Genomic DNA, 57,671 nt, shown 5'->3' on the forward strand with positions numbered 1-57,671 from the left:
TATCGGTTCCGTTTTTCCATGGCTTCATTATAACTTATTTATCACGCTCCCGTGTCTCAGCCTATGGGAGCATTGTAAAGGTTATTTACGTGGTGGAGGAAACGTAATTAATACAACTAAAGTTCAGGCTGTATTTAAAGACGGGAAATTGGTAACATTGTATCCTAAATTAAGATAATCATTAAGATTGGAGGAAAAACATGAATGTTGTAAACCCTCACTTTCTGGATGTTTTTTTAAGACCACTAACGGGTTTAGCTGATGATGATGAAGCTGTAGCACATTATAAAGAAATAGAGTTACAAACAGAGCAACAATATAAAGCAGTCATTAGAGAAACACTTGTTGAGCATTTTAATAATCTTGAGGAAGTGGAAAAGAGAAAATCAAAAATAGCACTCAGCTACTATTTAACTAAACCAGAAATAGATTTTGAAAGAGTATTTTATTCGCTACTTCCACCATTTGATGCCCCACCCAATGCTCGAGATTTCTTTTTATGGCTTTGGGAAGAGCTGTTTATTGGTGAAAGTTTTGAGCTTATTGATGTTGAGTCGTACAAAGTTGTTGCTGATATGTATGAGCCACTTCGTTCAGAAAAGTGATAAAGGTTAATAGGGAATAAGCTGGCTAGAAAATGAGGAAAATGCATTACCCCAAACGAGACTCTCCACTACTCGTCTGGGGTATTTTTTCGTGTAATTGAACTGTACCTAGGGGGAGGTGAACATAATGAATAGATTGCCGTTGGATATTGTCGTCACGTGGAAGACTGCTGGCCACGAAACAGCAGACCGGAAGCGTCACGGATACGACCCACTACGTGTACTTGAACGGGCAAGTGATCGAGGAGCTGACCCAGGACGGACGGCTCAAAGCTCGCAACGTCTTTGGTAACCAACTGATCTGGCGCAAAGACTACACGACGAACCAGGAAGGCACGTACTACTACAACAGCCACGGAGATGTCGTGAAGATCAAAGGTCCGAGCGGGAATGTGTTGAATATGTATGAGTACGACATCTGGGGCAACTTGATTGCGGACAAAGTCAAGGAAACGATGATGAACCCGTTTGCGTATGCAGGGGAAATGTACGACAAGGAGAGTGGGTTTTACTACCTGCGTGCCCGGTATTATGATCCGAAGATGGGGCGGTTTGTGTCGGAGGATACGGTTAAGGGGCAGGTGGATAATCCGCTTAGTTTGAATCGATATACGTATGTGAGTAATAATCCGTTAAAGTTTGTGGATCCGAGTGGTCACATACAGGAGATGACGGGAGGAGTAGGTGGCTTTTCCTCACCGGCAGAAGAATACATGCATTGGGCAAAGGTTGCGGCACGAAGGGCATACGAAGAGGGGATAGAACCCGAAGATGCGGTAAGAAAGTATGTACCAACGCAGTATCAGAGGGAAGTTCTTTCGACAGCTATCGTCACATTTAATAATACGGTTGGCATGAATCATGGGGATGCTCCTGATTTGGGATTGGGTGTTGCTGGTGCGGGGGCAGCAGTAGGGACAATTAGAAATCCAGGTAAAAATGTTGCAAACGGGACGGGTAATGAATTTAATAAAGCAAGTTATCAGAAACCTACAGCCAATAAAACAACATTATGGGATATTACTAAGATATGGTAAAGGCTAATTATAAAGGGAAGCCTATCAATGTTTATGAGGATTCCAATGGCCTTTGGTGGGCAAAGGATTTACAGGGTGATGGAGGTTCAGCATTTAAAGTATTTAAAAGATCAGGTAAAGAATTAAATTGGTATAGAGATGCTGATCCGTATGGAAATTTTATTCCTCTTGATTCAAAGCATAAAGGCCCTGTGGGATTAAAACTAAAAATTCAGTAGGTGTTAAGATATGTATTTGGGAGAAAAAGATGCAAAAAAATTAATATCATTAGGCTTTAAGAGAACATACTATGTGGATGAAATTGCACCATTTGATATTTACAAGCTTAACGATGATGAGTGGTGTGTAGGTGGGAGAATTATTCCCGATGAAATATTGTTATCACCCGAAGAAGTTTATAAAAATGGCTTATGGCTTCCAAACATCTATGACTTAATGTTATGGCTTGAGAGAAACGAATTTAAGTATATTTTAAGTCATAATTATGAAGGTTTATTATACAGAATCGAAGTCTTTGATGAGGATAAAAATATTCTAGTGAAAGCAAAAGGAGGCACAGTAGAAAACGTCTTATTTAAAGCGATTAGTAAATTGTTGGAAATGAAAATATAGAACTATATATAACTCGAAAGCCCCAAACGAGTAACCAACTACTTGTCTGGGGCTTCTTTTTTCCTCTATATGCAGCGCGAACAATATTGATTTTGTGGAACAATTAACAGAATAGAAGATTCTTTGGCATTATGTGTCGTCCAGCAAGTATCAGCAAGCGCCACTCACGATTACCGCTCCGAAGTCCAGTCCCACCAATTTCGCCCGCACAGTGGGGACAAGCAGGAGGTAGCAGATTTTGCCCAGGCGCTGGTGAAGCATCGGGCGAATCCGGCTGAGCTGGAGAAGCTGCTGGCCAAAGACTCGTTGAACCATTTTGCGATGCAAGACTATGTAAAAGGGTTGGCGCTGTTCAAGTCCGTTCAGGTCGTCGAGGCTGTGCCGGAGAAGCTGTACACGGTGACAAAGGAAGATGCCTACAACAATTACCGCGCCATCGTGAAGTTCAAATATGTCGGCTATACGGCAGACAACAAAGCGATCGAAAAAACAGATTGGATCGGCCTCGTTAAACGCGGCAGTATGGACGGGGCCGCCTGGCAGGCATGGGGCGTCATCTGGCAAGATTCCGGGATCGATGTGTCCGATGTGAGGCTGATCCAGCTCGAAAAGCCGCAAAAAGGAGAAGAAATAGGCGTGATAACCACAGATGCGGGGGTCATCAAGCTCAGGCTGTTTCCGGACAAGGCTCCGAAAGCGGTGGAAAACTTTAAGACGCTGGCCAAAAAAGGCGCCTACAACGACATGATTTTTCACCGGGTCATCAACGATTTCATGATTCAGGCAGGCGAACTGACAGGGCCGGATGGCAAGGAGCTGCCGAGCATATACGGCCAAGATTTTGAAGACGAGTTTAACCGCGACCTGTTCAATTTCCGCGGAGCGCTCAGCATGGGCAACGCGGGACCCAATACGAACAGCACACATTTTTATATCGTACAAAGTCCCAAGGTAGATCAGGAGTACCTCGATCTATCCGCGCTCCCACTGAATGCAGAAGCCAAGTACAAGGAAATAGGCGGACGGGCCTACCTGGACAACCGCCACACGGTATTTGGGCATGTGTTTGAAGGGATGGAAGTCGTCGACAAGATTGCCGCGCAAAAAACGGATGAGACGGCAAGGCCGCTGAACAATCCGGTGAAGGTGCAGAAGATCGAGTTTGTCATTTACAATCCGTAAACGCAACAGAAACCAGGTACCCCCTTTCAGCCCGATGCTTTTGGGAGAACAGGGGGCTTTTTGCGAAAAAAAGCAGCTCAAAACGGTTCCCAGCGCAGTTTCCGCGCCTGCTGGAAGCGCTCCTGCACGTAGGGCCAATGGACGATGTTCCACCAGTTTTCCACGTATTTGTCCCGCTGGTTTTGATACTGGAGAAAATAGGCGTGCTCCCAGACGTCCAGCACGAGCAGCGGGACCGTATCCCACTGCGCCAGGTTTTGATGCTTTTCCGCCGTCAAGATTTCCAGGTGCTGGGCGCGCGGTGACCAGACGAGGATCGCCCAGCCGGGGCCTTCCACTTTTCCGGCTGCCTGGGAAAACTGCTGCTTGAATGCGTCAAAAGACCCGAAGTACCGCTGAATCGCTTCAGCCAGATCGCCTGTTGGCGTGCCGCCTCCGTGCGGGCTCATGGACGGCCAGAAAATCGTATGCAAATAATGGCCAGCTCCGTTAAAAGCCAGCTCGCGCTCCCAGTGGCGAATCAAGTCGTAGTTGCCGCTTTGGCGGGCTTCGACCAGCTTTCGCTCCGCCGTATTCAGATCGTCTACGTACTTCTGGTGCAGCTTCTCGTGATGAATGCGCATCGTCTGCTCGTCGATATACGGCTCAAGGGCGTTCGGCGCGTACGGCAGCGGAGGAAGCGTATGACGGCCAGGGGCGACGGGGCGTGCGACGCGAACCGGCTCGCGTGCGGTGTCTCGCACGGCCTGGTAGGCAGCAGGGGCGGGGATGGCGGCCTGGTTCATCTGCACGGGTGTGACTGCGAGCGCCTCCTGTGCTCCTTGAACCGCTTCCGTTTCCAAAAGCTCCTCGTGCGCCATTGTCGGCTCGTCGAACCGTTCATCCTCCGTAAGCTGGGCCAGCCGCAAAAAATGGTGGAACTGCTCCTGTACTTGCTCTGCCCGCGCGATGAGCGCCGGGAGCAACTCTATTGCTTCGGTCTTATCCATCCGCGTAGCCTGTCTTCCTATTTTGGTAAAAGATTCTTCAAATTTGTGCAGATGCCGCTCCAGCTCCCGGTTCAGTGTTTTTTGTCTCCGCAAATGATCGATCCATTGGCAGCCCCACTGACTCCAATCCAGCAATTGCTTGGTTTTCTCTTCCAAAAAAATTCCTCCTCACTTGGGCGCATCTCATTTTCAGATTATGAACGCAGCCCAGAGAAGGTGCGACATTCGCGGAGTACAAGAAAATTAAACTCGGCATATGGTAGTAGCACAAATGTTTGAGTGGTATGCTGTACTATATTCATTACAACAGGGGAGACACATTTGCATGAGTAGAGATGGAGCGATTGCCGTCATTGATTCAGGAGTGGGAGGATTGACCGTAGCCAAAGAAGTCATGCGTCAGCTACCCGAAGAAACGATCATCTACGTAGGAGACAACGCGCGGTGCCCGTACGGCTCCAAGTCCCCGGAAGAGATTCGGACATACAGCTTTCAAATGATTGATTACGTCATGAATACGCCGCTCAAGGCGCTGGTGATTGCCTGCAATACGGCAACAGCGGTCGTCCTGGAGGAAGCGATGGCTTATTTGCCGCTGCCGGTGATCGGGGTGATCGAGCCGGGAGCGCGTGCAGCCGTTTCGGTGACCAAAAATGGACGGGTTGGCGTGATCGGAACCGAGATGACGATTCGCACGAAAGCATACGAACGTGCCCTCTTGCGTGCCGAGCCGGATTTGTATGTGGTGGGCAAGGCTTGTCCGGCGTTCGTGCCGCTGGTGGAAAATCATCAGGCGAACTCGGACCAGGCGCGCATGATCGTAAAAGAAGCATTGGCGCCTTTGCTCGCGGAGAATCTGGACACTTTGATTCTCGGCTGTACCCACTATCCGCTCTTGGCGCCCGTGATCCAGGAGGTCATGGGAGAGGGCGTCCGGTTAATCAGCTCCGCCGAGGAAACAGCGCGCGAGTTGTCCGTCCAGATCGCTCCGTTGGCTGGTCGCGGACAGCAAGAGCCGGGCCAGCATCTGTTCGTCACGAGCGGAGACGCTGAGCGCTTCCGGACGATCGCCGAAGAGTGGCTGGCCAGCAAGGTGAACGTCCTGCATCACTCCCTGGAAAAATCGGTACAGCCGTAAAAACGCGGCTGGCTGTCCTTTTTGCCAGACAAACTTTCAACGCATAAACCCAAGCCCTGCTCGTATACATGGTAGTACAAAGTGTCTGGAGGAGGCTGGGGAAATGAAGATGGGACACATAGGCAAAATGACGGCCGTTCTGGGGGTAAGCGCCGTGCTTTTGTCGGGCTGCGGTCTGTTTGGCCCGGAATCGGAAACGAGCAGCATCGACGCACCGCCACAGTCACAGGTTTCAGCCGATCAGCCAAACGGTACAGTTTCACCCGATGTCGCCGTCCAAGGCAGCGAGCAAGCGGTCCAACAGACAAGTGACAAGACCGTCTATCTGCTCGACGCAAACGGCTACGTCGTACCGGTGTCGCTGACGCTTCCGAAATCAGAAGGTCCTGCCAAGCAAGTGTTGAGCTACATGGTCAAGGGCGGGCCTGTTGAGAGCATGCTGCAGGGAGGCTTTTCAGCCGTGCTGCCGGCAGGGACGGAAGTGAAAGGATTGGTTATCAAAGACGGCGTGGCGACGGTGGACTTTTCCAAAGAGTTCAAAACGTATGAGGAAAAAGACGAGAAAAAAATTCTCGACGCAGTGACGCGGGCGCTGACCGAGTTTTCCAACGTCAAGACGGTGCAAATCTGGGTGAACGGAACACCGCTTACCGAGATGCCGGCCGCCAGCACGCCGATTACGCAGTTGGACCGCAACCACGGGGTCAATCTGGAGCTGGCGGACGGAGCGACACCGGGCAATACGTCAGCGGTCACGGTTTATTTCCAGGGGCAACTGGATGACAAGCGCACGTACTACGTTCCGGTCACCCGGCTCGTTCCGGAGACAGCGGACATCGCCAAGGCGACCGTGGAGGAGCTTATCAAAGGGCCGAAGCAAGGCTCGCAACTGTTCAGCTCCCTGCTGCGGACGACCCGCGTGCTGGACGTAAAACAGGAGAAAGACCTGATTACCGTCAACCTGAGCAGCGACATTCTCAAGTACGACGACGGCAAGGAAGCAAGCCCGGAGGCGCTGCAATCCCTCGTGCTTTCCTTGACGGACTCGACGGGAGCCAAGCAGGTGCAGCTTCTCGTCGAGGGCAAACCGCTTGCCAGCGGCGAGTTTACGAAGCCTGTGAGCCGTCCGTTGCAGCTCAATCCGATCGCGTTTTAATTCCGTCAAGCCTGCCTACCCACGCCCGAATGTTGCGAGCGTGGTTTTTTCTTTTCCAAACATTTTTTCGCGCCCCTTTACCGCCAAAAAAGAGTCAACCGAATATTTGCAATTGCTGTAAATAAGGCAGAGTCGTTTGGGCAGTGGCAGATCGTTTCCTGCCTCTGGTATAATGAGCGGAGTGTATCAAAGCGATTTAGGAGGAACTTGGAATGAGAGTGGATGGCCGTGCCCATGACCAGTTGCGCCCAGTAACGATTACGCGCAATTACATTAAACACGCAGAAGGATCGTGCCTGATCGAAGTCGGAGACACCAAGGTAATTTGTACGGCAACTCTGGAGGATCGGGTACCGCCTTTCATGCGTGGCGGCGGGAAGGGCTGGATCACAGCCGAGTACTCCATGCTTCCCCGCGCGACAGCGACCCGCAACGCGCGTGAGTCTTCCAAAGGCAAGGTCGGAGGACGGACGATGGAAATTCAGCGTCTGATCGGCCGCGCGCTGCGTTCGGTGGTGCATCTGGAGGCGATGGGAGAACGCACGATCTGGCTGGATTGCGACGTGATTCAGGCGGACGGCGGTACGCGCACCGCTTCCATCACGGGCGCGTATGTGGCGATGGTCGACGCGATGCAAAAGCTGGTGGAGAGCGGCGTCTGGAAGCAACTGCCGCTGAACGATTTTCTGGCGGCGACCTCTGTTGGGGTGATCGGCGAAGAGACCGTGCTGGATTTGAACTACAAAGAAGACTCGACAGCGACGGTGGACATGAATGTCGTCATGACAGGCAAAGGCAAGTTCGTCGAGCTGCAAGGCACCGGCGAGGACGCGCCGTTTTCCCCGGAGCAGTTGCAGGAGATGATCGCGCTTGCGAAAATCGGGATCGGCAATCTGATCCAGAGCCAGAAGCAGGCGCTCTCTGATGTTCCCCTGACGTTTGCCGAAAACGTAGCGGAGGAAAGCCATGTCTGATCGAAAAAAAGTCGTCCTGGCGACACGCAACCAGGGAAAAGTGAAAGAGTTCAACCGACTGTTTGCCGATTACGGCTGGGAAGGCATCAGCCTTGCGCAGTACGAGGGCGTGCCGGAAGTGGTGGAGGACGGGGACACGTTTGAAGCCAATGCGCTGAAAAAGGCAATCGAAATCTCTACATACTTGCAACTGCCGGCTCTTGGCGACGACTCCGGGCTGGAGGTGGACGCGCTGGACGGACGCCCGGGCGTCTACTCCGCCCGATACGCCGGGGAAGAAGCGACAGACGAACAAAACTGGCGCAAGCTGCTGCACGAGCTAGAAGACGTGCCGATGGAGCAGCGCACCGCGCGTTTTCGCTGCACGCTGGCGCTGGTCGTTCCGGGCGAGGAGCCGATTATCGCGACAGGCGCCTGTGAAGGGCTGATCGCTCGCGAGCCAAAAGGAACAAACGGCTTCGGCTACGACCCCGTCTTCTACATTCCCGAGCTGGAAAAAAGGATGGCGGAGCTTTTGCCGGAGGAAAAGAACCAGATCAGTCACCGGGCCAAAGCGATGCAGAAGCTCTTGGAAGTGCTGAAATAGCGGGCGCACAGCCTGACAGAAGAGAACACGGGAGAGTGAGGCGCGATGGGCATTCTCGTCGTAAGTGACAGCCACGGTCTTGTCCGCGAAGTTGCTCAGGTGGCAGACCGACATTCGGTCGACAAAATTTTGCATTGCGGCGATTTTTGCGTCGACCACAAGCGCGAGCCGTTTTCCCGGATGACGCTTGTGCGAGGCAACTGTGATGCGACTTCTGAGGTTCCTGTCGAGCAGCAGACCAACTGGCGGGACCTGCACATCCTGCAAACGCACGGGCACCTGTTCGGAGTCAAAAGCTCGCTCCTTCGCCTGCATTACCGGGCCGAGGAAGTCGGCGCAAACGTGGTCGTCTTCGGTCACTCGCACGTTCCGGCCTGTGGCGTGGAGCGGGATATTCTGTTTTTGAATCCGGGCAGCCTGCAGTTGCCGAGAGGCTTTGACGTGCCGACCTACGCGATCATCGAGGAGACGGGCGTCACGCCAAAAACGGTTCAGGTGGCCGTCACCTTTTACGACTACCAGGGCAACGTGGTGCGTGATTTGGGCGGAAGCTATTCGATTCGGCGTTGAATCGAGTGGCATCTTGTCAAATAAAAGATTTATGCTATACTAGAATGGTTATAATGGCTAGAATATTATCATCCGAGCCTGCGAAGATACCATGGCGCGGCTGGCGATGTTCTGTTGATTCGATTTAGGAGGGGAAGTTTACGTGGCAGCAAATTGGGAAAAGGTAGAGAATAACCAGGGAGTCCTGACGGTTGAAGTAGATGCTTCGCAAGTAGACGCAGCATTGGATCAAGCGTTTAAAAAAGTTGTGCAAAAGGTTCAGGTTCCAGGATTCCGCAAAGGAAAAGTACCGCGCAAAATGTTCGAATCCCGTTTTGGTGTGGAGTCTCTGTACCAAGACGCGCTCGATATTCTGCTTCCAGCCGCTTACGGACAAGCTGTTCGTGAAACTGGCATCGAGCCGGTAGATCGTCCAGAAGTAGACGTAGAGCAAATGGAAAAAGGGAAAAACCTGATCTTCAAAGCTACTGTAACCGTGAAGCCAGAAGTGAAGCTCGGCGACTACAAAGGTCTGACCATCGAAGAAAAAGACTTCACTGTGACTGACGAGACCGTGGATGCTGAACTGAAGCGCATGCAAGAGCGTCACGCTGAACTGGTAGCAGTAGAAGAAGGCGCTGCCCAAGAAGGCGACATCGTTGTCATTGATTTCGAAGGTTTCCAAGACGGTGTTGCATTCGAAGGCGGAAAAGCAGAAGACTACTCTCTGGAACTGGGTTCCGGCACTTTCATCGCTGGCTTTGAAGAGCAACTCGTAGGTCTTGCTATCGGCGATGAAAAAGAAATCAAGGTAACCTTCCCGGAAGAGTACCATTCTCCTAACCTCGCTGGCAAAGAAGCGGTATTCAAAGTGAAATTGAACAGCCTGAAGCGCAAAAACCTGCCAGTGCTGGACGACGAGTTCGCAAAAGACGTGAGCGAGTTCGACACGCTGGAAGAGCTGAAAGCTGACACCAAGAAAAAACTCGAAGAAAAAGCTGCGCAAGAAAAAGAACAGTATGTTCGCGAACAACTGGTTCTGAAAGCAGCGGAAAACGCGGAAATCGATCTGCCGGCTGTGATGGTTGAGCACGAGCTGGACCAAATGGTGAACGAGTTCGGCCAACGCCTCCAATACCAAGGCATGACACTGGAGCTGTACTACCAGTTCTCCGGTATGGACGAAAGCCAACTGCGCGACCAACTGCGTGCAGATGCGACCTCCCGCGTGCGCACATCTTTGACACTGGAAGCAATCGGCAAAGCGGAAAAAATCGAAGCGACAGAAGAAGATGTAACCGAAGAGCTGAACAAGCTGGCTGGCGTTTACGGCCGTCCTGCTGACGAGCTGCGCAAAATCTTCACTGCCCAAGACAACATGCTGGCACTGTACCGCGACGTGCAAATTCGCAAAACAGTCGATTTCCTGGTTGCACAAAGCAAAGTAAGCGCATAAGCTTAGGAAGAACGCATGATTGGCCAGTGGTCAGGCTCTCTTGGCCACTGGCTGTACCAACTACAAGGCACGATGCACTCGTGCCTTGTTTTTCCACCATCGACTTTTTGGTAAAATCCTTCTCAACTAAAGGGCGACCCCTTTTACCGCAAAGGAGGAAAGATACATAATGCTGATCCCAATGGTCATCGAGCAAACAAGCAGAGGCGAGCGCTCCTACGATATTTACTCGCGCCTCTTGAAAGACCGGATTATTCTGCTCGGCACGGAGATTGACGATGAAGTTGCCAATCTGGTAGTGGCCCAACTGCTCTTTTTGCAGGCGGAAGATCCGGAAAAAGACATTTCGCTATACATAAACTCTCCAGGCGGTTCTGTAACAGCAGGTATGGCTATCTACGACACGATGCAGTACATCAAGCCGGATGTGTCCACGATTTGCGTGGGCATGGCTGCCAGCATGGGAGCGTTTCTCCTCGCTGCTGGCGCCAAAGGCAAGCGCTTTGCTTTGCCAAACAGCGAAGTGATGATTCATCAGCCACTCGGAGGCGTGCGTGGACAGGCAGAGGACATCCGTATTCACGCGGAATGGATTCTGAAAACGAAGCGCCAACTGAACCAGATTTTGTCCGAGCGTACAGGTCAACCGTATGAGCGGGTCGAGCTGGATACCGATCGCGACAACTTCATGAGTGCAGAAGAAGCCAAGGCCTATGGATTGATTGACACGATTATCGAACGCAAAAACTGACCCGTTGTGAGGTGAAGCGCATGTTTAAGTTTAACGACGACAAAGGCCAACTGAAGTGCTCCTTCTGCGGCAAGTCCCAGGAACAGGTGCGCAAGCTGGTAGCCGGTCCTGGCGTTTACATTTGTGACGAGTGTATCGAACTGTGCAACGAAATTGTGCAGGAAGAGCTGGGCACGGAAGAAGAAATCGACATGAAAGAAATTCCGAAGCCTGTGGAAATCCGCAAAATCTTGGACGACTATGTCATCGGCCAGGACTTGGCGAAAAAATCGCTGTCTGTAGCGGTGTACAACCACTACAAGCGGATTAACTCCGGGGCGAAGATCGAGGATGTGGAGCTGCAAAAGTCCAACATTCTGCTGATCGGGCCGACAGGTAGCGGGAAAACGTTGCTCGCGCAAACGCTGGCGCGCATCTTGAACGTGCCGTTTGCGATCGCGGACGCCACCTCTCTGACGGAGGCCGGCTACGTGGGCGAAGACGTGGAAAACATTTTGCTCAAGCTGATCCAGGCTGCTGACTACGATGTGGAAAAAGCCGAAAAAGGCATCATCTACATCGATGAAATTGATAAAGTCGCACGCAAGTCGGAAAACCCTTCGATTACGCGCGACGTTTCCGGCGAAGGCGTGCAGCAGGCTCTCCTGAAAATTTTGGAGGGCACGGTTGCCAGCGTTCCACCGCAAGGCGGACGCAAGCATCCGCATCAGGAATTTATCCAGATCGACACGTCGAACATTTTGTTCATCTGTGGCGGTGCATTCGATGGGGTAGAGCAAATCATCAAGCGTCGTCTGGGCAAAAAGGTAATCGGCTTCGGCGCTGATTTTGCCGATGGTGTCAAAGGCGATCTGAAAGCAGGCGAGTACCTCAAGTACATCCTGCCGGAAGACTTGCTGAAATTCGGCCTGATCCCAGAGTTCGTCGGCCGTTTGCCAGTTCTGGCTACATTGGAGCCGCTGGACGAGGAGACGCTCGTGCGCATCTTGACCGAGCCGAAAAACTCGCTGGTGAAGCAGTATCAAAAACTGCTCAGCCTGGACGGCGTCGAGCTGGAGTTTGATGCCGGCGCCCTCCTGCAAATTGCCAAAGAGGCGATCAAGCGCAATACCGGTGCGCGCGGACTGCGTGCCATCATCGAGCAGATCATGCTCGACATGATGTATGAGCTGCCTTCCCGCGAGGACGTGACCAAGTGCGTCATCACGGAAGAAACGGTGCGCGACAAAGTGAAGCCGCGCCTTATGACCAAAGAAGGCCGCGAGTTGCACGGCGAAACTGCATAATCGTTGTTTGAGCGAACCATCCCGCTTTTGCGGGGTGGTTTTTGTTTTTTCAAGAGACGTTGCTACCTTCTTCCATATTCATCCAGTTGGCTTTGCGGGTTTATGGTTTACGTACTCGTTTGCGGGGCAATACTACTTGATATCGTTGAAGAGACGCTTTTACATATGCGTAAAAAAGCTGCAAGGACGCATGGGAGGGACTGCATATGGACTATACCACGTTGGTCATTGCTGTCATTGAAGTGGTTGTTGGAATTGTGATTGGCACCTACTTCTGGAATTTGCTGCGAGCGCAGAGAAACACGAAAACTTCCACGGAAAAAGAATCGCGAAAAGATCTGGACACGATTCGCAGAATGAGAATGATCGCCTTGACAGAACCGTTGTCAGAAAAAACACGGCCCGCTACCCTGGAGGAAATCGTAGGGCAGGAGGATGGGCTGCGGGCGTTGCGTGCCGCGCTGTGCGGACCGAACCCGCAGCACGTCATCATCTACGGACCGCCGGGAGTGGGCAAGACCGCTGCTGCCCGGGTCGTGCTGGAAGAAGCGAAGAAAAACAAGCTTTCGCCTTTTAATGCGGACGCCAAGTTTATCGAAATTGACGCGACGATTGCCCGGTTTGACGAGCGGGGGATTGCGGACCCGCTGATCGGCTCTGTTCACGACCCGATCTACCAAGGGGCGGGCTCGCTCGGTCAGGCCGGCATTCCCCAGCCGAAGCCGGGCGCGGTAACGAAAGCGCACGGAGGCATGCTTTTTCTCGATGAGATCGGGGAGCTTCACCCTGTGCAAATGAACAAGCTGCTGAAAGTGCTCGAAGACCGCAAAGTCATGCTGGAAAGCGCCTATTACAGCGAGGAAAACAATCAGATTCCGTCGCATATTCACGATGTGTTCAAATATGGGCTGCCTGCCGATTTTCGTCTGGTCGGCGCGACGACAAGGCTGCCTGAAGAGCTTCCTGCCGCCCTGCGCTCTCGTTGTCTGGAGATTTTCTTCCGGCCGTTGAAAGGCGCGGAAATCGGCAGCATCGTGCGCACAGCCGTTCCCAAGATGCAGATGACCATCGAGGACAGTGCAGTGGCAGTCATCGAGCGTTACGCCACCAATGGCCGCGAAGCGATCAACACGCTGCAAATCGCCGCAGGGATTGCGCTCACCGAGGAACGCAATACGATCATCGCGCAAGATGTGGAGTGGGTCGTACACAGCAGCCAAAAATCGCCGCGCCCCGAAAAGCAGGTGCACGATACGCCACAGGTGGGGCTGGTGAACGGGCTTGCCGTTTACGGGCCGAACATGGGCAGCGTCATGGAGCTGGAAGTGACGGCTACGCCAACCGCCGTGCCTGGTCAGGGGCGAATGACGATGACGGGCATGGCCGAGGAAGAGGAAATGGGCAGCCGCAGCCGCACGATTCGCCGGAAGTCCATGGCCAAAGGGTCGATCGAAAACGTCCTGACCGTGTTGAACCGGATGGGAGTTCGTCCGTACGATTACGATCTGCATGTCAACTTCCCGGGCGGAGTCCCTGTCGACGGACCTTCCGCAGGGATCGCGATTGCGGTCGCCATCTATTCGGCGATTATGGAAGTGCCGGTAGACAACCTGCTCGCCATGACGGGCGAAGTGAGCATTCACGGCAAGGTGAAGCCGGTGGGCGGCGTGGTCGCCAAGGTCGAGGCGGCCCGGCAGGCGGGAGCGACGCGCGTGCTGATTCCCGAAGAAAACTGGCAGAGCATTTTCGCTGACATGAAGGGCATCGAGGTGATTCCGGTTTCGACCGTCTCGCAAGTCATGGAACTGGCTGTGCCGAAGGTCGCTGTGCAGGATGAGGAAGCGCCTGGATTTACCTTGCAGATTCCGGCGGAGGATTTGGCCTCCTCGCCAATGACGCTCTAACAGTCGCAAGCGCCCGCGGATTAGACATCGGATTGTGTTTGCGCTACAATGGTAAAAAGCTTCTGCTTGCAAAGAGCCCGGGGCCCTACCCGGCCTGTAACGGGCTCCCAAATGCTGGGGATGGACGCGTCAGAATGACTGTCTGTTCTACGTGTCGTTTGGGGTGATTCGGATATGCCGGGTGGGCAAAAAACGGCTTTGGGAGCCGTTTTTGTCTGTTATCAGGCTCTTGGCAAGAAGGGATAGATCAACAAGGAGAGGTGCATCCGCTTGGGCGAACGTTCCGGTAAACGAGAATTACCGCTTCTCCCGTTGCGAGGATTGCTTGTGTATCCGACCATGGTACTCCACCTGGACGTTGGACGGGAAAAGTCCATCCGCGCACTGGAGCAAGCCATGGTGGACGACAACAAGATTTTGCTTGCGACTCAGGAAGAGGTCCACATAGAGGAGCCAGATGCAGAGCAAATCTACAGCATCGGTACCGTTGCGCGCGTGAAACAAATGCTGAAGCTGCCAAACGGCACAATTCGTGTGCTGGTAGAGGGGCTGCAACGCGCAAAGATTGAGGAATATCTTCAACAGGAAGATTATTTCGTCGTGTCCATTACATACTTGCAAGAGGAAAAAACGGAGGAAAATGAAGTAGAAGCTCTGATGCGTTCGCTGCTCAACCACTTCGAGCAATACATCAAGCTGTCGAAAAAAGTTTCCCCCGAGACGCTTACATCCGTAACAGACATCGAAGAACCGGGCCGACTGGCTGACGTGATTGCTTCCCATCTGCCGCTGAAAATGAAGGACAAACAGGAGATTTTGGAGACGGTCAACATCAAGGAGCGGCTCGAAATTCTTTTGGATATTTTGAACAACGAGCGCGAGGTGCTGGAGCTGGAGCGCAAGATCGGCAACCGCGTGAAAAAGCAGATGGAGCGCACGCAAAAGGAATACTACTTGCGTGAGCAGATGAAAGCCATTCAAAAGGAGCTCGGCGATAAGGACGGCCGTCAGGGAGAAGTGGATGAGCTGCGCGCGCAGTTGGAGAAATCCGACGCTCCCGAAAGAATCAAGGCGAAAATCGAAAAAGAGCTGGAACGACTGGAAAAGATGCCAGCCACTTCTGCGGAAGGCTCGGTCATCCGGACGTACATCGACACGCTGCTCGCTCTGCCGTGGACGAAGACGACGGTGGACAATCTCGACATTCACCACGCGCAAGAAGTGCTCGACGAGGATCACTACGGTCTGGAAAAGCCGAAGGAGCGCGTGCTGGAATATTTGGCTGTGCAAAAGCTCGTCAACTCGATGCGCGGGCCGATTCTCTGTCTGGTTGGACCTCCCGGCGTCGGGAAAACTTCCCTCGCGCGCTCGATCGCACGCGCACTGGAGCGCAAGTTCGTGCGCATTTCGCTCGGGGGCGTGCGTGACGAAGCCGAGATTCGCGGGCATCGCCGCACCTACGTGGGCGCGCTGCCAGGCCGCATCATCCAGGGGATGAAGCAGGCGGGCACGATCAATCCGGTCTTTTTGCTTGATGAGATCGACAAGCTGGCGTCCGATTTCCGGGGCGATCCGGCATCGGCGCTCCTGGAAGTGCTGGACCCGAACCAAAACGACAAGTTCAGCGACCACTATGTCGAAGAGACGTACGACTTGACGAATGTCATGTTCATCACGACGGCGAACAGCCTCGACACGATTCCGCGCCCGCTTTTGGACCGGATGGAGGTCATTTCGATCTCCGGCTACACCGAGCTGGAGAAGCTCAACATCATGCGCGGCTACTTGCTGCCGAAGCAGATGGAAGAACACGGGCTTGGCAAGGATAAGCTGCAAGTGCACGAGGACGCCATGCTCAAGCTCATCCGCCTGTACACGCGCGAAGCTGGCGTGCGCAATCTGAACCGCGAAGCCGCCAACGTCTGCCGGAAAGCCGCCAAGCTGATCGTCAGCGGGGAGAAAAAGCGCGTCGTCGTCACCGCGAAGACACTGGAGACGCTGCTCGGCAAACCGCGCTACCGCTATGGCCTGGCGGAGAAAAAAGACCAGATCGGCTCGGTGACGGGCCTCGCCTGGACGCAGGCAGGCGGCGATACGCTGAACGTAGAGGTCAGCATCCTGCCAGGAAAAGGAAAACTCACCTTGACCGGAAAGCTCGGCGATGTCATGAAGGAATCCGCGCAGGCGGCCTTCAGCTACATTCGCTCGCGTGCCGAGCAGTGGGGGATTGACCCGCTTTTCCACGAGAAAAACGACATCCACATCCACGTTCCGGAGGGCGCGATTCCAAAAGACGGCCCGTCCGCAGGAATTACGATGGCGACCGCACTTGTATCGGCGCTCGCGCAAATCCCTGTGAAAAAAGAAGTGGGGATGACGGGCGAAATCACCCTGCGCGGAAGAGTTTTGCCGATTGGCGGCCTGAAGGAAAAGTGCATGTCCGCGCATCGCGCTGGCTTGACGACGATTATTTTGCCAAAAGACAACGAGAAAGACATTGAAGATATACCGGAGAGCGTGCGAAAAGAACTGACCTTCTATCCGGTCGAGCACTTGGATGAAGTGTTGCGCCACGCCCTGACCAGACAGCCGACAGCAGGTGAAAAATCATGAAAGTAACTTCAGCCGAGTTCGTCATCAGCGCTGTCGGACCGAAGCAATACCCGGAGGACGGCCTGCACGAGATCGCTCTCGTCGGCCGCTCCAACGTGGGCAAGTCTTCGCTGCTCAACAAAATGATGAACCGCAAAGGGCTCGCGCGCATCAGCTCGCGGCCAGGGAAGACCCAGACGCTGAACTACTTCCGCGTCAACCAGATGCTCTACTTCGTCGACTTTCCCGGCTACGGCTACGCCAAGGTTGCGAAGACGATCAAGGAACAATGGGGAAAGATGATCGAGGGCTATCTGAAAAAACGGAAAGAGCTGCGGTTCGTCATCCAGCTCGTCGACATTCGCCACGCTCCTTCCAAGGACGACGTGGCGATGTACGAATGGTGCAAACAGATCGGCATTCCGACGGTCGTCGTCGCGACCAAGGGCGACAAAATTGCCCGCGGACGCTGGCTGCAACATACGAAGATCATCCGCCAGACGTTGAACATGCGCGGTGACGATACGATCATCGTGTTTTCTTCGGAGACAGGTCAAGGCAAGGATGAGCTGTGGGGCGAAATCTTGCGCCGACTGCGGGAAAAAGACCAGCCTGCGCAGGTGGAAGCAGCGGAGGCGACTGACGCTTCTGTGTCGGCAGCAGCCGCGAGCGAGCGGGAACAGTAACGCAGATACCGTCAAAGACCCAATCCGCAAGTGGGAAGGGGAGGCAGCTTTTGTGAGCAAACTGGCTTGCTTTGCCGTACGCGGTGTGATCGAAGGCTTCTACGGAACGCCCTGGACGCATGCAGAGCGGCTGGACATGATTGATTTTTTGCATCGGCACGATTACAATGCGTATTTCTACTCGCCCAAAGACGATGTATATTTGCGGGAGCGATGGATGGAGCCGCATCCGGAAGCGGCGATGCGCCAACTGGACGAATTGATCGCAAGCGCCCTGGGACGGGGCATGCAGTTTGTGTACTGTCTAAGCCCCGGCCTCAGCATGGAATATGCGAGTCCGGCCCACACGGAGCTGCTTTTGAAAAAATATCGGACGATGTACGACAAAGGCGTCCGGTATTTTTCCTTGTTGTTCGACGACATCCCGATGCACCTGCTGCATGAACGGGATGTCGCGCAGTTTGCCCACCTGGCAGATGCTCACGTGCAGACTACCCGGCGCGTCTGGGAGTCGATGCAGGAGTGGGGAGAGCCAGTCAAGCTGGTCGTCTGCCCGACCCAGTACAACGGCATTGGCAAAGAGCCGTACATCCAGCACCTGGGCCGGCATTTGCCCGAAGAGATTGACTTGTTCTGGACGGGGCGGTTTGTCTGCTCGCCGTACCTGACGGATGGCGATGCGGTTCGCTTCGGCGAATATACGGGGCACAAGCCGTTTTACTGGGATAACTACCCCGTCAACGACCTGGCGATGGCAAGCGAGCTGCATATCGGCCCATTGCGCCATCGCGACCCGGACTTGTGGCAGCACGCCGCAGGCTACGTGGCAAACGCGATGTCGCTGCCTGAATGCTCGAAAATTCCGTTGATGACGACGGCCGCCTATTTGCGCGATCCGCAAGGCTACGATCCGGACGCGGCCTGGAAGCAGGCGGTGGAGGAAGTGGCGGGCAAGGACGATGCCGAAGCGTTCTTCACGTTTGCCGACAATGTGCAAAGCTCGTTTTTGTGCGAAGGCGAGTCGCCGCGCCTGCTCGAAGCGTTTCTTGCTTTTCGCTTCCAGTTTTTGCAGGGAGATCGGAACAAGGCAGTCTCCGAGCTGACCTTGCTGTTTCGCGAGATGGAGCAAACCGCCCACCAGTTGCTCGGCGGGATGAGCAACCTCAAGCTCGCGAAGGAAGCGCGGCCGTGGATTGAAAAATACCGCCATTGGGCCAAAGTCGGCCAGTCTGCCGTCGCGCTGATCGACCACGGAACGAGCGGCAAAATCCCGCAAGCCGCCTACCACCTGCTGCGGCTCAAGCAGTGGATCAAGCGCACGGAGCGCTTGCCGCAAAAAGTGTGCGGACAGGTCATGCAGTTGTTTGTGGACGCGATCTTGCAGGAGGTCAGAAAGAGCAACTGACCAGGCGATTGTCTTGCCGGGGGCTTTCGGCGTTTTCGCGAAAAAAGGTTCCTTTCCCTTGGGGGAGAAGGAACCTTTTTTGTGCAAGGCTGCGTCAATGGCTTGGGATTGGCACAGCCAATGTTTCGAATCAGTCAGGCCGACTCGCGGCCTTCCTTTGCCTTGCCTTTGCGCGAGCGCGCTTGCGCAAGCCACTGTCCGATCGGAAGCTCTGCCAAAATCATCCCGGTAAAAATCATCAGGCAGCCGATCAACTGTCTGCCGCTCAGTACCTCGTGGATAAAGACGTACGAAGTCAGCGCGGCGAACACAGGCTCCAGCGCGAAAATGAGCGCCACGCGTGTGGAGCTAGTTTGCTTTTGCAAAGCCGTCTGGGCCAAAAAGGCGAGGGCCGTTGCAAAGATCGAGGTGACGATCAACCCTGTCGCTACTTCCGGGATGAACAGGATCGCCGGATCAAACGCCCGGCTCCAGTCCTCGAAGAAAAAGGAGTAGAGCCAGCTCATGACCGCAACCGTCCCGAGCTGAACGATCGCAAGCGGCAATGCCGCGAAGCGCGGCGCGTATTTTCCGGTAAAGACGATCTGCATGGCGAAGCAAATCGCACAGCCGAACACGAGCGCGTCCCCCAGGTTGAACGAGAAGGTCTGATTTTGTGTCAAAAGATACAAGCCTGCTGCTGCGAGGATGACGCCGATCACCGCCACAGGCTTGATCCTGTCGCGCAAAAGCAAAAAGGAGAACAGCGGAACCAGTACGACAGACAAGCCCGTAATGAATCCGGCTTTGGAAGGCGTCGTGTACAAAAGGCCGACCGTTTGCAGCGCGTAACCGAGACAGAGCCAAAAGCCGAGGATGATCCCGGCGCGAACGATCGGGCCGCGGAATGCTGCGAGCTGGTGGCGAGAGCGAATCAGGAAAATGACGAGCAAAAACAGGGCGGCCACCGTGAAGCGAACAGCGTTGAACGTGTTAGGGGGCAGTGAGGCGATTGCCTGCTGCACGATCAAAAACGTGGTTCCCCAGACCAAAGCGATCAGAAGCAGCGTTATATCTGCCATCCATGGTTTTTTCAATGCTTCTTTTCTCTCCTCCCGGTTTGTTTACGAAACTTTATTTTTGTAGACGTATATCCAGCATCATACGTGATTCGCAACGGGATTTCAAGCGGATTCGTGCGCCATTTGTCGCTTTTTGCCGCCGTTTCAAGCTATGTTTTCGACTCTATCAGCGCCGAAAAGCGCGTTTCCGTTAATAAACTTTTCACAATTACTCGTGGCCGATTCGGGACATAATGTTATAATAATAGTGCATTTTACATATGGCGTATGCACGTATGTCATTCTGGGAGGACACTATGGATATTCTTTTGCTGGGCTTAAACTACAAAACGGCACCTGTCGAAGTTCGCGAAAAGTTTACATTCAGCGATGATGGGACTGCACGCGCTCTTCATCTTCTCTCCCAGACGAAGAGTATTGCGGAATGTGTCATCCTGGGGACATGTAACCGTACGGAACTGTATGTCGTCTGCGACCAGGCCAATATCGGCCGTGACTATACGCGCCGCTTTTTGGCGGAATGGTTCGGTGTGGAAAAAGAACGGTTCAAAGATCACCTTTATATAAAAGAGAATGAACAGGCAATCGACCATTTGTTCAGAGTGTCTGCCGGTCTCGATTCGATGGTGATGGGAGAGACGCAAATTCTCGGACAAGTGCGCGACGCATTCCTGATGGCGCAAGAGCTGAAAACGACGGGAACGGTGTTCAACACGTTGTTCAAGCAAGCCATTACATTTGCCAAGCGCGCCCATACGGAGACGGCGATCGGACAAAACGCCGTATCGGTCAGCTATGCTGCCGTGGAGCTGGGGAAAAAGATTTTTGGCTCTTTCGCCGGGAAGTCCGTCCTGATTGTCGGAGCGGGCAAAATGAGCGAGCTGACAGCCAAGCATTTGCACGCCAACGGCTCCGAGCGAGTCATGGTAGCGAACCGCACGCTGGAGCGGGCACAGCTTTTGGCGGAAAAATTCAAAGGGGACTCCTGTACGATGGAGCAGTTGCCTGAGGCGCTGCTCACTGCCGACATCGTCATCAGCTCTACGGGAGCGACCGGATACGTCCTCGGCAAAAAGGATCTGGCGCCAATCATGAAGCAAAGAAAGCACCGTCCGCTGTTCATGGTGGACATCGCGGTTCCCCGCGACCTGAATCCTGACCTGCACGATCTGGATAATGTCTTTTTGTACGACATTGACGATCTGGAAGGAATCGTCGCGAGCAACGTCGCAGAGCGCTCGCGGGAAGCGGAGCGGCTGGATGCGATGATCGAAGAGGAGATTGTGGCCTTTACGACCTGGTACCAGACGCTGGGCGTAGCGCCGCTGATTGCCGCGCTGCGTGAAAAAACGCTCACCATCCAGGGTGAAGCGATGCGCAAGATAGAAAACAAGCTGCCGAACTTGACCGAGCGCGAAATGCACATTATTCGCAAGACGACCAAAGGGATCGTCAATCAGCTCATGCACGATCCGGTCGTGCGCCTGAAGGAAATGGCAGCTACCAAATACGGAGATGAAGTGCTGGACATTTTCACCAAAATGTTTGCCCTCGAAGAAATTTTGGAACGCAAAGAGCAGGAAGCGCTCTGGGCAGACGACAAAAGCAAGCAGCCAGCAGCTCGCGAGCAGGTCCTGGCTTCCCGTGTGCCGAAATAAAGACCTTCTCTTCTTTGCAAAAACGATACTGCCATCGATAGAAACCGATAGGGAAAGAGGGGAGAGAGTGCATGGCCGAGGTGAGATGGATCTACGACCTGACGATCTTTCTCTACGCTGCAAGTGTTCTCTTCTATTTTAACGACTTCTTGCAAAGCAACCGGAAAGTCAATCGTTTGGCTTTCGGGTTGCTTATTGTCGTTTGGGCCTTGCAAACTGCTTTTTTTGTGTCGCAGACAGTGATGAAAGCTTATTTTCCTGTCATTACGCTGTTTGAGACGCTCTTTTTTTACTCATGGGTGCTGGTAAGCCTATCACTTGCCTTACACTATTTTTTTCGCATTGATTTGCTGGTTTTTTTTACAAATATTATCGGGTTTGTCGTCCTGGTCATGTCGATGTTCTTGCCAGAGACGCCCATCGTCGCAGTATCTGACGTCTTGACCTCGGAGCTGCTCTTGACGCACGTGACGCTTGCGATGTTCAGCTATGGCGCGTTTTCGCTGTCGATGATCTTTTCCGCGATGTACCTCTTGCAGCATAAGATGCTCAAGGAGCGGCGCTGGACTCCGCTTCTGCGCAGGCTGCCCAGCCTGGACCAGTTGGAAGGCTACGCCTACCGGATGAACATGCTCGGCGTGCCGATGCTGCTTCTTTCGATTGTACTGGGGATTATTTGGGGAAAAATGGTGTTGCCGGAAAAATTTTTGCTGGACTCCAAAGTAGTTACTTCCATGCTTGTCTTGGCCAGCTATTCGTTCTGGCTGTACAAACGCTATCGGGATACGCTGCAAATGCGCAGGCTCGCCCAGTGGAACGTCCTGGCGTTTTTGCTTCTGCTCATCAATTTTTTAGGCATTACGACTTCTACATTTCACAGCTGGTGGTAGTGGCTGTTCATCAAGGAGGCTGTCATGGGAAAATGGAAAGTAGGGACGCGTCGCAGCAAGCTGGCGCTCACCCAGACGAATTGGGTCGTACAAAAACTGAAAGAACTCGCGCCGCAGGCTGAGTTTGAGCTGTACGAAATCGTGACGAAGGGCGACCGCATTCTCGATGTGACGCTGTCCAAGGTTGGCGGAAAAGGGCTTTTTGTCAAAGAAATCGAACAGTCTCTGTACGATAAGGAAACGGATTTTGCCGTGCACAGCTTGAAGGACATGCCGGCTGAATTGCCGGAGGGCCTCGTGATCGGTGCGATTCCGAAGCGGGTTGACCCGCGGGACGTCCTCTTGTCCCTGGATGGCAAGACATTGGATGAACTGAAAGAAGGAGCGCTCGTGGGCACGAGCAGTCTGCGCCGCAGTGCGCAAATTCTCGCCCATCGCCCGGACATTCAGATCGAATCGCTTCGCGGCAACATTGATACGCGCATCCGCAAGCTGGAAGAAGGCAACTTCGATGCGATCATCCTGGCGGCAGCGGGACTTGCGCGCGTCAACTACGAAGGGAACATTTCGCAATTTTTGCCTGTGGAAATCAGCCTGCCAGCCGTCGGCCAGGGAGCGCTCGCCATCGAATGCCGCGCCGATGACGAAGAGACGCTGGCCCTGTTGAAGCAGCTCGACGACGAGCCGACGCGGCTGGCGGTGACAGCCGAGCGCAGCTTCCTGCACAAGCTGCAAGGCGGCTGCCAGGTTCCGATCGGGGCTTACGCGACGGTCGGAGAAGATAAGCAAATCACTTTGACCGGGATGGTCGGCTCGCCGGACGGAAAACAAATGTTCAAAAACACGGCGACTGGCCGCGATCCGCAGGCGCTCGGCGTGCAGGTAGCGGAAGCGCTTCTGGCGCAAGGAGCTGGCGAGGTGCTCGCACAGGTGCTGCGGGAGAACGAGCAATGACAGCCGTCGGATCGCGCGGGCCGCTTACGGGCAAGCGCATCATGGTGACGCGCGCGAAAAGCCAGGTGCAGGAGCTCGTGGACAAAATCGAGCGTTTGGGCGGAGGGGCGTATGCCTTTCCGCTCTTGAAAATGATCCCGCCCGCAGACAAAACAAAGCTCGACGAAGCGATCTCCGAGCTGCCGAGCTACGACTGGGTGATTTTTACCAGCGTCAATGGCGTGCGGTTTTTTCTGGAGCGCATGGAGCAGGTAGGAGTCGGCTTCGCGGCGTTTGCCGGGAAGATCGCGGCGGTCGGTCCCAAGACCGCGCAAGCGCTGACCAAGCACGGGCTTTCGGTTGCGGTCATTCCGTCCGATTACGTAGCGGAGGGCTTGCTTGCGAGCTTGCACGAGCAGCTTCAGCCGGGGCAGCGCGTGCTGCTGCCGCGGGCCGATATCGCCCGCAAGGCTTTGCCGGCAGAGCTGAAAGAGCTGGGGCTTGCCGTGACAGAGGTAGACGCCTACCAGACGGTCATCGACGGGTCACGGGCGCCGGAAGCGGCCCAACAGTTGCAAGAAGGCCGGATTGATGTCATTTTGTTTACCAGCTCATCTACCGTGACTCATTTCATCCAGGCGATGGCGCCGTTTGCCTCGCCAGGCTGGCTGGATCAGGTGCGGATTGCCTGCATCGGTCCGATCACTGCCGAGACAGCCAGAAAAAACGGGCTTGCCGTCGACGTGGTCGCGAGCGAGTACACCGTGGATGGACTGTTAGAAGCTTTACTAGAGAATCTGGGAGGGAATTGACATGGCACTAACATTTGATCGTCATCGCCGCTTGCGCAAAAGCGCGGCAATGCGCAATCTGGTACGGGAAAATCACGTTCGCGTGGAAGACCTGATTTACCCGCTGTTTGTAGTGGAAGGGACCGGCATCAAAAACGAGATTGCTTCCATGCCAGGCGTGTACCAGCTCTCTCTGGATATGTTGGCGGAAGAAATGAAGGAAATCGTGGAGCTGGGAATCCAGTCTGTTCTGATGTTCGGCGTACCGGAGCACAAGGACGCCTGCGGAACGGAAGCGTACAACGACGAGGCGATTACGCAGCAAGCCATCCGTCAGATCAAGGAAGCCCACCCGGAAATGATCGTGATTGCCGATACGTGCCTGTGTGAATACACCGATCACGGACATTGCGGCGTCATTCACGAGGGCGAAGTCGTCAATGACGAGACGCTTGCGCTTTTGGGCAAGACGGCAGTTTCCCAGGCAAAAGCCGGAGCGGACATCATCGCTCCATCCAACATGATGGACGGTTTCGTGATCGCCATTCGCGAAGCTTTGGACGAAGCGGGCTTCCAGCATATTCCGATCATGTCGTACGCAGTGAAATACGCATCCTCCTTCTACGGACCATTTCGCGATGCAGCTGGTTCGACACCGCAGTTTGGCGATCGCAAGAGCTACCAGATGGACGCGGCCAACGCGCGCGAAGGACTGCGCGAAGCAGCTTCCGATGTGAAGGAAGGGGCAGACTTTTTGATCGTGAAGCCGGGCCTTGCCTTCATGGACATGGTGCTGCGCCTGCGCGAAAACTTCAACCTGCCGATCGTCGCCTACAATGTGAGCGCCGAGTATTCCATGGTCAAAGCCGCTGCGCAAAACGGCTGGATCGACGAAGAGCGGATCGTAATGGAAACGTTGGTGGGCTTCAAACGGGCTGGTGCGGACCTGATTATTACGTACCACGCCAAAGATGTAGCAAAATGGCTGGCGAGGTGAGGACGAGATGACAAGAGAAAAATCGACGCAGTTGTTTGCAGAAGCACAGCATTACATACCAGGCGGAGTGAACAGCCCGGTGCGGGCGTTCAAGAGCGTGGGCGGCAATCCGGTCTACATCGCCAAAGGGGAAGGCTCGCGAATTTTTGATGTGGACGGCAACAGCTACATTGATTACATCGGCTCCTGGGGGCCGCTCATTCTCGGACATGCGCATCCGCGCGTGCTGGCCGCGATTACGGAAGTGGCGGCACTTGGCACGAGTTTCGGTGCTCCGACAGAGCGCGAAACCGAGATGGCCAAGCTCGTATGTGAACTGGTTCCGTCCGTAGAAGTCGTGCGCATGGTCAACTCCGGGACAGAGGCGACGATGAGCGCCCTGCGCCTCGCGCGCGGCTATACGAAGCGCAACAAAATCATGAAGTTCGAAGGCTGTTACCACGGCCATGCGGACAGTTTGCTGATTAAAGCAGGCTCCGGTGTCGCGACGCTCGGTCTGCCGGACAGCCCGGGCGTGCCAGAAGGAACGGCGTTGAATACGATCACGGTGCCGTACAACGACCTGGACAGCGTGAAGCTCGCCTTCGAAACGTTCGGCGACGACCTGGCGGCTGTCATCGTTGAGCCAATTGGCGGCAACATGGGTGTCGTTCCGCCACAGCCCGGCTTTTTGGAAGGGCTGCGCGAAATTACCGCGAAATACGGCACGCTGCTCATTTTCGATGAAGTCATGACGGGCTTCCGCGTAGCGCTTGGTGGCGCCCAGCAGTTGTACGGCATCACGCCTGACCTGACGACGATGGGCAAAGTCATCGGCGGCGGTCTTCCGGTCGGGGCCTACGGCGGTAAGCGGGAGATCATGCAGCAGATTGCTCCGGCAGGACCGATCTACCAGGCGGGAACTCTTTCCGGCAACCCGCTGGCGATGGCGGCAGGCTTGACCACGCTGCAAGAGCTGAGCAGGCCGGGTGCGTATGAGTATCTGGAAAAATTGTCGGCGCGTCTCGGCGAAGGACTCGCAGAAAATGCGCGCAAGCTGGGGATCCCGCACACGCTCAACCGGGTAGGCTCCATGGTGTGCCTGTTCTTCACCGACACGCCTGTCATCAACTACGAAACGGCGAAAACGGCCGATCTGGAGCGCTTTTCCGCCTACTTCAGCCACTTGCTGGACGAAGGCGTCATGATCCCGCCGTCCCAGTTCGAGGGAATGTTCGTTTCGCTGGCGCATACCGAGGAAGATATCGAACGCACGATCGAAGCGAGCTACCGCGCTATGCAAAAAACGTTGGAAGCGTAAAGCGTGTACGAAAAACATAAGCAAGCACCTCCTGTCGGAAGGCAGGAGGTGTTTTTTTCTGTAAAGAAACCCGTCATCTAGCAGGAATTGGCAGGGCGTCTGAGAATACAGTAGCGACGGTTCCTTCCCCTCCGCTAAAAGATGAGGGATCAACACCTGTTTTTCCTTTTGGCCAAAGGTCTTGTTCTTTTTGGTTTCACCATTCAGAACCCAAGTCCGTATGATGTAAAAAATGCAGGGACGAGGTGTACGAGTGGTGAGACTGAAGTGGCGCTATCGAAAGCGCCTGCGTAAAAAGTATGGCCGACTGATCTGGAAGGTGAAAAATCGCAAGGGACGAAAAGGCTTTTTCAAGTCGACCGTTCATCGGTATCCTCGCAGAAATTACCGCATTCTCGTTGCCAACGAGTACATTGCCGCCCACCTGGCGAAAAGTCTCGGCTTGCCTGTGGCGCGAGTCATTCAGGCCCATGTGCGCGGACCGCGCGGCCGGATCAGGCGCGGCCTCATTTCGATGCAGGCCAAGGGCGGCCAGGTCATTCCGTGGAAAAAGGCGAAAAAGAAGCTGCTGAAAAAGCCGCACAAGTACGTCAAGCAGGCCAAAAAGCTGGCCCGCCTGGTCGCTTTTGACGCCTGGATTCTCAATCCGGACCGATCCGACCACAACCTGATTCTCCACAAGAAAAAGTCGGGGAAGAAGTACAAGTGGTACGGAATCGATCATGGGATTTCCTTGTTTGGTAATCCTACTAAATGGAATCTCCGGCGGGCCAAGAAGAAGTTTTCCTGCAAAAAAGCCTACAAGTTTTGCCTGCATTCCGGCGACAAGAAAAAGCAGCGCATTCCGAGAGGCTTGAAGCGGTTTACGCGCGACAACCGCAAGCAACTGGGGAAAATGGTGAAAAAGATTCAGGCGATGCCTAAAGGAAAGCTGAAAAAAGCAATCAGAAGAGTACCGAAAGGGTTGCTGACCAAAGCATAAAAAAAAGTTCATCCAAAAAGTGCTGCTCTGCCGCCGCAAGCACCTGAAAAAAGCGTTGAAGCGAGTTTCCAAGCATTTTGCCTGAACCGCGCTCTGCCAGGCGGTCGCTGTCAGCTTCCGGCGTGGGCGTCCAGCTCCCGTTCTACAAAGCTGTCCAGTTCGTCCATGACCGACTGCAATACGGCCAGAGAACGGGAAACATCAAGTCCCACGTCCAAGGAATGCTTGGCCCCGTCAGGCAGATAAAGACGAACGTTTGGCCTGGAGGAGGCTATTTTTTCAAGCGCAGTTGGCTGGTAGTAAGGGTCTTGCGTGCCGGAGACAAGCAGTACTTGCTGCTTGACAGAGAGCAGATCGGCTACGAGCGATTCCTCTGTCAGCAAGGGCGTCAACAGAACGGCTGACGTGCGGGAAAACGCAGAGGCATGGAGCAGGCCGCACGCAATCGGAATCGTCCCGATAGACTTTCCGAGGAAAAAAATTTGTTCGTACGCCCGCTTGCCGAGCACATGAGAGACAAGCCGCTTTGCGTCTGCTTGCAGCCACGCGCTTTTTTCGGCGAATGGACTGTTCCAAAAGGCTGCGTTGTCTTGTCCGAACGAATAGTGTACGTGGACGATATCTACCTGCTTGCGCAAAAAAAGCATCGTCGAATAGTACAAATACGGTTTGTCGAAGGAATAGCTGGCGCCGGGAAAGAAAAAGCAAAGTGCGCGGGACGGTGACTCGCCCGCCTGGATCAAGGTATAAGGAATGCTCTGTCCATCTGGGCCGGCGACGGAATCTGCTATTGTCTGAATCAACGAGTCAAGCACCTCTCTTTACCAAATTCGGTTGTGGGCATTTTTTCCAATCATACAGACAGCAAAATCTGCTGGCAAGCAAAAAAGACGGAAACGAAAGCAGAAAGGAGCAGATTCAGATGAAAAAAGAAGCACAACTGACAAACGGCGTCAAGCTCGCGTATGTGGAGGAAGGAGCAGGGGAGCCGCTCATCTTGCTGCACGGCTTCTGCGGCAGCCTGCATTATTGGGACAAGCTGGTGCCGCTGTTGGCCCGCTCGCATCGCGTGATCGCCGTCGATTTGCGCGGCCACGGACATAGCTCCGCGCCGGATGAAGCGTATTCGATGGAACGGTTCGCCGAAGACATTGCGCTTTTTGCAGCGGCAGCGGGTCTGGACAAGTTCCACCTGTTCGGGCACTCGCTCGGCGGCTACATTACGCTCGCTTTTGCCGAAAACTACGCGGACAAGCTGCTCAGCTTCGGACTGGTTCATTCCACGCCATATCCCGACGACGAGGCGGCCAAGGCCAATCGCAACAAAGGAGCCGACAGCATTCGCGAACACGGCATGGAGCCGTTTATCAAGGCGCTCGTCCCCAAACTGTTTGCCCCGCAGCATGTCGCGTCGATGACAGCGGAAGTCCAGGCTGCCAAAGAAATAGGCGTCGCGACCAGCCCGATCGGGGCGATTCAGACGTTGTATGCCATGCGCGATCGAAAAGACCGCAATCACGTCCTGCGGGAAACGACGCTCCCAGTGCTGTTGGTCGCAGGCGCAGAGGACCAGATCATTCCGGTAGCCAAAACGTTTACGGTACAAAAAAGCAACGTTGTCGAAGAGCTTTTGCCGGATGCAGGGCACATGGGAATGCTCGAAGCGCCGGAACAGCTTGCCGAAGCGATCGGCGGCTTTGTCGAAAACAACAGGAAAAGCGCACCATTGTCCTAGCAAATTTTGCTATAATAAAAGAGATATCCTATCTATTTTTACATATACGAGAGGGGAATTAGAGAATGAAAAAAGCACGTCGAATTATGATGACAGCGTTTGCATCTGTCGTATTTGCATCGCTCTTGTCTACCTCTGCGCTCGCGGCTCCGCTGCATCCGGTCAAGCACGTGGACTGGATGGTGAAAAAAGCGATCGTCACCGCCGGACAAAATGGCGATTTGGCTCTGGATCGCGCTGTTACGCTTGCGGAGGCAGCGGTTGTTTTCTCCAAGCTCAAAGGCGCACAAATCGGGGCAGCAGCAAAAGGCGCGCACTGGGCGACTCCTTATCTGGACTGGGCAAAAGGACAGGGCGCGGTAAGCCAGGACGACTTCAAAAATCCGGGTCAAGTGCTGACCTCCGCGAAGCTGGCGCAAGTGGCCGAAAAGCTCGGCTACAAAATCGCGCTCGACAATAAAGCGACCGTGACGCGCGGCGAATTTTTCCAGGCATTGGGCGATGCGGCAACGACCCACATCACGATCGCGCATACAAACGATACGCATGGACACATCCAGGAAGACAAAACGCAAAAGGAATACGGCTTTGCCAAAATCGCGACCTTGCTGAAGGAATGGCGCGCGGAAAACGACAACTTCCTCTTGCTGGACGCGGGTGATACGTTCCAAGGCACCATTTTCGTGAACCAGTTCAAAGGAGAGTCTGTCGTTCCGATCCTGAACAGCCTCGATTACAACGTGATGGCTGCGGGCAACCACGAGTTTGACTTCGGCTACGAGCAACTGCTTAAGCTGCGCGACATGCTGGAGCATCCGGTCATTTCCGCAAACGTGTTCAAGGCGGATGGCAAAGAGCTGCTGTTGCCGACCTTCAAGGCGGAAATCGGCGGCAAAAAGTTCGGGTTCGTCGGCTTTGTCGCGGAAGACACGCCTGTGCTGACACACCCTGACAACGTCAAGGGCCTGACCTTCAAAAATCCGGTCGAGGTAGCGAAAGTCGTTGTCCCTGAGCTGAAAAAAGAAGTAGATCACGTCATCGTCGTTTCCCACATCGGGGTGGACGTAGACCGCGAAATCGCGAAAAACGTGCCTGGCATCGACCTGATCGTCGGCGGCCACTCCCATACTCCGCTGACAACGCCTGAGCTGGTAAACGGCACCTACATCGTCCAAGACTGGGAGTACGGCAAATCGCTCGGACGCGCTGACCTGTACTATTTGGGCAAAGAGCTGGTAGCGTTCAGCGGCGGTCTGAAAGAATACGATGAATCCGTCGTGGCAGACCCGGAAATTGACAAAATGGTTCAGGAAATTGTGAAAAAAATTGATACCGTCATGAATGTGGTGATTGCGAAATCCGAGGTTCCGCTCGATGGCGACCGCACGCTTGTCCGGGCGAAGGAAACGAACGTCGGCAACCTGATTACCGACATCATGCTCGAGCGCACGCAATCCATCAAAGGATACGAAGCGGATGTAGCGCTGGCAAATGGCGGCGGTATCCGCACGCAGCTTGCGGCAGGCGACATCACGAAAAAAGACTTGTACACGCTGCTTCCGTTCGAAAACAACACGCTGGCGATCGTGGAAGTGACAGGGGCAGAGCTGAAGCAAGCGCTGGAGAACGGCGTGAGCCAGGTGGGAACAGGCGCAGGACGCTTCCCGCAAATCAGCGGCATGAGCTTTACGTACAACCCGACCAAGCCTGCAGGCGAGCGTGTTCTGGAAGTGAAGGTTGGCGACAAGCCGCTTGATCTGACCAAAACGTACAAAGTCGCGACCATCGACTTTTTGGCAGCAGGTGGAGACGGCTATGAATCGTTCAAAAAGCCGTTCTTCAACACAGGCTTGTCCATGTACAGCATCGTGGAAGAAGGTCTGATGAAGCGCAAAGTGGTCAATCCGAAAGTAGAAGGCCGCATCGTCGAAGTAAAATAAGCTGGCAGGGAAAACATGCGTGTGAGAGAGGACAGGGAGAAAAGCCGGCTCCCTGTCCTCTTATATCATAAAGTACCTTGCAATATACAGTACCTCTTTGGTAAGCTTTGACATGGGTGATGTGCATTGAACGTACAGTTTAAAAAAGGGGTCCTGGAGCTGTGTGTTCTCGTTTTGACAGCGAAGCAGGACAGATACGGCTACGAACTGGTTGCGAGCATCTCGGAGCGGTTTCATATCGCCGAAGGGACGGTGTACCCTTTGCTGCGGCGCTTGACCCAGGAAGGCTTTTTCATAACCTATTTGGCAGAGTCGCAAGAAGGGCCGCCGCGAAAATATTATCAGCTAACGGAGCGGGGGAGACAGTACATGAACGATCTCGTGCTGGAATGGCGAATATTCAATCGCGGCGTCAACGAAATGATAGAGGAGGGACTGGGCTATGACAAGGCGTGAGTTTATGGACGAGTTGGGGGCATTGCTTGGCGATTTGCCGGACAAGGAGCGTCTGGACATTCTCGCTGATTATACCGAACATTTTTTGATCGGGATCAAGCAGGGGAAAAGCGAACACGAAATTGCCGACAGCCTGGGCAGCCCCAAAGCGCTGGCGAGAGAGCTGCTTGCGGGCTACCGGATCGATCAGGCGCAGTCCAATGCGTCCGTGGGCAACATGTCCAGAGCGATCATTGCCACGATCAGTTTGGGCTTTTTCAACCTCGTGTTCGTCCTGGGGCCGTTTTTCGCGCTGATCGGCGTGCTGATCGCCTGCTACGCCGTCTCCTTGTCGCTTTTGGTGGCGCCGCTCGGCATTTTGATGGAATACGGGTTTCCCGCGCCGTCTCAGGAACGGCTTTTGCTTTTGTTCGGAAGTCTCGTTTCGCTTGGGCTGGGGGGAATGCTGGCGGTAGGCTTGCTGCGGCTGACGAAGTGGCTGTACCGTCTGTTCCTGAAGTATCTGCAGTTTAACGTGCAGATGATTAGGGGGAAATAAGATGAAGAATTGGGGAAAAAAGCTGTTCGGCATAAGCTTGCTGCTGTTTGTCGTGGGAGTGTGCGGGCTCGTCTGGCTGTTTGCCAAGCAGGAGCACTTCGCGTTTTCCTTAAAGAAAATAGAGGAGCAGCGCATCATCGAGCAGCCGTTCAAGGCGGTGGCCGTAGAGACGGGAACAGCGGATCTCGTCATCACGCCTACGAAAGCGGCACAAGCGACCGTGCGTCTGACAGGGGAAATCTCGGAGCAGCAAAAGGAACGGCTGCAATGGACGAGCGAGGTCACGGAAGACGGAACCTTGCGCGTCCAGGTGCAGGAAAAGCTGCACGTCAGCCTGTTTTATCCAGGTAGCGGGGAGTTGAAGCTGGAAATCATGCTGCCGGAAAAAGAGTACGAGAGCATCCGGCTGGAAACGGCTACGGGGGATATCAAAAGCGGAGCGCTCACGGCGAAAACGGGGGAAGTGTCGTCCAGCACAGGTGATGTCGATTTGACCGGGTATGCCGGAGAGCGCCTGGACGTGCGGACAGATACGGGCGATCTGAAGCTGGCCGGTATTCGCGCCAGCCTGAACATCGACAGCTCCACGGGCGAAATCGACAAACTCGTCTTGCCCGAGTTGACGCGCGATGTAACCGTGCGCACGGATACGGGCGATGTGCGGATTGCGGTGGAAAAGCAGCCGGAAGCAGCGCAGTTGGAGCTGGCATCCGACGTGGGCGACATCGAGGTCAAATGGGCCACCCTTTCCTATGCGAAAAGAGAAGAGCAAAACATCAAGGCTTCCGTAGGGACTGGCGGTCCAAAGCTGTCCGTGAAGACTTCTACGGGAGATATCCGCATTCAATAGAAGAAGTTTGGCAACAATGATGGATAGGATTGGAAACGCGCGAAACGAAAAGATTTTGACACAAAAGAGCCATTACTTGTCGAATGCCCAGTGGTATCATATTGGTGGGATAGATTATTGTGCAAAGAGAGGTTTATTCATGACTTCCAAACCATTTAACGATACGTTTTTGAAAGCATGCCGCAAAGAGGCGACAGAGCGTGTCCCTGTCTGGTACATGCGCCAAGCCGGACGCTATCAGCCCGAATACCGCGCCATCCGCGCGAAGTATAGCTTTTTTGAGATGAACTACATACCGGAAGTATGCGCCGAAGTGACCCGTCTGCCTGTCGAGCAGTTGGGCGTGGATGCTGCGATTTTGTTTGCCGACATCATGACGCCGCTAAAGCCGATTGGAGTCGACGTGAACATCGAGTCGGGAATTGGGCCTGTGATCGGCAATCCGATTGAATCGTTGGCGGATGTAGAGCGTCTGCTCGATCTGGAGCCGGAAACGCACGTGCCGTATATTTTGGAATCGATCAAGCTGTTGCGCGAGCAGTTGTCTGTTCCGCTGATCGGCTTTGCGGGAGCGCCATTCACGCTCGCCAGCTACATGATCGAGGGCGGTCCTTCCAAGCATTACCACAAGACAAAGGCGTTCATGTACACCGAACCTGCTGCGTGGCAGGCATTGATGGAAAAGCTCGGCGACATGACGATCACCTATCTGAAGGCACAGATCAAGGCCGGCGCCCAAGCGGTACAGGTGTTTGACTCCTGGGTAGGCGCATTGAACGACGAAGATTACCGCGAGTACATAACGCCTGTGATGACGCGAATTTTCCAGGCGCTGAAAGAAACCGGAGTGCCGACGATTTACTTCGGAATCGGGGCAGGCCATCTTTTGCTGGATTGGAACCGCTTGCCTGTCGATGTTGTCGGTCTGGACTGGCGCACCTCGATTACGACTGCGCGCAACATGGGCGTGACCAAGACGTTGCAGGGCAACCTCGACCCGACGCTGTTGCTTGCTCCGTGGGAGAAGCTCGAAGCCAAAGCAAAAGAAATTCTCGACGAAGGCACGAAGCAGCCGGGATTCATTTTCAATCTGGGGCACGGTGTATTCCCTGACGCCAAAGTAGAAACGTTGCAAAAACTGACCGCATTCATCCATAGCTACAAAAGGGACGTGTGACCAGGAGGGGTATGAGATGTCAAAGCCAAAAACAGGGCTTTTGCTGATGGCGTATGGAACGCCGCGCAGTCCAGAAGAAATTGAGCCGTACTACACGCACATTCGCCGTGGCCGCAAGCCGCCGCAGGAGCTGCTTGACGACCTGCGGGCGCGCTATGAGGCGGTAGACGGCCTGAATCGGTTTGCGGACATCACGGACGAGCAGGTGCGCGCGCTGGAGCGGGAAATGAACGAGCGCTACCCGGACCGGGAGTTTGTCGGCTACCTGGGGCTGAAGCATATTGCGCCGTTCGTGGAGGATGCGGTGGAGCAAATGAAGCGCGACGGGATTACCGAGGCGATCAGCCTGGTGCTCGCTCCGCATTACTCCAGCTACAGCGTCAAAGAATACAACGGCAGAGCTTGCGAGCATTCGCAAGCGATCGGCGGACCGACAATCAAGAGCATCGACAGTTGGTACAGGGAGCCGGGCTTCATTGAGTACTGGGCAAAAGCGATCGAGGACACGTTTGCCTCGATGCCAGCCGAAGAACGCGAACAGGCCGTAGTCATCTTCTCCGCGCACAGCCTGCCGGAAAAAATCTTGAAATCCGGGGACCCGTATCCGCAGCAACTGGAGGATACCGCCAAGCTGATCGCCGAGCAGGCAGGGATTGCCCGGTACGCCATCGGCTGGCAGAGCGCCGGCAATACGCCGGAGCCGTGGCTCGGCCCGGACGTCCAGGATTTGACGCGAGAGCTGTACGAGGCGCATGGCTATCGCTCCTTTGTCTACTGCCCGGTCGGCTTCGTAGCGGAGCATCTGGAAGTTTTGTACGACAACGATATGGAGTGCAAGGCAGTAACGGAAGAGCTGGGTGTTCATTACCATCGTCCGCCGATGCCTAACGCCAGACCTGCGTTTATCTCCTGTCTGGCTGATGCCGTCGGGAAAAAGCTGGCGAACTAGGGGATGAAGCACATGAACGAGAAAGCTTGTCATGTCACGATTGTGGGCGGCGGCATCACTGGATTGACCGCTGCTTTTTACTTGCAAAGGGAGATCGAGGCGAAGCGCCTGCCGATCCGCTTTCAACTGATCGAGGAACAGGACCGTCTTGGCGGCAAAATCAAGACGTGGCGGCACGAAGGGTTCGTCATCGAGCTGGGCCCGGATTCCTTTTTGGAGCGGAAAACAAGCGCAGGCGAGCTGGCGGCTGACCTCGGGCTTGCCGATGAGCTGGTTCGCAACAGTACAGGGCAGGCGTACATCTGGCACAAGGATCGGCTGATGGCGATTCCGGAAGGGGCCGTGATGGGCGTGCCGACCAGGCTGATGCCTTTTGTGACGACCGACCTGATCTCCTGGCCGGGCAAAATTCGCGCAGCGCTTGATCTGATTTTGCCCGCTTCCAAAGGCAACGAAGACATTTCCGTAGGGGAGTTTTTTCGGCGCAGGCTTGGCGATGAGGTCATTGACAACCTGATTCAGCCGCTTTTGTCCGGCGTCTACTCCGGCGATCTCGACAACCTCAGCTTGCTCGCGAGCTTCCCGCAGTTCGCGCAAATGGAAAAGCAGCATCGCAGCCTGATTTTGGCGATGAAGCATTCCCGCCCGCAGGCGAAGGCGCAGGGCAAGCCAAAAGGCATTTTCCTGACGCTCGCGAACGGATTGCAGTCACTCGTGGAAGGCATCGAAAAAAGCTTGCCTAGTGAAGTGTTGCAAAAAAACAGCGGGATAGCCAAGCTGGAAAAGCAGCCGAACGGCAAGTACACCCTCGTTTTGAAAAACGGCCAGGTGATCGAGACGGACGCTGTCTTGTTCACCGTGCCGCACGCGGTTTCGGAGCCTCTGCTCAGGCCGTACGCCAGCGTGCCTGCTCTGCCGACCGCCAAGCCGCACATGGTGGCGACGATTGCGATGGCATTTCCGGAGAGCGGGATCGAGCTGGGGATGGAAGGGACAGGCTTCATCGTGCCGCGGCACTCGGGCGCGACGATCACGGCGTGCACGTGGGCGCATCGCAAATGGCCGCACATGGCGCCGCCAAACAAAGCGCTCTTGCGCAGCTTTGTCGGGAGAGCGACAGAGCAATCGTTCATGCAGATGAGCGACGAGGAGATTTTGGAGGTCGTGCTGCGCGATTTGCGCAAGATCATGACGATTCGCCAGCAGCCCGAGTTTTACAGCGTGACGCGCCTGCAAAATGCGATTCCGTACGTAGTCGGCCATCAGGCGTGGGTGAAAGATGTGAAGCAGAAGTTGCAAACGAATTTGCCGGGGGTACTGGTGGCAGGCGCCTCCTACGACGGAGTGGGCGTGCCTGATTGTATCGCGCAAGGAAAAAAAGCCGTTTCGGAATTGATCGCATCTGTGCAACCGGGGAGATAACCCCGGTTTTTCCTTTTTTCGGTGCTAAACGGCTCGTCCTGTCCATATAGTATAGGGAAATGTCCTGCACTTGGTCGAGAAAAGGCGGGTTGCCTTGAGTATCGACCTTGGCGCAACAAGGCGTCGCCCAAAAAAAGCTTGGCGAAGCCAAGTTTTCGAAAAAGGAGGAGCACGAATGGCGTTACAGGATGGGCTGCTTTCGTTTGCCATCAAGGAGACCATTTTCCTCTCATCCGATAGAGCCGGAATCGGCGAATTGCAAGAGCTGGAATTGGTACCCGATGTAGAGGTTCTGGAAAACGACTCCTACGTCTCCATCACGGGCTGCTTGCAATTGGTAGGAAAATACGAGCCGATCAGGGAAGCCGCAGAAGCGAACAGCGGCGGGACGGAAACGCTGGTTGAGGCCTTCACTTTTCCGCCATTTCGCCAGGAAGTGTCGGAGGAGGCGCAATACGGCTGGGAGGAACAGATCGGCCATCGCATACCGTTGAACATCACCATTCCGTTGGACCGGATCGCGGAAATCGGCGACATTTATGCCATCGTGGACAGCTTTGACTACAAGCTGGAATCCCCGCATCAAATGTTGATTGACGCCGACCTGAAGATCATGGGGATACTGCTCGGCGACAGTCAGACACAGCCGGCTTCCGCCAACCAGGAGTCAGCGGAGGGGGCACAGGCCTGGGAGTATGCCCGTGTAGCGGACGAGACGCTGCAAGCGCACGCTGCGCCTTCTTCCCTGGACGAAATCGAGGAAAAGCTGAGCGCTTTGGAGGAGGAGCTGGAGCGGGAAGCATTGCCGGCGTCCTATGATTCGGCTGAATCGCCTTCCGTGTTCGACGCCCCTGCGATCGCCTACAACCAGCAGGAGGAGTACCAGCAGCAATACGGGGAAGTGCAGGAGCAGTACGGCGAGGTGCAGGAGGTGTCCGGGAGCGAATCGCAGCAGCCTTGGATCGCAAATCCGGCCGCCTACGGCTCAGATGCGCAGGCAGAGGCCCAGTATGATTCCCCGGCGTACGATGCGCTTGCCTATCGCGATATTCAGACGACAGAGCCTGTCAAAAGGCAGCCGGAAAAAGAAGAGCCGATTTTGGCGATTCACGAGCAGGACGATGTGGATTACGCTCAGGTCGCTACCGATCCAGCCGAGTCCGAGTCTCTCTACGAAGCGGAGCAGGTGCAGGAAGTGCATGCGGACAGCGAGGAAGAAGCGGCAGAGCCGGTAGTCGCGCAGCCGGAAGCGGTGGAGGAGACAGAGCTCAAGGTAGCCATCTCGGGCAAGGCATCCCGCGAAGAGCAGAGCAACGTCAACATTACGTCGATTTTCTCGCTGGCTACGCGCGCCAAGCAGGAAGCGCAGGCGATCGAGGCGGAATCCTCGTCCAGTTCCTCCCGGCAAAGCGCGTCCGTCAGCACCAGCCCGGCGACCGTGGAGGCGATGCAAAATCTCACTTCCTTTGTGCGGCGCAAGGAAGAGAGCACGAGCCAGTTGAAAATGTGCATCATCCAGCGCGACGAAACGCTGGAGCATATTTCCCAGAGATACCAACTGCCCGTTTCCAAAATCGTCGAAGTGAACAGGCTGGCTTCCGAGCAGGTTGTCGCGGGACAAATTTTGTACATCCCACAATAAAGGAGTGGGGGACCGTGGATAAGATCGATCTCTCCGAAGTGTGCCAGCATTATCGAGCGCGCGTGATCCGCATCACGCCGCTCGATGACTGCTATTTACTGGAGACTAACCGGGGCCCCAAGGAACTCCACGTCTGGCCGCGTGTGGATGTGATGCGCTGGTCGTTTGCCTGGCGCGAGCGATTGGCTCGTCAGGGGTTTCGCGCAGTGGAAAGGTTTATACGGACGCGAGACACCAAGCCGTTTCTGGTTGTGGGCAAGCGCGGTGTAACGATGACCGATCACGTCAGGCACATCGAAGCCTGCGAGCCTCGCGCCGAACTTGCCCGAAGCTGCGGCAGAGTCATCGGGATGATGCATCTGTCCCAGCAGGAGAGTCCGCTTCTCTCCGGCGCGGATTACTTGAAGCAGGAGCAGATCGCCGCCGACGCAAAGTGGACGCGGACCAAGGCTTTCGCCGAAGCGTTCCGCAGCAAGCACGGACGCGAGCCGGGAGAAAAAAGGTGGGTAGCCGAGCTGATGCAGCCGATGCTGCAGCGCATGGAGCGTTCCTCGGCCATGCTTTCGCATGAAAGCGTAGCGCCGGATACGGTCAGCGTGTCGCACCGGGAGTTGCAGCGGGACAATTGGGGCATGGTGAAGGGCGAGCTGTACTTGCGGGGCTTTTTTCGGCCAGCTTTGTCCGTGCAGCAGCGCGATGTGGCAAGCTTTTTGCGGGATCATTACTTGACGCACAAAGACATCGGCCAGATTGACGCCTTTTTGGACGGATACGAGGAGGTCAAGCCGCTCAGTTACGGAGACTATATTTTGCTGCTCGCCTTCATGGCTCGTCCGCGCGAGGTGTACAGAAGCATCGAAGCTTATACGAAGCGGGTTGCAGGCAAGGAAGAGGCTTCTGTCAAAGCGATTGAACAGGCTCTGCGCATCCAGGAGTCCGTCGACCAACTGCTGCAGCACATTGCCTACCGGGCAGAGCAATCGAGGAGGGAGGGAGTACATGAGCCGCTATGACGAGATCTACCCGTTGTTCCAGGAGTACGACATGTACGCGCAGAGCATCGAGCCGCTGAAGGAACCGAACGTGTACAAGGCGGCGACTCCCTATGGCTCCTACGTCTGCAAACGGTCCAATATGCCTGCCAAGCGGCTGGTTTTCGTAAGCGACATGCTGCGCCAGTTGCAGCAGCGCGGCTGGGACGGGGCGGTTCCGTTCACGTACACGAAGTTCGACGATCCGTTTGTTGCGCTCGGGGACTCGCTGTACTACGTGACGCCCTTTCAGCCGGGGAACGAGGAGTGGACCGAACAGCCGCTGGCCTGGGCTACCCCGGCGATCGAGCGGCTCGCGGAGTTGCACCATCTGACGCAAAATTACCGCTTTGACGACCCGCGGCAGGTGGAGCCGCTGATCGACTCGCTATTAAACCGTTGGCAGTATTGGCAAAACCAGATGGAAAAAGCGGCGGAGGTAGCGGGAGGGCGGAAGTACCAGTCGCCGTTTGACCTGGTGTTTTTGGCCAACAAAGGGTTTATTACGGAGATGAGCCAGACGGCGACCGAGCTGTTGACGGACTGGAAGGAGCGGCACGAGACGCATGCGCATTTTCGCTTGTCGCTCATTCACGGCTATCCGCATCCGGCGCATATCGTGCCGGATCGCTTTGGCAAAGGAAAGCTGCTCAATTTTGACCGGGCCAGCTTCGATACGCCTGTGCGCGACCTCACACTGTTTTACCGGACGTATTTTCAACTGGCGGGAGATGAAGCAGGCGCCTCCCAGCTTTATCATCGCTACGCTGCCATCTTCCCGTTGCGGCCGGAAGAAATCGAGCTGTTGGCATCGTTTCTCTCGTACCCGGAACGGATCATGAGAGACATCGACATCTACTACCACAACCGCAGGGAGTGGAGCGAGCTGTACGCGGTGAAGCGCCTGGAAAAAGATATGGACCGCCTGATGCGTCTGCATCGCTGGGTCCAGCAAGCCTTTTAACGAGCAACGTCTCACAAGGTGGGGCGTTGCTTTTTGCATTTACAGCCACTCCAGGACGATGGCGGCGTACAGCACGGCAAGCAGACCGAGCAGAATCACGTCAAACGAGGTGGGAAACAGGACGGTGCGGATGAACTGAAAAATCATCAAAGGGATCAGCACTTGTTTGCACCCGTATTTGATTCGCAGGTAGGTAGGGTTATACTTCCAGCGAAAATTCATCATCGGCATATCACCTCATTTCAGCATATGCGAGGCTTCCTGGGACAGTGTCTATATTTCCTCGGACAAAGGCCGGTTTCGCCCGAGGCGTATTTTCTCTACGCCAGTTGTGACACAGGTTTGAGAATGGGAGGAAACGGGAACGTATAGGGCAGGAAGGCCAGGACGAACTTGTAAAGGTGAGCAGATGATCTGGAAAATAGCACTCTACTTGTCAGGAATAGGTGCAGGTGTGTACTTGATTCGCTTATCCTACGGCTTGCAACGGCAAGCGCAGAGAGGGTTTGACCTGTCTTTGCTGCACGGCATCGGGCTGGTGGCCTGGGGGATCGGCAGCTTGCTCGTGCTGTCTTTTGCCTGGTGGGGCCACGGGCTGGGGGTGCCGGTCTGTACAGGGACGTATCTCGCAGGGATCATCTCGCTTGTCTTTTTGCTGCAGACGCACAGACGCTTGCGCCAAAAGACGGAGAGCGAAGGCGCACACGTGGAGTCGCAGCTTTTGCTGGACTGGCAGAGGATCACGCGGCAGCATTCGGGGATGGTGCAGGTCATTCTGCTGGTCATAGCCGCGTCTTTGCTCGCGCTGCCCGAGATGCCGCTTTATGTTAAAGGGGGACTGGCGGTCGCCATAGCTTACATGAGTGTTCTTGCATACTTAAACAATCGGGACCATCACTATTTGATGACGGAGACATTGTCATCGGTGAGCACGCTCGAATCGAGGCTGACCCAGCAGCTCGCGCATTCCGAATGGATGAACCAGCAATTGTCGCTCGTCGGGAAACTGAAGCAAAGCTATGAGGGACTGTTGATTGCCAGCAACAAAATCAGCGTGAGCGACGTCCATTACGATAGCATTCACCAATTGACCAGCGAGCTTGTCGACGCCTGGTTTGGCCAGATTCATACGCTCGTCTATTTGGGCATAAGCTGGGAGTCCGAGCAGGGGGATGTCTATTTTCACACCGAGCGCGGCAAAAGAGCCGATCGAGGTGCGGTCCAGTTTATCGAGGAGCGCATCGTCGTCTCGGAGCAATGGGACACGGCCAAAACGCCGCGGTACGTCAGGCTGGTGGCGCAAACCGCTATCGGCGAGCACGATATGGAGACAAAAGAGCTGGAGCAGTCCTTTTTTCAACTGCTGCTTGTGAACGTGAGAGGACTGATCTTGCGGTGTCTGCACGAACATCAGTCGACAGAGCTGAAGGAGCTGGAGCTGGGAATGGGCCTGGCCCGCCGAATCCAGTCGATGCTGATTCCAAAAGAGGAATGGCAAGTGAACGGCCTGCGCGCCAGGACGGTCTACGTGCCCGTCACCTACGTCGGGGGAGACTACATTGATTTTGTGCGCATCAATGAGCGCTACACCTGTTTTATCGTGGCAGACGTATCGGGACACGGCTTGCCCGCGAGCATCTGGGCGACGGGGATTCGGATTGCGGTTCGCGCCGTTTTGCAGACGAGCTGGTCACCCGATGAAATTTTGCAGCGGCTAAACCAGCTACTGTATGCCGATCTGGCGAAAACCCGCTCGTACATTACGATGCTTGTCGCGGTCTACGATGCGACCCGCCACGAGTTGCTGCTTGCCAGGGCGGGCCATCCGCAGCCGATCTATTTGTCCAGCACGCAAAAAAACGTCTTGCGCTGCCGGGGCGGGGTAGGACTAGGGCTTTTGTCCGATAGCACCTATCAACTGGAAGAAGTACCCTTATTAGAAGAAGGTATATTGCTACTATACACAGATGGATTGTTGGATACGGGAAGAAAAGACGTGCTGCGCAGCTCTCACGGCCTGCTCGAAGATCTTGCCGCCCTGCTGGACGAGCCAGGCAAAGAAGAGACGATGGAACGCGTCGAATCGTACCTGTGGGCGATGACGCGCCAAGGCCAGCAAACAGACGACATCTCCGTTTTGATTTTGCAGTTTCAATCCGGCTCTCATGCCGGACAACGAAGAAGTGAAACTCCTGCACTGATGGAGTACCCGAGCTGAAGCGCCCGTGAATAGGAGGATGAACGGTGATTCTGTGTGAACAGTGTCCGGACAATCCCGCTTGTCGCAACTGTCTTCTTGAGCTCCGTTCCGGCGGGTCTGCCCAAAAAGTGCTGCCGCCGCGCAAGGTGAAGGTGACGGAGCTTGCGACAATGGAAACAAGTCAAGCCCAATTGATAGCAGTCAGCCGGACAGCTATCGGCCTGCTTAGTTCGACAAAAAAGTTGCATGGACGCATGGAGGTCGAGCTCGCTTTCGATTTTCGCATTATCGGCAGCGGGCTGCAGGGAATCAACGGTGTTCCTTACTATGTCGTTGATATCGAGAAGGTTTTGCGCAAGGAAGAAGTGCTGGAACGGTTGCTTCTGGAAGAATTTCATACGTGGCATATGTGCAACGAGCTGAATCCTACAGACGTATTGCATAGTTATAAAGATCGGGATGACGAGCGAGGCCGTCTCATCAAGCAGGAGCTGCAGAAGCTGTCCATCCTGCGCCAGATCGAGACGATTTTCCTCTATCTGCTTGACGATGGCAAAGTGCGTCCGCTCGGCTCGAACCGTGCGGCCCCCGATGTCGAGGGGGAAATGCAGCGCCTGATTGGTGAGGCGACCGTCCACGGCAACTCCTTGCGGGAACAGATTGTCAGTCACGACGGGAAAAAAGTGTTTGAAATGTACGCGTCGATTTTGCCGGATCGCACCTGTGGGATCGCCCTGATTGACGTGACGGCTGCCATCGCGGAAGAACGCAGAAGAAAACGGCGCGAGTGGGAAATATACAGAGACATTCTCGGCGTGGTCACGGCAGGCAAGCTGCTGTTGCTAAGCGACGAGGAGCTGTTTTTTCTGCTGCGCGAGGGGCACAAATCGCTCGCGATGGACATTCAGGCGCCGGAGGATTTGGCTCTGCTCAGAAGGTCGTTCAAGCGCACGCTGGAGCCGCTGGGGTTTGTCGCCAAACGTTTTTTGCACTTTCTCGTCGCCGTCAACGAGGCGGCTTCGAACACGCTCAAGCACGGCAGCGGAGGAACGATCACGCTCTATATCGCCCACGATCAAGATTTGTGCCGGGTGGTCATCCACGACCAGGGCCAGGGCATTTTGCTCGAAGATTTGCCGCGGGCGACGTTGCAGCAAGGATTCTCGACGCGCAATTCGCTGGGAGCGGGCTTTCACGTCATGTTGCAATACTGTGACCGGATTTATTTGAGCAGCACGGCGGCTGGAACGAAGCTGATTTTGGAGTGTGCGCTGACAAGCTGATGAACATTGGAGAAAATACCAAATGTTTGCAAGTCGGGTGAAGCGGGTAACATGAGTGAGAGAGAACAAAATCAGCTACACCGATACCTATTGAGAGGAGTTTGAGCATGGACTACCGAGCAACAGAGACGAACGGACAGGCTACGCTGTTTTTCGCCGGAGAGCTGGACATGGCTGTGGGAGATCGAGTGGGTGAATTGCTCCAGCAGTACGGAGGGCGCAATCATTCCGTTACCGTCGATTTTCAAGGTGTATCCTTTGTAGATTCTTCCGGTATTGGAAGTCTGTATTTTACGACGAAAGAACTGCTTGCTTCTGGCAAACAGGTAGAGATTGTCAATGTCCGCGAAGAAATTTTGGATATTTTAAGCGTACTGGGCTTTACCGAGGCGCTGGGCATTACGGTGGGAAAAGTGGGCGAAACCGGGTTTGACGCAAAACAGCGTGATTGTATATAATAAGCAAAGGCAACGATACCACAATTACATATCGAATCAACGATGATCGGGAAGAGTAAGTCAGGAGCCCTTTGCAGAGAGGAGAATCAGATGCTGGAAGATTCTCTAAGGAGAGATGGACTGAAGGTCGCCCGGGAGTTGTTTTTGGTGAACACGATGTGTCTAGCCAAAAGCGGTTCGCAGCCGTTATCTTGTTTGAGGGAACATACGCTGGACTCTTCTTGCCGTATGTTAACAAAGGTGGTACCGCGAAATAATCCTTTCGTCCTTTGGATGAAGGGTTTTTTTATTTTTCCTAGAGGAGGAAGCCTACCCATGTCAACTCAGCCAACAACCGACATCGACCAATTGCTGCCGAAGAACTACGACCCGAAGGCAGCCGAAAGCAAATGGTATCCGTACTGGATCGAAAAGCAGTTTTTCAAGGCGGAACGCGACCCGGAGAAGCGTCCGTTCACGATCGTGATCCCGCCTCCGAACGTGACGGGCAAGCTGCACTTGGGCCATGCGCTCGATACGACGCTGCAAGACATCATCACCCGCACAAAGCGGATGCAAGGCTACAGCACGCTGTTTTTGCCCGGGATGGACCACGCCGGGATCGCTACGCAAGCCCGCGTAGAAGCGACGCTGCGCGAAGAGGGCATCTCGCGTCACGACCTCGGCCGCGACAAGTTCATCGAAAAAGTATGGGAATGGAAGCACATTTACGCTTCGCACATCCGCGAGCAGTGGGAAAAGCTGGGTCTTGCGCTGGACTACTCCCGCGAGCGTTTTACGATGGATGAAGGCTTGTCCAAAGCTGTGCGCGAAGTATTCGTCCGCCTGTACGAAAAAGGGCTGATTTACCGCGGCAACCGCATCATCAACTGGGACCCGGCTGCCCGTACCGCCCTGTCTGATATCGAGGTCATTTACAAGGAAGTAAAAGGCGCCCTGCACCATATGCGCTATCCGCTCGCTGACGGCACAGGCTACATCGAAGTGGCGACGACCCGTCCGGAAACGATGCTGGGCGATACGGCTGTCGCTGTCCATCCGGAAGACGAGCGCTACAAGCACCTGATCGGAAAAACCGTCATTTTGCCGATTGTCGGCCGTGAAATCCCGATTGTCGCCGATACGTACGTCGATCCGGAGTTTGGCTCCGGCGCGGTAAAAATCACACCTGCGCACGACCCGAACGACTTCGAGCTGGGACTGCGCCACCAACTGCCGCAAATCGTCGTCATGGACGAGACTGGCACGATGAACGAGCAGGCAGGCATCTACAAAGGGCTGGACCGTTTTGCCTGCCGCAAGCAAATCATCAAAGACCTGACAGAGCAAGGCGTCATGTTCAAAATCGAGGAGCACATCCACCAGGTAGGCCACAGCGAGCGCAGCGACGCCGTTGTAGAGCCGTATTTGTCCACCCAGTGGTTCGTGAAAATGCAGCCATTGGCTGACCTCGCGCTTGCCAACGCCAACAGCGAAGACAGCGTCAAATTCGTTCCGGAGCGCTTCAAGACCAACTACCTGCGCTGGATCGAGAACATTCGCGACTGGTGCATTTCCCGCCAGCTCTGGTGGGGCCACCGCATTCCCGCCTGGTACTGCCAAGAGTGCGGCGAGACCGTCGTCTCCCGCGAAGATGTCACCGAATGTCCGAGCTGCCACAGCCACAAGCTGGAGCAGGACAACGACGTGCTCGATACCTGGTTCTCCTCTGGTCTGTGGCCGTTCTCCACGCTCGGCTGGCCGGAAGAGTCCGAGGACATGAAGTATTTCTATCCGACAAACGTCCTCGTAACCGGCTACGACATCATTTTCTTCTGGGTAGCGCGCATGATGTTCTCCGGTCTTGAGTTCACCGGAAGAAGCCCGTTTGAATCCGTGCTGATTCACGGCATTATCCGCGACTCCGAAGGCCGCAAAATGTCCAAGTCGCTCGGAAACGGCGTCGATCCGATGGAAGTGATCGAAAAATACGGCGCGGATGCCCTGCGCTTCACGCTGGCGACAGGCAACTCGCCAGGGAACGACCAGCGCTTTTACTGGGAAAAAGTCGAGGCGAACCGCAACTTCGCCAACAAGATTTGGAACGCCTCCCGCTTTGCCCTGATGAACCTGAGCGGATTTACGTACGACGACATTGATCTTAGCGGCGAGCTGTCGACGCCAGACAAGTGGATTCTCTCCCGTCTGCAAGCGACCATCGCTGACGTGACGCGCCTGTCCGACGCATTTGAGTTTGGCGAAGCGGGCCGCGTGCTGTACAACTTCATTTGGGATGACCTGTGCGACTGGTACATCGAGATGGCGAAGCTGCCGCTGTACGGCAGTGACGAAGCAGCGAAAAAGACGACGCAATCCGTGCTCGTGACGGTGCTCGACCAAACGCTCAAGCTGCTCCATCCGTTTATGCCGTTCATCACCGAGGAAATTTGGCAGGCGCTGCCGCACCAAGGCGAGAGCATTACCGTAGCACCTTGGCCGACGGTGAACGAACAATGGATTTTCACCGAGGCGGAGAGCGAGATGACCATGCTGATGGAAATTATCCGCAGCGTGCGCAACATCCGTGCTGAAGTAAACGTGCCGATGTCCAAAAAAATCGAGCTGTTGATTAAGCCAAGCGATGCGACCTCTGCGGCTCGTCTGGCGCGCGGCGAAGAGTACATCGCCCGTTTCTGCAATCCGGAGACGCTCACGATCAGCGCGGAGCTGGCGATCCCGGAAAAGGCGATGTCTGCGGTTGTGACAGGAGCGGAGCTGTTCTTGCCGCTGGCTGGCCTGATCGACATCGAGCAAGAGCTGAAGCGACTGGAAAAAGAACTGGCTACTTTGCACGGCGAAGTGGAGCGGATCGAGAAAAAGCTGAACAACGCCGGCTTTATGGCCAAGGCACCAGAAAAAGTCGTGGAAGAAGAAAAAGCGAAAATGGCTGACTACATGGAAAAACGGGATAAGGTCATCGCTCGCCTTGCCGAACTGAAGGGCGAATGATCCGCCGTACCAACGCATATTTTTGAGAATGGAGCATTTTGGTATGCATGCTGAAGCACAATTTGTTGAATACAAAGAAGCGCTCGACTGGCTGCATGGACTGCTTCGCTTCGGTCAGCGGCCGGGGCTTGAGAGAATGCAGTGGGTACTTGAGCAACTGGACCATCCGGAACGGAGAATCCCGTTCATCCATGTGGCAGGCACCAATGGAAAAGGCTCGACGTGCGCGTTCCTGACGCAAATGCTGATGGAGGCCGGCTACAGTGTCGGCACGTTCACCTCGCCTTATCTGGTAGATTTTCGCGAGCGCATTCGCTACAACGGGAGCATGATCGAGGAAGCCGATCTGCTCCGGCTGGTGAATGAAGTCAAGGTCTTGATCGAGCGCTGCGAGCGCGAGACGGAATTTGGCTCGCCTACAGAGTTTGAAGTCATCACGCTGATCGCCATTCTTTATTTTTCGAGAGTGGCGAGACCGGCTGTCGTCGTCTGGGAGACGGGGCTGGGAGGACGGCTGGACTCGACGAATGTCGTGCTGCCGCTTGTCTCCGTTATCACAAATATTGGCATGGACCATACACAGGTGTTGGGCGATACCTTGGAGGAGATTGCCCGCGAAAAAGCTGGCATCATCAAGCCGGGCGTACCTGTCGTCACGGGCGAGACCCGACCGGAAATACTCGCCGTGCTCAAGGAGCGGGCTGCTGAGACGAAAAGCACCGTGTACAGCTTGCAGGAGCATTTCTTTGCCGAACAGGTAGAAGAAGAGCTGGGGCAGCAGCGGATTCGCTACAGCAGCATCCATCGGCGCCATGAAGCTACCTATCGCTTGACCATGAACGGCATTCATCAAACGGCAAATGCAGCGGTCGCGTTGATGACCATTGATGTCTTGCGCAACTATTTCTCTTTCCTGCTGGAGGAAGAAGAAATATCCCGTGGTTTGCAACAAACACGCTGGCCTGGTCGTCTAGAAGTCGTCTCGCCAAGACCGCTTGTGATCTTGGACGGGGCACACAACCAGGAGGGAATGGAAGCACTCGCCAATAGCCTGGAGCGGCTTTTGCCGAACGATGCAGGGCTGCACCTGCTGTTTTCCGGCTTGGCTGATAAGCCGCTTTCCGAGATGGCAAAAGCGCTGGCGCCCGTAAAGGCGAAAATCAAGTCGCTGAACGTGACGGAATTTGACTTTCCGCGTGCAGCAGCGGCAAGTACGCTGCGCGATGCGTTTTTGCAAGGCGGATGGGCGGAGGAAAACCTCGAAGCCGTCCCGGACTGGCGAGCGTTTCTCCTTTCTTGGATGCGGGAGAAGCAATCGGCGAAAGCGGATGACTGGTTGGTCGTCTGCGGTTCGCTCTACTTCATCGCCCAAGTGCGCGCATTCTTTCCCACTACAGTAGAAGAGGCAGGTGAATAGGGTGGATCAGGCTAGGCACGTCCACTTTGTGGGCATCGGCGGATATGGCATGAGTGCCATTGCCCGCGTCTTGATCGACCTTGGATACAAGGTAACCGGCTCCGACGTCGCCATGAACGAATTGGCGAAGAAGCTGGAAGCGAGAGGGGCGGTCGTTCATATCGGCCATAATGCTGCCCACGTGGAGGGAGCAGACATCATTGTTTACTCTACCAGCATCCCCAAGGACAATCCGGAGGTAGTCGCAGCAGAAGCGAAGGGAATCCCGGTCATGCACCGTTCCCAAATGCTCGCCCGCATCTTGAACGAACGAACAGGTGTAGCCGTTGCCGGAGCACACGGCAAAACGACCACGACCTCCATGATTTCGCACGTACTGGAGGAGTGCGGGGTAGACCCGACCTTCATCATTGGCGGAGAGCTGATGAATGCAGGGACAAACGCCAAGGCAGGGACGAGTGATTTTGTCATTGCCGAAGCGGACGAGAGCGACGGTTCCTTTTTGGAATACAGACCGATGTACGAAATCGTGACTAGCATCGAGCCGGACCATCTGGAGCATTTCGACGGCGATTTCAACAATTTGAAACAGGCGTACGTCCAGTTTTTGAGTCATCTGAAGCCGGGCGGCAAAGCGATTTTGTGCATAGATGACTCGCACGTTCGCGAAGTGATGCCGTCTGTCGCAGGCACGGTAGTAACGTATGCGATCGATCCGGCTTTTGTGTCGCAGGCCGAGTTTCGCGCCGTGTCGATCGAGTGCGGAGATCGGCGCAGCACATGCCAGGTGTATCATGGAGAAAAACTGCTCGGGACGCTCGCGCTGACGGTTCCGGGCAAGCACAATATTGCCAATGCGCTGGCGGCGATCATCGTCTGCCTGGATGCAGGGCTGTCGTTTGAACAGATTGCCGAGGCACTGACTTCGTTTCGGGGAGCGAAGCGCAGATTCCAGATCATCGGAGAGGCGCGCGACATTCTCGTGGTGGACGATTACGCCCACCATCCGACAGAGATCATTGCGACGTTGAACGGAGCCAAGGCGTCCGGCCGACGGGTCATCGCTGTCTTCCAGCCGCAGCGCTACACGCGGACGTATTTCCTGATGGATGAGTTCAGCCGTGCTTTTTCACAGGCTGACGAAGTCATCGTTACGGATATTTACTCCCCGGCTGGCGAAGCCAAAATCGAAGGGGTAAGCTCTGAGGTGCTGGTTCAAAAAATCCGCACCAACAGCCACCCGCGGGCGCAGTACATCCCGACGAAGGAGCAGATGCAGGAGCAGTTGGTCAAGGAATTGCAAGCTGGCGACCTGGTGCTGACCATGGGCGCGGGAGACATTTGGAAGTCCGCCTACTGGCTGGCAGAAAAGCTGGAAAAATAACAGCAGCACGAGTGCTGCAAAGAAGAAAGACTTGGTTCGGAAGCGGAGCCAAGTCTTTTTTCATACAGATAAGAATGTATAAGATTCTCATCCAGTATAAGTGCAACTAAGGCTGCGCCAAAGGCTTGGCGCAGCCTTAGTTTTCTAATGCGCAAAAGCAAAAATTAGTACCAGGTATTAATATCTAGTGTTATAATGTAGTCACAAACAAGCAGAGGTGATGATTCGATATGATGAACGCAAATGCTATTCCTTCCCGAATAACGGCGATCGGCACCTACGTGCCAAGCGGTGTGCTTCGCAATGCCGATCTGGAAAAGATGGTGGAGACGTCCGACGAATGGATTTTGCAGCGAACGGGCATCCACGAGCGGCGCATTGCAGCAAAAGATGAGTTTACAAGCGATTTGGCGATTGCGGCCGTAGAGAACATGGCCGCTGCCTATGGCAAAAACCTCACAGACGTCGACTTGATCCTCGTGGCCACGAGCACGCCGGATTTTCCGTTTCCGAGCGTCGCCAGCCAAATCCAGGCTCATTTCGGCATCGCGCAGGCGGGCGCCATGGATCTTTCCGCCACATGTGCCGGGTTTACGTACGCGCTGCACACCGCGAACGCGATGATCGCCTCCGGGCTGCACCGCAAAGTGCTGGTGGTGGCAGCCGAAACGCTTTCCAAGGTGACCGACTACACCGACCGCACGACCTGCATCCTGTTTGGCGATGGAGCGGGTGCAGTGCTGGTGGAAGCCGACCCGGACGCTCCCGGTTTTCACGCTGCCTATTTAGGCTCGAAGGGAGAAGGCGGCATTCACGTCTACCGCTCGGGGCTGTCGACGAGCATGGATGGCAGAGAGCTTGCGGGGAATGGCTGCATCGTGCAAAACGGCAGAGAAGTGTACAAGTGGGCGGTTACGACGGTGCCGACAGGCATGCAGGAGGTCGCAAGCCGCGCAGGCATTGCGCTCGATGAGGTGGATTGGTTCATCCCGCACAGCGCCAATTTGCGCATGATCGAGTCGATTTGCGAGCGCAGCGGCTTTCCACTTGAGAAGACGTTGTACAGCTTGGCCTACTACGGCAACACATCGGCCGCTACGATCCCGCTTGCGCTCGGGCTGGGCATCGAGCAAGGCAAGGTAAAGGCGGGGGACAAAATTTTACTCTACGGCTTCGGCGGGGGACTCGTTCACGCCGGGCTGCTTTTGACCTGGCAGCCGTAAGCTTTGGCGAAAAAGCTTCGCCGCTGTGCTAGAGAATTTGCTAGATTTGCTAGATCGCAGTCATAACCCGTCCCGCCCAGACGTAAGCTAGTACAAAGAGCCTGCAAGCTGGGAGGGCATGAGCGTGAACGGAGAAAAGAAAAATCATGTAACAGTCAAGATGAACGGCAGATTTTGGGACGAAAAGCGCGAGACCATCAAGCAAGAAGCGAGTGTGAAGCGTACCCCCAAAGACGACACGCCACGGGTAAAAATTCAGGGGCCACCTATCCCTTTTCACGGCACGCTTCCACCGAAAAAGGAAAACGACGCCTGGGAACGCATGATGCAACTGAGAGGGGCCGCGCAGCGGGAGACGAGCAGAGAGCCGGGGCCGATCCTCGATGATTCGCCCGAGCTGGAAGAGACGCAAGAGCAGGAGGAACTTCTGGGAGCTTACAGCAGCTCCGGCAAAAATCCCGCAAAGCGCTTCCTCGCTTTTTGGCCGAAAACTCCCATCTGGCGGACCGTGCTGACGACAGGGGGAGCAGTAGCGATCGGGTTGTTGTTCGGCTTTTTGGTGCTGTCGGTTTTCACGCAGGAGGAATTTTCGCAATCGTATGGATCAGTTTTAAGCGAGACCGTGCAGACGTTGACGGCACAAGAGGCAAAAGGCGGGCAGGCAGGAGGCCAGGAGGCGCTGGCTGGCCCCGGTTCGTCCGAGGCAGGAGCAGGAACTGCAGCCGGCAATACCGCTTCTGGCGAGCAGCAAAATGTCTCGCTGCAAGTGCCGCAGATCAGCATGTTCGTCGCCCAGGCAGGCGTGTTTCAGCCGGACGCGTCTCCGCAGTCTGCGGTAGAGCCGCTGGCGAAAGCGGGAATCCCGCACCTTTTGTACAAGGATGGCAGCAAGCAGTATATGTTTGCCGCTGCCGCGCCTACGCGAGATGACGTGCTGGGCTTTGCCGCCAGCTTGAAAAACAAGGGGATGGACGTGTACGTCAAGGAGTTTGCCTTCCCGGCCTTCCAGGGAGCGGTTCCGGTGAGCAAACCGGCTGCCGCCACGGAAGGGCCGAACGTGCAGCAGTTTTTTGACAATGGCGTGAAGCTGGCGCAGGCGCTCTCTGCCCAATCCGGCCTGATTATCACATCGGGACAGCTTTCTGCCTCGGCGCAGGAGACGGCCGACCTGAAGGAATGGCATCGCCAATTTTTGGAGGAAAGCCGCTTGATTCAGGTGCAGGATGCGTGGAAGCCGCTGTTCGAAGGGATGGTCAAGGGGATCAATCAGGCGCTGGCCGCCCGCGACAAGATGGCGGAAGCAAGCGCCGGAAAAAAAGGGGAAAGCGCCGAATCGTACGCGTGGCAAGTACAGGCGGGCGTGCTCGGATATTTGGAGAGCTACGCGAGCTGGGTGCAGTTGGCGCGCTAAAGACAAATAAGCGAGCGCTGATAAGGCTTCCGCAAGTTTTCTTGCAGGAGGCCTTTTCTTTTTATACAGTAACTAGCAAGAGCAAACAGGGATTGTTTCACCCCCTTCCATTTGCTAAACTTATGGTTGGCAAAAAGAGAATCCCTTCGTAAAAGGGAGTTGGGAAAAGGAATGGGGAAAGAAACGCTTACACTCGTGTTTCTACTGGTGAGTGGCCTTTTGTGCGGGAGCATCGTCGGGGAAATTCTCGGTCCCTGGGTGCCTTTTCTGACCAAAAGCAAAACGATTACATGGTCACCTGCGGCAGATTTAGAAATTTTGAAGTACGACCTGAACTTTCAGGTAAAACTAAATCTAGCCAGTATCGGGGGGCTTGCCCTCGCGTTTTGGATACATCGACGGATAAAGTAGGTTGAAAAATGACGACAGAAAAACATGATACGCTCATTCTTGCTTCATCATCGCCCCGCCGAAGAGAACTGCTGCAGGCGCTGGGCATTCCGTTTACGGTGATGACCAGCGATGTGGACGAGACGACTGCGCCTGGCTTGTCTCCTGCGCAAGTGGTAGAGGAGCTGTCCTTGCGCAAGGCTAAGGAAGTAGCCGCCCGCCTGACAGAAGGCGTCGTGCTCGGTTCAGACACGATTGTCGTTCTGGATGGACATATTTTGGGCAAGCCGGCAGACGAAGCGGACGCGTTTCGCATGCTGTCCATGCTCCAGGGGCGAGAGCATACCGTCTATAGCGGCGTGGCCCTGATTGATGCAGCGTCTGGGCGCTCAGAAGTGGCGCACAGCCACACCGATGTGAAAATTCGCCCGTTGAGCGAAGCAGAGATCAAGTCGTACATTGCAACGAAAGAGCCGATGGACAAAGCGGGTTCTTATGCGATTCAAGGGATTGGAGCGACGATCGTGGAAGGGATAACCGGAGATTACTTTACGGTTGTCGGGCTTCCGCTTTGCTTGACCTCCAAGCTGCTCGCGCGTTTCGGGATGCCGATTTTGTAGGAAAGCTGTGCTTGTGTGCAAGTGACAACGGCCAACCACCTCACGACCTTCTTCTAGTAAGCCGTTGACGATAATGAGATAGGTGGGAGGCGGCGAAAAATGGCAGTAAATACCTGTAACAAAACAGACGGCAAAAACGTCCCTTACTATGACCGTCCACGTGAACGACTGCTTCGCGAAGGAGCGGTCCATCTGTCTGATACAGAGCTTCTTGCCATTTTACTGAGGACAGGCAGTGAGCAGGAGTCAGTCTATCAGTTGGCTCAGCGCTTGTTAGCCAAATTTGGCGACCTGCGTGGATTGGCGCAAGCCTCTCATGCTGAGCTGAGGGAACTGAAAGGGATCGGCCCGGTAAAAGCAGTGGAACTGCATGCCGCCTTTGAACTCGGGCGCAGAATGGTCGGCGTACCGCGGCAAAGCCGCACCTCCATCCGTCTGCCCCGCGATGTGGCTGACTTGATGTCGCCTGAGCTTGCTCATTTGACACAGGAGCACTTTGTCTGCCTTTTTCTAAATACCAAGAACCACGTGATTGGCAAGCAGACTATTTTTGTAGGCAGTCTGGACGCTTCCATCGTGCACCCTAGAGAAGTCTTTAAAGAAGCGATCCGTCGTAGCAGTGCATCGGTAATTTGCCTACATAACCATCCAAGTGGGGATCCGACACCTAGCAGGGAAGATATCGCGATCACGCATACGCTGCGTGAAGCGGGGGAACTGGTAGGGATTTCATTGTTGGATCATGTGATTATCGGGGATGGCAGGTACGTCAGCTTGAAAGAGCAAGGGTACTTGTAGGATGTAACATTGCTTGTCATTTGTATATTATTGGAAGGAGTTTTTTTATGTTTGGTGGATTTACACGTGACTTGGGGATTGACCTCGGCACTGCCAATACACTTGTTTTCGTTAAGGGAAAAGGAATTGTAGTGCGTGAACCTTCTGTAGTAGCCATTCGTACCAACAACAATTCCATTGAAGCGGTAGGGAATGCGGCAAAGAGTATGATCGGCCGCACGCCCGGCAACATCGTCGCCGTTCGTCCGATGAAGGACGGGGTTATTGCGGATTTTGACACGACTGCAACGATGATGCGCTATTTCATCAATCAGGCCCAGAAAAACCAGGGTCTGTTCAGCCGTCGCCCGAACGTGATGGTCTGTGTGCCATCGGGAATTACCGCTGTCGAAAAGCGTGCTGTTGAAGACGCGACTAAGCAGGCTGGCGCGCGCGAGGCTTACACGATTGAGGAGCCGTTTGCAGCAGCGATCGGAGCCGATCTGCCTGTATGGGAGCCGACCGGAAGCATGGTCGTCGACATCGGCGGCGGTACGACAGAAGTGGCGATCATTTCTTTGGGCGGGATTGTTACCTCCCGTTCCATTCGCGTGGCCGGGGATGAGATGGATGAAGCGATCATCCAGTACATCAAGCGCCGCTACAATCTGATGATCGGGGAACGGACAGCGGAAACGTTGAAGCTGGAGATTGGTTCTGCCATCGCGCCAGAGGAACCGGAAAACGTGGATATTCGCGGCCGCGACCTCGTGACTGGCTTGCCAAAAACACTCTCGGTCAGCAGCACGGAAATCGCAGAAGCATTGGCAGAAACAGTTGCTGCCATTATTGAAGCTGTGAAGGTGACCTTGGAGAAGAGTCCGCCGGAGCTTGCCGCAGACATTATGGATCGCGGGATCGTGTTGACAGGCGGGGGAGCGCTGCTGCGCAATATCGACCGTCTGCTCAGCAAGGAAACAGGTATGCCCGTGCATGTTGCGGAAAATGCGCTGGATTGCGTAGCGATCGGGACAGGCCGGGCTTTGGAGAATATCCACCTGTTCAAATCGAAACAAGGCATCACCTCTTCCCGACAAAAACGGGGTAAATAAACGGAGGGTAGGGCATGTCGTTTTTCGGGAATAAGCGGCTTATTATCGTACTTGTAGGCTTGGTCCTGCTAATCTCCGTCGTGGGCTACACTTCCCGTGAACGGGTTAACCTGACCTGGCCAGAAATGTTTTTCAAAGATACGTTCAGCGTGGTGCAGGGCTTGTTTTATCGCCCTGCCCAAGCTGTTTCTGGCTTTTTTCGGGAAATAGAAGACGCGTACAGCGTCTACGAAGAAAACAAGGCCCTCAAGGCAGGGCTGGACCAGTATGCCCGGCTGACGGCAGAACTCCACGACCTCAAGGCAGAGAATGAGCGGCTGAGAAAAGAGCTGGATGCGAAAAACAGGTTCAAGTCGTCGTACAGTCTTCTCTTTGCGGAAGTCGTGGCGCGCAATCCCGATACGTGGAACAACGTCATTACCATCGATCTGGGGCTGAAGAGCGGCATTAAAAAAGATATGGCGGTCATCACGGAAAAAGGGATGATCGGACGTGTACAGAGTGTTGCCAACTTTTCCGCTACGGTTGAATTGTTGACCAGCTATGAACGGCGCGACCACATCTCCGCCGACATTCAGGCCACGTATATCGTCGACGGCAAGACTGTCCATGAGCCTGTCAGCGGTGTCATCGAGGAATACGATCCGCAGGAGCGATTGCTGGTCATGCGCAAAATTCCTTGGGGCAAAAAAATCGAACCGAAGCAGCAAGTCATTACCTCCGGCCGGGGGGGAGTGGTTCCGCGAAATCTGCCGATCGGCTACATTGTCCGGGTCGTGCCGGACGACTACGGGTTGACGCAAACGGCTTACATACAGCCGAGCGCAGACTTTTCGCAATTGAGCGAAGTGATGGTGGTAGAGCGCGACTTTACCATTTCGCCTAACGGTGAGCTGATACCAAAGCAGGCGGCTGGACAAGTGCAGCCGCCTGCGACGGGAGGCAAAGCGGCAACGCCCAATTCGACGGGGACTTCCTCCGCAACTACTGGCGGAGGTGGTCAATAGATGGCGCGTTTTTTATTGACGCTTGGTGTCGTGGTCTTGTTTGTTCTGGAAGGGACAGTCATGCAGGTCCTCTCACCTGATTTATGGGGACTGTCATGGATGACAGTCCCTCGCTTCGCGCTCGTATGCTGTATCTTCATTTCCATGTATCTCGGGAGGCGGGAAGGGCTGTACTACGGGCTTGCGTTCGGCTTTTTGCAGGATGTCCTGTTCGGGCAGGTGATCGGCATTTACACCATGTCCATGATGGTAGCCAGCTATTTTGCCGGTTTGATCGTGCTGTTGTTCCAGCGCGGGATCGGCATGGTCTTTGTGACGAGCTTCTTGATCCTGTTCGGGCACGAATGGCTCTTGTACTCCTTGTACCGTCTGTTCTCGGTCGCTCCCTATGATGTGCAATGGATTCTCACCCGTCAAATTTTGCCCACTGTATTGCTGAACCTCGTCTTCGGCCTGATTGTGTACATACCGATCAAAAACGGCTGCAACAAGGTGCTCGACAAAAAGGAAATGCACGTGGAGTAACAAGGAGACAGGGGATGTTACCCGGAAAGGAGAGGATCGCTCATGGAAGAGACCAAAGAACCGAAATCGCACATACCCGTGCGGCTTAACATATTGTTTCTGATCGTCTTTCTGTTCTTTGCCGCCATCATTTTGCGGCTCGCCTTCGTCCAACTGGTGGAAGGGGAGCAGTATCGGCACGAGCTGGAAAAGTTCAGTATCCGCGAGTTGCCGATCCCTGCGCCGCGCGGCCGGATTTTGGACAAAAATGGCGAAGTGCTCGTCTCCAACAAACCTGTTTACACGGTTCAATACGTAGAAGAGCAAGGGCAGGACATCGACGAAGAAAAAGTGGCGGATCGTCTGGCGAAAATTTTGCTGCCTGACGGGGAAAAAATCGGCACAGACAAAGAGCTGCTCAAAAAGACGATCGAGCTGCGCTCCACATTGCCGATCGCTTTCAACAACGAGGAAACGAACGCGCTGAAAAACAGGGTGGCAGCCAAGCTGCAAGCCGTTCCCAAGCAGGAAGCTGTCGACAGCATGTCAGACTTCGAGCTGGTCAAAACGGCATTGTATGTCGGCTTGCGCGTGCGCTCGCCTTTTGATGACAACCAGCGCAAAGACGTTATCAAAAAGCTCAATGCCAACGCAAAAGGAGCAGGGACCGTTC

Annotated in this window: 53 protein-coding genes, 1 pseudogene and 1 other annotated feature (1 of these 55 running past the window's edge); of the genes and pseudogenes, 50 read left to right on the forward strand and 4 right to left on the reverse strand. The window is 54.8% G+C overall.

Annotated elements, in window-relative coordinates; all coding sequences use genetic code 11:
* The first annotated feature begins 200 nt into the window (after window positions 1-200).
* From AC3WJN_RS05960 to AC3WJN_RS05980, 5 genes and pseudogenes are all read left to right on the forward strand, one after another.
* Entirely contained in the window at window positions 201-605 is a 405-nt protein-coding gene (locus AC3WJN_RS05960) for a hypothetical protein (RefSeq protein WP_005837297.1), read from the forward strand.
* 161 nt (window positions 606-766) lie between these two features.
* Window positions 767-1,271: pseudogene (locus AC3WJN_RS05965) on the forward strand (RHS repeat-associated core domain-containing protein); the annotation flags it as partial.
* Between the two features lie 364 nt (window positions 1,272-1,635).
* Window positions 1,636-1,860, forward strand: coding sequence for a hypothetical protein (locus AC3WJN_RS05970; protein ID WP_129552222.1), 225 nt, complete (start codon window positions 1,636-1,638; stop codon window positions 1,858-1,860).
* Window positions 1,861-1,870: 10 nt separating this feature from the next.
* Entirely contained in the window at window positions 1,871-2,254 is a 384-nt protein-coding gene (locus AC3WJN_RS05975) for a hypothetical protein (RefSeq protein WP_005826558.1), read from the forward strand.
* A 123-nt stretch (window positions 2,255-2,377) separates the two neighbouring features.
* The gene (locus tag AC3WJN_RS05980; RefSeq protein ID WP_007782499.1) at window positions 2,378-3,436 is read left to right on the forward strand and encodes a peptidylprolyl isomerase; all 1,059 of its coding nucleotides are present in this window, start codon (window positions 2,378-2,380) and stop codon (window positions 3,434-3,436) included.
* Between the two features lie 77 nt (window positions 3,437-3,513).
* On the opposite strand, the gene AC3WJN_RS05985 is transcribed toward AC3WJN_RS05980, so the two are convergent.
* The gene (locus AC3WJN_RS05985) at window positions 3,514-4,581 is read right to left on the reverse strand and encodes a superoxide dismutase (RefSeq protein WP_005826554.1); all 1,068 of its coding nucleotides are present in this window, start codon (window positions 4,579-4,581) and stop codon (window positions 3,514-3,516) included.
* 169 nt (window positions 4,582-4,750) lie between these two features.
* On the opposite strand from AC3WJN_RS05985, the gene racE reads away from it, so the two are divergent.
* The 12 genes from racE to AC3WJN_RS06045 all read left to right on the forward strand — a co-directional run bounded on the left by racE (window position 4,751) and on the right by AC3WJN_RS06045 (window position 18,908).
* Window positions 4,751-5,563, forward strand: a complete 813-nt coding sequence (racE, locus tag AC3WJN_RS05990; protein ID WP_007782495.1) for a glutamate racemase — start codon at window positions 4,751-4,753, stop codon at window positions 5,561-5,563.
* A 103-nt stretch (window positions 5,564-5,666) separates the two neighbouring features.
* A complete protein-coding gene (locus AC3WJN_RS05995; protein WP_007782493.1) occupies window positions 5,667-6,719 on the forward strand; it encodes a GerMN domain-containing protein in 1,053 nt (350 codons plus the stop codon).
* Between the two features lie 212 nt (window positions 6,720-6,931).
* Window positions 6,932-7,693, forward strand: coding sequence for a ribonuclease PH (gene rph, locus AC3WJN_RS06000; protein ID WP_007782491.1), 762 nt, complete (start codon window positions 6,932-6,934; stop codon window positions 7,691-7,693).
* Window positions 7,686-8,279, forward strand: coding sequence for an XTP/dITP diphosphatase (locus AC3WJN_RS06005; RefSeq protein ID WP_005826547.1), 594 nt, complete (start codon window positions 7,686-7,688; stop codon window positions 8,277-8,279). The genes rph and AC3WJN_RS06005 overlap by 8 nt, the downstream gene beginning before the upstream one ends.
* 45 nt (window positions 8,280-8,324) lie before the next feature.
* Window positions 8,325-8,849, forward strand: a complete 525-nt coding sequence (locus AC3WJN_RS06010) for a metallophosphoesterase family protein (protein ID WP_005826546.1) — start codon at window positions 8,325-8,327, stop codon at window positions 8,847-8,849.
* Window positions 8,850-8,991: 142 nt separating this feature from the next.
* On the forward strand, window positions 8,992-10,284 hold the full coding sequence (gene tig / locus AC3WJN_RS06015; RefSeq protein ID WP_005826545.1) for a trigger factor: 1,293 nt from the start codon (window positions 8,992-8,994) through the stop codon (window positions 10,282-10,284).
* Window positions 10,285-10,453: 169 nt separating this feature from the next.
* The gene (gene clpP, locus AC3WJN_RS06020; RefSeq protein WP_005826544.1) at window positions 10,454-11,035 is read left to right on the forward strand and encodes an ATP-dependent Clp endopeptidase proteolytic subunit ClpP; all 582 of its coding nucleotides are present in this window, start codon (window positions 10,454-10,456) and stop codon (window positions 11,033-11,035) included.
* Between the two features lie 20 nt (window positions 11,036-11,055).
* On the forward strand, window positions 11,056-12,321 hold the full coding sequence (clpX, locus tag AC3WJN_RS06025) for an ATP-dependent protease ATP-binding subunit ClpX (protein WP_005826543.1): 1,266 nt from the start codon (window positions 11,056-11,058) through the stop codon (window positions 12,319-12,321).
* Window positions 12,322-12,527: 206 nt separating this feature from the next.
* Window positions 12,528-14,225, forward strand: coding sequence for an ATP-dependent protease LonB (lonB, locus tag AC3WJN_RS06030; protein WP_005826542.1), 1,698 nt, complete (start codon window positions 12,528-12,530; stop codon window positions 14,223-14,225).
* 270 nt (window positions 14,226-14,495) lie between these two features.
* Window positions 14,496-16,838 carry an endopeptidase La gene (lon, locus tag AC3WJN_RS06035; RefSeq protein ID WP_007782486.1) on the forward strand — a complete coding sequence of 781 codons (2,343 nt, stop codon included), beginning with the start codon at window positions 14,496-14,498 and terminating at the stop codon, window positions 16,836-16,838.
* A complete protein-coding gene (gene yihA / locus AC3WJN_RS06040) occupies window positions 16,835-17,503 on the forward strand; it encodes a ribosome biogenesis GTP-binding protein YihA/YsxC (protein WP_005826540.1) in 669 nt (222 codons plus the stop codon). Before lon ends, yihA begins: the two co-directional genes overlap by 4 nt.
* 52 nt (window positions 17,504-17,555) lie before the next feature.
* On the forward strand, window positions 17,556-18,908 hold the full coding sequence (locus AC3WJN_RS06045; RefSeq protein WP_005826539.1) for a protein O-GlcNAcase: 1,353 nt from the start codon (window positions 17,556-17,558) through the stop codon (window positions 18,906-18,908).
* Between the two features lie 134 nt (window positions 18,909-19,042).
* Here AC3WJN_RS06045 and AC3WJN_RS06050 read toward each other — a convergent pair whose 3' ends face one another.
* Window positions 19,043-19,984 (reverse strand): DMT family transporter, encoded by a 942-nt coding sequence (locus AC3WJN_RS06050; RefSeq protein WP_005826538.1) that lies wholly within the window; start codon window positions 19,982-19,984, stop codon window positions 19,043-19,045.
* A gap of 281 nt (window positions 19,985-20,265) precedes the next feature.
* On the opposite strand from AC3WJN_RS06050, the gene hemA reads away from it, so the two are divergent.
* The 7 genes from hemA to AC3WJN_RS06085 all read left to right on the forward strand — a co-directional run bounded on the left by hemA (window position 20,266) and on the right by AC3WJN_RS06085 (window position 27,520).
* Window positions 20,266-21,627: a glutamyl-tRNA reductase gene (hemA, locus tag AC3WJN_RS06055; RefSeq protein WP_007782479.1), complete on the forward strand. Its 1,362-nt coding sequence runs from the start codon at window positions 20,266-20,268 to the stop codon at window positions 21,625-21,627.
* Window positions 21,628-21,698: 71 nt separating this feature from the next.
* The gene (locus AC3WJN_RS06060; protein WP_005826536.1) at window positions 21,699-22,517 is read left to right on the forward strand and encodes a cytochrome C assembly family protein; all 819 of its coding nucleotides are present in this window, start codon (window positions 21,699-21,701) and stop codon (window positions 22,515-22,517) included.
* Window positions 22,518-22,541: 24 nt separating this feature from the next.
* The gene (gene hemC, locus AC3WJN_RS06065) at window positions 22,542-23,471 is read left to right on the forward strand and encodes a hydroxymethylbilane synthase (RefSeq protein ID WP_007782475.1); all 930 of its coding nucleotides are present in this window, start codon (window positions 22,542-22,544) and stop codon (window positions 23,469-23,471) included.
* Window positions 23,468-24,262, forward strand: coding sequence for a uroporphyrinogen-III synthase (locus AC3WJN_RS06070; RefSeq protein WP_007782471.1), 795 nt, complete (start codon window positions 23,468-23,470; stop codon window positions 24,260-24,262). Before hemC ends, AC3WJN_RS06070 begins: the two co-directional genes overlap by 4 nt.
* A 1-nt stretch (window position 24,263) precedes the next feature.
* Window positions 24,264-25,238, forward strand: a complete 975-nt coding sequence (gene hemB / locus AC3WJN_RS06075) for a porphobilinogen synthase (RefSeq protein ID WP_007782469.1) — start codon at window positions 24,264-24,266, stop codon at window positions 25,236-25,238.
* A gap of 7 nt (window positions 25,239-25,245) precedes the next feature.
* Window positions 25,246-26,538 (forward strand): glutamate-1-semialdehyde 2,1-aminomutase, encoded by a 1,293-nt coding sequence (gene hemL, locus AC3WJN_RS06080; protein ID WP_005826532.1) that lies wholly within the window; start codon window positions 25,246-25,248, stop codon window positions 26,536-26,538.
* Between the two features lie 256 nt (window positions 26,539-26,794).
* Window positions 26,795-27,520 (forward strand): HipA family kinase, encoded by a 726-nt coding sequence (locus AC3WJN_RS06085; RefSeq protein ID WP_157179524.1) that lies wholly within the window; start codon window positions 26,795-26,797, stop codon window positions 27,518-27,520.
* A gap of 110 nt (window positions 27,521-27,630) precedes the next feature.
* On the opposite strand, the gene AC3WJN_RS06090 is transcribed toward AC3WJN_RS06085, so the two are convergent.
* Complete coding sequence (locus AC3WJN_RS06090; RefSeq protein ID WP_005826529.1) at window positions 27,631-28,323, reverse strand: alpha/beta hydrolase; 693 nt, start codon at window positions 28,321-28,323, stop codon at window positions 27,631-27,633.
* Window positions 28,324-28,442: 119 nt separating this feature from the next.
* On the opposite strand from AC3WJN_RS06090, the gene AC3WJN_RS06095 reads away from it, so the two are divergent.
* The 11 genes from AC3WJN_RS06095 to AC3WJN_RS06145 all read left to right on the forward strand — a co-directional run bounded on the left by AC3WJN_RS06095 (window position 28,443) and on the right by AC3WJN_RS06145 (window position 40,224).
* On the forward strand, window positions 28,443-29,255 hold the full coding sequence (locus tag AC3WJN_RS06095) for an alpha/beta fold hydrolase (RefSeq protein WP_007782460.1): 813 nt from the start codon (window positions 28,443-28,445) through the stop codon (window positions 29,253-29,255).
* Window positions 29,256-29,320: 65 nt separating this feature from the next.
* Complete coding sequence (locus AC3WJN_RS06100; RefSeq protein WP_005826525.1) at window positions 29,321-31,195, forward strand: bifunctional metallophosphatase/5'-nucleotidase; 1,875 nt, start codon at window positions 29,321-29,323, stop codon at window positions 31,193-31,195.
* A 126-nt stretch (window positions 31,196-31,321) separates the two neighbouring features.
* Window positions 31,322-31,651 (forward strand): PadR family transcriptional regulator, encoded by a 330-nt coding sequence (locus AC3WJN_RS06105; protein WP_005826524.1) that lies wholly within the window; start codon window positions 31,322-31,324, stop codon window positions 31,649-31,651.
* On the forward strand, window positions 31,638-32,189 hold the full coding sequence (locus tag AC3WJN_RS06110; RefSeq protein ID WP_005826522.1) for an HAAS signaling domain-containing protein: 552 nt from the start codon (window positions 31,638-31,640) through the stop codon (window positions 32,187-32,189). Before AC3WJN_RS06105 ends, AC3WJN_RS06110 begins: the two co-directional genes overlap by 14 nt.
* A gap of 1 nt (window position 32,190) precedes the next feature.
* Entirely contained in the window at window positions 32,191-33,039 is an 849-nt protein-coding gene (locus AC3WJN_RS06115) for a DUF4097 family beta strand repeat-containing protein (protein ID WP_005826520.1), read from the forward strand.
* 139 nt (window positions 33,040-33,178) lie between these two features.
* On the forward strand, window positions 33,179-34,216 hold the full coding sequence (gene hemE, locus AC3WJN_RS06120; RefSeq protein WP_005826518.1) for a uroporphyrinogen decarboxylase: 1,038 nt from the start codon (window positions 33,179-33,181) through the stop codon (window positions 34,214-34,216).
* 16 nt (window positions 34,217-34,232) lie between these two features.
* The gene (gene hemH / locus AC3WJN_RS06125) at window positions 34,233-35,165 is read left to right on the forward strand and encodes a ferrochelatase (protein ID WP_005826517.1); all 933 of its coding nucleotides are present in this window, start codon (window positions 34,233-34,235) and stop codon (window positions 35,163-35,165) included.
* A gap of 12 nt (window positions 35,166-35,177) precedes the next feature.
* Entirely contained in the window at window positions 35,178-36,587 is a 1,410-nt protein-coding gene (hemY, locus tag AC3WJN_RS06130; RefSeq protein ID WP_005826515.1) for a protoporphyrinogen oxidase, read from the forward strand.
* A 175-nt stretch (window positions 36,588-36,762) separates the two neighbouring features.
* The gene (locus AC3WJN_RS06135; RefSeq protein WP_007782453.1) at window positions 36,763-38,229 is read left to right on the forward strand and encodes a LysM peptidoglycan-binding domain-containing protein; all 1,467 of its coding nucleotides are present in this window, start codon (window positions 36,763-36,765) and stop codon (window positions 38,227-38,229) included.
* A 14-nt stretch (window positions 38,230-38,243) separates the two neighbouring features.
* Window positions 38,244-39,242, forward strand: coding sequence for a hypothetical protein (locus tag AC3WJN_RS06140; protein ID WP_005826512.1), 999 nt, complete (start codon window positions 38,244-38,246; stop codon window positions 39,240-39,242).
* Window positions 39,229-40,224: a protein kinase family protein gene (locus AC3WJN_RS06145; protein WP_007782449.1), complete on the forward strand. Its 996-nt coding sequence runs from the start codon at window positions 39,229-39,231 to the stop codon at window positions 40,222-40,224. The genes AC3WJN_RS06140 and AC3WJN_RS06145 overlap by 14 nt, the downstream gene beginning before the upstream one ends.
* 39 nt (window positions 40,225-40,263) lie before the next feature.
* Here the strand turns inward: AC3WJN_RS06145 and AC3WJN_RS06150 are convergent, their stop codons facing one another.
* Window positions 40,264-40,449 carry a YszA family small membrane protein gene (locus tag AC3WJN_RS06150; RefSeq protein WP_005826504.1) on the reverse strand — a complete coding sequence of 62 codons (186 nt, stop codon included), beginning with the start codon at window positions 40,447-40,449 and terminating at the stop codon, window positions 40,264-40,266.
* Window positions 40,450-40,633: 184 nt separating this feature from the next.
* Between AC3WJN_RS06150 and AC3WJN_RS06155 the strand changes: the two genes are divergently transcribed.
* From AC3WJN_RS06155 to AC3WJN_RS06225, 15 genes are all read left to right on the forward strand, one after another.
* Window positions 40,634-42,442, forward strand: coding sequence for a PP2C family protein-serine/threonine phosphatase (locus tag AC3WJN_RS06155; protein WP_007782445.1), 1,809 nt, complete (start codon window positions 40,634-40,636; stop codon window positions 42,440-42,442).
* A 26-nt stretch (window positions 42,443-42,468) separates the two neighbouring features.
* The gene (locus AC3WJN_RS06160) at window positions 42,469-43,707 is read left to right on the forward strand and encodes an ATP-binding protein (protein WP_007782442.1); all 1,239 of its coding nucleotides are present in this window, start codon (window positions 42,469-42,471) and stop codon (window positions 43,705-43,707) included.
* A gap of 107 nt (window positions 43,708-43,814) precedes the next feature.
* Window positions 43,815-44,165, forward strand: a complete 351-nt coding sequence (locus AC3WJN_RS06165) for an STAS domain-containing protein (RefSeq protein WP_005826498.1) — start codon at window positions 43,815-43,817, stop codon at window positions 44,163-44,165.
* Between the two features lie 33 nt (window positions 44,166-44,198).
* Window positions 44,199-44,438 (forward strand) — a binding site (T-box leader).
* Window positions 44,439-44,480: 42 nt separating this feature from the next.
* Complete coding sequence (locus AC3WJN_RS06170) at window positions 44,481-47,153, forward strand: valine--tRNA ligase (RefSeq protein WP_007782438.1); 2,673 nt, start codon at window positions 44,481-44,483, stop codon at window positions 47,151-47,153.
* A 43-nt stretch (window positions 47,154-47,196) separates the two neighbouring features.
* Window positions 47,197-48,570, forward strand: coding sequence for a bifunctional folylpolyglutamate synthase/dihydrofolate synthase (locus AC3WJN_RS06175; protein WP_005826495.1), 1,374 nt, complete (start codon window positions 47,197-47,199; stop codon window positions 48,568-48,570).
* Window position 48,571: 1 nt separating this feature from the next.
* Window positions 48,572-49,954, forward strand: a complete 1,383-nt coding sequence (gene murC / locus AC3WJN_RS06180; protein ID WP_005826492.1) for a UDP-N-acetylmuramate--L-alanine ligase — start codon at window positions 48,572-48,574, stop codon at window positions 49,952-49,954.
* A 230-nt stretch (window positions 49,955-50,184) separates the two neighbouring features.
* A complete protein-coding gene (locus tag AC3WJN_RS06185) occupies window positions 50,185-51,177 on the forward strand; it encodes a ketoacyl-ACP synthase III (protein ID WP_007782432.1) in 993 nt (330 codons plus the stop codon).
* A gap of 118 nt (window positions 51,178-51,295) precedes the next feature.
* Window positions 51,296-52,588, forward strand: a complete 1,293-nt coding sequence (locus tag AC3WJN_RS06190) for a hypothetical protein (protein WP_237716627.1) — start codon at window positions 51,296-51,298, stop codon at window positions 52,586-52,588.
* A 171-nt stretch (window positions 52,589-52,759) separates the two neighbouring features.
* Complete coding sequence (locus AC3WJN_RS06195) at window positions 52,760-52,999, forward strand: DUF4321 domain-containing protein (RefSeq protein ID WP_005832348.1); 240 nt, start codon at window positions 52,760-52,762, stop codon at window positions 52,997-52,999.
* Between the two features lie 8 nt (window positions 53,000-53,007).
* A complete protein-coding gene (locus tag AC3WJN_RS06200; RefSeq protein WP_007782425.1) occupies window positions 53,008-53,598 on the forward strand; it encodes a Maf family protein in 591 nt (196 codons plus the stop codon).
* A gap of 99 nt (window positions 53,599-53,697) precedes the next feature.
* Window positions 53,698-54,396: a RadC family protein gene (radC, locus tag AC3WJN_RS06205; RefSeq protein ID WP_005832352.1), complete on the forward strand. Its 699-nt coding sequence runs from the start codon at window positions 53,698-53,700 to the stop codon at window positions 54,394-54,396.
* 47 nt (window positions 54,397-54,443) lie between these two features.
* Window positions 54,444-55,487, forward strand: a complete 1,044-nt coding sequence (locus AC3WJN_RS06210; protein ID WP_005832354.1) for a rod shape-determining protein — start codon at window positions 54,444-54,446, stop codon at window positions 55,485-55,487.
* Between the two features lie 14 nt (window positions 55,488-55,501).
* Window positions 55,502-56,494 (forward strand): rod shape-determining protein MreC, encoded by a 993-nt coding sequence (mreC, locus tag AC3WJN_RS06215; RefSeq protein ID WP_005832356.1) that lies wholly within the window; start codon window positions 55,502-55,504, stop codon window positions 56,492-56,494.
* Window positions 56,495-57,019, forward strand: coding sequence for a rod shape-determining protein MreD (gene mreD / locus AC3WJN_RS06220; RefSeq protein ID WP_005832358.1), 525 nt, complete (start codon window positions 56,495-56,497; stop codon window positions 57,017-57,019).
* A 42-nt stretch (window positions 57,020-57,061) separates the two neighbouring features.
* Window positions 57,062-57,671: the beginning of a peptidoglycan D,D-transpeptidase FtsI family protein gene (locus tag AC3WJN_RS06225; protein ID WP_007782419.1), read on the forward strand. 1,835 nt of this gene lie beyond the right edge of the window; 610 of the gene's 2,445 nt are visible here — the first part of the coding sequence; its start codon is at window positions 57,062-57,064; its stop codon lies off the right edge, out of view.

Source organism: Brevibacillus sp. FW306-2-1A-C05A, assembly GCF_058781555.1.

What these genes read in the sequence shown, in the direction of transcription:
- rph (WP_007782491.1), top strand. Translation starts at nt 6,932, where the DNA reads ATGAGAGTGGATGGCCGTGCCCATGACCAGTTGCGCCCAGTAACGATT.
- hemB (WP_007782469.1), top strand. Translation starts at nt 24,264, where the DNA reads ATGGCACTAACATTTGATCGTCATCGCCGCTTGCGCAAAAGCGCGGCA.
- AC3WJN_RS06170 (WP_007782438.1), top strand. Translation starts at nt 44,481, where the DNA reads ATGTCAACTCAGCCAACAACCGACATCGACCAATTGCTGCCGAAGAAC.
- AC3WJN_RS06185 (WP_007782432.1), top strand. Translation starts at nt 50,185, where the DNA reads ATGATGAACGCAAATGCTATTCCTTCCCGAATAACGGCGATCGGCACC.
- AC3WJN_RS05960 (WP_005837297.1), top strand. Translation starts at nt 201, where the DNA reads ATGAATGTTGTAAACCCTCACTTTCTGGATGTTTTTTTAAGACCACTA.
- clpX (WP_005826543.1), top strand. Translation starts at nt 11,056, where the DNA reads ATGTTTAAGTTTAACGACGACAAAGGCCAACTGAAGTGCTCCTTCTGC.
- lonB (WP_005826542.1), top strand. Translation starts at nt 12,528, where the DNA reads ATGGACTATACCACGTTGGTCATTGCTGTCATTGAAGTGGTTGTTGGA.
- AC3WJN_RS06175 (WP_005826495.1), top strand. Translation starts at nt 47,197, where the DNA reads ATGCATGCTGAAGCACAATTTGTTGAATACAAAGAAGCGCTCGACTGG.
- hemE (WP_005826518.1), top strand. Translation starts at nt 33,179, where the DNA reads ATGACTTCCAAACCATTTAACGATACGTTTTTGAAAGCATGCCGCAAA.
- mreC (WP_005832356.1), top strand. Translation starts at nt 55,502, where the DNA reads ATGTCGTTTTTCGGGAATAAGCGGCTTATTATCGTACTTGTAGGCTTG.
- yihA (WP_005826540.1), top strand. Translation starts at nt 16,835, where the DNA reads ATGAAAGTAACTTCAGCCGAGTTCGTCATCAGCGCTGTCGGACCGAAG.
- racE (WP_007782495.1), top strand. Translation starts at nt 4,751, where the DNA reads ATGAGTAGAGATGGAGCGATTGCCGTCATTGATTCAGGAGTGGGAGGA.
- AC3WJN_RS06155 (WP_007782445.1), top strand. Translation starts at nt 40,634, where the DNA reads ATGATCTGGAAAATAGCACTCTACTTGTCAGGAATAGGTGCAGGTGTG.
- AC3WJN_RS06210 (WP_005832354.1), top strand. Translation starts at nt 54,444, where the DNA reads ATGTTTGGTGGATTTACACGTGACTTGGGGATTGACCTCGGCACTGCC.
- AC3WJN_RS06005 (WP_005826547.1), top strand. Translation starts at nt 7,686, where the DNA reads ATGTCTGATCGAAAAAAAGTCGTCCTGGCGACACGCAACCAGGGAAAA.
- radC (WP_005832352.1), top strand. Translation starts at nt 53,698, where the DNA reads ATGGCAGTAAATACCTGTAACAAAACAGACGGCAAAAACGTCCCTTAC.
- AC3WJN_RS06150 (WP_005826504.1), bottom strand. Translation starts at nt 40,449, where the DNA reads ATGATGAATTTTCGCTGGAAGTATAACCCTACCTACCTGCGAATCAAA.
- AC3WJN_RS06200 (WP_007782425.1), top strand. Translation starts at nt 53,008, where the DNA reads ATGACGACAGAAAAACATGATACGCTCATTCTTGCTTCATCATCGCCC.
- AC3WJN_RS06010 (WP_005826546.1), top strand. Translation starts at nt 8,325, where the DNA reads ATGGGCATTCTCGTCGTAAGTGACAGCCACGGTCTTGTCCGCGAAGTT.
- AC3WJN_RS05975 (WP_005826558.1), top strand. Translation starts at nt 1,871, where the DNA reads ATGTATTTGGGAGAAAAAGATGCAAAAAAATTAATATCATTAGGCTTT.
- AC3WJN_RS06115 (WP_005826520.1), top strand. Translation starts at nt 32,191, where the DNA reads ATGAAGAATTGGGGAAAAAAGCTGTTCGGCATAAGCTTGCTGCTGTTT.
- AC3WJN_RS06165 (WP_005826498.1), top strand. Translation starts at nt 43,815, where the DNA reads ATGGACTACCGAGCAACAGAGACGAACGGACAGGCTACGCTGTTTTTC.
- AC3WJN_RS05970 (WP_129552222.1), top strand. Translation starts at nt 1,636, where the DNA reads ATGGTAAAGGCTAATTATAAAGGGAAGCCTATCAATGTTTATGAGGAT.
- AC3WJN_RS06145 (WP_007782449.1), top strand. Translation starts at nt 39,229, where the DNA reads ATGAGCCGCTATGACGAGATCTACCCGTTGTTCCAGGAGTACGACATG.
- AC3WJN_RS06135 (WP_007782453.1), top strand. Translation starts at nt 36,763, where the DNA reads ATGGCGTTACAGGATGGGCTGCTTTCGTTTGCCATCAAGGAGACCATT.
- AC3WJN_RS05995 (WP_007782493.1), top strand. Translation starts at nt 5,667, where the DNA reads ATGAAGATGGGACACATAGGCAAAATGACGGCCGTTCTGGGGGTAAGC.
- hemY (WP_005826515.1), top strand. Translation starts at nt 35,178, where the DNA reads ATGAACGAGAAAGCTTGTCATGTCACGATTGTGGGCGGCGGCATCACT.
- AC3WJN_RS06190 (WP_237716627.1), top strand. Translation starts at nt 51,296, where the DNA reads ATGAGCGTGAACGGAGAAAAGAAAAATCATGTAACAGTCAAGATGAAC.
- AC3WJN_RS06110 (WP_005826522.1), top strand. Translation starts at nt 31,638, where the DNA reads ATGACAAGGCGTGAGTTTATGGACGAGTTGGGGGCATTGCTTGGCGAT.
- AC3WJN_RS06095 (WP_007782460.1), top strand. Translation starts at nt 28,443, where the DNA reads ATGAAAAAAGAAGCACAACTGACAAACGGCGTCAAGCTCGCGTATGTG.
- mreD (WP_005832358.1), top strand. Translation starts at nt 56,495, where the DNA reads ATGGCGCGTTTTTTATTGACGCTTGGTGTCGTGGTCTTGTTTGTTCTG.
- hemA (WP_007782479.1), top strand. Translation starts at nt 20,266, where the DNA reads ATGGATATTCTTTTGCTGGGCTTAAACTACAAAACGGCACCTGTCGAA.
- hemC (WP_007782475.1), top strand. Translation starts at nt 22,542, where the DNA reads ATGGGAAAATGGAAAGTAGGGACGCGTCGCAGCAAGCTGGCGCTCACC.
- AC3WJN_RS06100 (WP_005826525.1), top strand. Translation starts at nt 29,321, where the DNA reads ATGAAAAAAGCACGTCGAATTATGATGACAGCGTTTGCATCTGTCGTA.
- AC3WJN_RS06070 (WP_007782471.1), top strand. Translation starts at nt 23,468, where the DNA reads ATGACAGCCGTCGGATCGCGCGGGCCGCTTACGGGCAAGCGCATCATG.
- hemH (WP_005826517.1), top strand. Translation starts at nt 34,233, where the DNA reads ATGTCAAAGCCAAAAACAGGGCTTTTGCTGATGGCGTATGGAACGCCG.
- AC3WJN_RS06060 (WP_005826536.1), top strand. Translation starts at nt 21,699, where the DNA reads ATGGCCGAGGTGAGATGGATCTACGACCTGACGATCTTTCTCTACGCT.
- clpP (WP_005826544.1), top strand. Translation starts at nt 10,454, where the DNA reads ATGCTGATCCCAATGGTCATCGAGCAAACAAGCAGAGGCGAGCGCTCC.
- AC3WJN_RS06195 (WP_005832348.1), top strand. Translation starts at nt 52,760, where the DNA reads ATGGGGAAAGAAACGCTTACACTCGTGTTTCTACTGGTGAGTGGCCTT.
- hemL (WP_005826532.1), top strand. Translation starts at nt 25,246, where the DNA reads ATGACAAGAGAAAAATCGACGCAGTTGTTTGCAGAAGCACAGCATTAC.